Annotated in this window: 58 protein-coding genes and 1 tRNA gene (1 of these 59 only partly in view); 29 read left to right on the top strand and 30 right to left on the bottom strand. The window is 62.5% G+C overall.

What is annotated here, in order from left to right:
- Positions 1-224 carry the beginning of an MFS transporter gene (locus tag PTE30175_RS18055; RefSeq protein ID WP_150698452.1) on the bottom strand. Its footprint begins 1171 nt before the window's first position, so 224 of the gene's 1395 nt are visible here — the first part of the coding sequence; the start codon lies at positions 222-224; its stop codon lies off the left edge, out of view.
- Positions 224-988, bottom strand: a complete 765-nt coding sequence (locus PTE30175_RS18050) for a methyl-accepting chemotaxis protein (protein WP_150698518.1) — start codon at positions 986-988, stop codon at positions 224-226. Before PTE30175_RS18050 ends, PTE30175_RS18055 begins: the two co-directional genes overlap by 1 nt.
- Before the next feature lie 488 nt (positions 989-1476).
- On the opposite strand from PTE30175_RS18050, the gene PTE30175_RS18045 reads away from it, so the two are divergent.
- Positions 1477-1755: a hypothetical protein gene (locus PTE30175_RS18045; RefSeq protein WP_150698451.1), complete on the top strand. Its 279-nt coding sequence runs from the start codon at positions 1477-1479 to the stop codon at positions 1753-1755.
- Between the two features lie 90 nt (positions 1756-1845).
- A complete protein-coding gene (locus PTE30175_RS18040; protein ID WP_150698450.1) occupies positions 1846-2010 on the top strand; it encodes an FmdB family zinc ribbon protein in 165 nt (54 codons plus the stop codon).
- Between the two features lie 175 nt (positions 2011-2185).
- Here PTE30175_RS18040 and phaP read toward each other — a convergent pair whose 3' ends face one another.
- Both phaP and phbB read right to left on the bottom strand, forming a co-directional pair.
- Positions 2186-2737, bottom strand: a complete 552-nt coding sequence (gene phaP / locus PTE30175_RS18035; protein ID WP_191629124.1) for a TIGR01841 family phasin — start codon at positions 2735-2737, stop codon at positions 2186-2188.
- Between the two features lie 17 nt (positions 2738-2754).
- Positions 2755-3498: an acetoacetyl-CoA reductase gene (gene phbB, locus PTE30175_RS18030; RefSeq protein ID WP_150698448.1), complete on the bottom strand. Its 744-nt coding sequence runs from the start codon at positions 3496-3498 to the stop codon at positions 2755-2757.
- A 578-nt stretch (positions 3499-4076) separates the two neighbouring features.
- Here phbB and PTE30175_RS18025 point away from each other — a divergent pair.
- Positions 4077-4556: a cupin domain-containing protein gene (locus PTE30175_RS18025; protein WP_150698447.1), complete on the top strand. Its 480-nt coding sequence runs from the start codon at positions 4077-4079 to the stop codon at positions 4554-4556.
- An 8-nt stretch (positions 4557-4564) separates the two neighbouring features.
- Here the strand turns inward: PTE30175_RS18025 and PTE30175_RS18020 are convergent, their stop codons facing one another.
- The 7 genes from PTE30175_RS18020 to PTE30175_RS17990 all read right to left on the bottom strand — a co-directional run bounded on the left by PTE30175_RS18020 (position 4565) and on the right by PTE30175_RS17990 (position 12663).
- Positions 4565-5755, bottom strand: coding sequence for a helix-turn-helix transcriptional regulator (locus PTE30175_RS18020; protein ID WP_150698446.1), 1191 nt, complete (start codon positions 5753-5755; stop codon positions 4565-4567).
- An 82-nt stretch (positions 5756-5837) separates the two neighbouring features.
- On the bottom strand, positions 5838-6431 hold the full coding sequence (locus PTE30175_RS18015) for a TetR/AcrR family transcriptional regulator C-terminal ligand-binding domain-containing protein (RefSeq protein WP_191629123.1): 594 nt from the start codon (positions 6429-6431) through the stop codon (positions 5838-5840).
- Between the two features lie 196 nt (positions 6432-6627).
- Entirely contained in the window at positions 6628-7035 is a 408-nt protein-coding gene (locus tag PTE30175_RS18010) for a RidA family protein (protein ID WP_150698444.1), read from the bottom strand.
- A gap of 13 nt (positions 7036-7048) precedes the next feature.
- Positions 7049-8386 (bottom strand): NAD(P)/FAD-dependent oxidoreductase, encoded by a 1338-nt coding sequence (locus tag PTE30175_RS18005; protein WP_150698443.1) that lies wholly within the window; start codon positions 8384-8386, stop codon positions 7049-7051.
- Positions 8383-9621 (bottom strand): MFS transporter, encoded by a 1239-nt coding sequence (locus PTE30175_RS18000; protein WP_150698442.1) that lies wholly within the window; start codon positions 9619-9621, stop codon positions 8383-8385. Before PTE30175_RS18000 ends, PTE30175_RS18005 begins: the two co-directional genes overlap by 4 nt.
- A gap of 84 nt (positions 9622-9705) precedes the next feature.
- Positions 9706-11085: a DUF1329 domain-containing protein gene (locus PTE30175_RS17995; RefSeq protein ID WP_150698441.1), complete on the bottom strand. Its 1380-nt coding sequence runs from the start codon at positions 11083-11085 to the stop codon at positions 9706-9708.
- Between the two features lie 15 nt (positions 11086-11100).
- The gene (locus PTE30175_RS17990) at positions 11101-12663 is read right to left on the bottom strand and encodes a DUF1302 domain-containing protein (protein ID WP_150698440.1); all 1563 of its coding nucleotides are present in this window, start codon (positions 12661-12663) and stop codon (positions 11101-11103) included.
- Between the two features lie 296 nt (positions 12664-12959).
- Between PTE30175_RS17990 and PTE30175_RS17985 the strand changes: the two genes are divergently transcribed.
- Together PTE30175_RS17985 and PTE30175_RS17980 are read left to right on the top strand one after the other, a co-directional pair.
- A complete protein-coding gene (locus PTE30175_RS17985) occupies positions 12960-13985 on the top strand; it encodes a WD40/YVTN/BNR-like repeat-containing protein (protein ID WP_150698439.1) in 1026 nt (341 codons plus the stop codon).
- 90 nt (positions 13986-14075) lie between these two features.
- Positions 14076-16490, top strand: a complete 2415-nt coding sequence (locus tag PTE30175_RS17980; RefSeq protein ID WP_150698438.1) for an efflux RND transporter permease subunit — start codon at positions 14076-14078, stop codon at positions 16488-16490.
- A gap of 159 nt (positions 16491-16649) precedes the next feature.
- Here the strand turns inward: PTE30175_RS17980 and PTE30175_RS17975 are convergent, their stop codons facing one another.
- From PTE30175_RS17975 to PTE30175_RS17965, 3 genes are all read right to left on the bottom strand, one after another.
- The gene (locus tag PTE30175_RS17975; protein ID WP_191629122.1) at positions 16650-17582 is read right to left on the bottom strand and encodes an alginate O-acetyltransferase AlgX-related protein; all 933 of its coding nucleotides are present in this window, start codon (positions 17580-17582) and stop codon (positions 16650-16652) included.
- Between the two features lie 251 nt (positions 17583-17833).
- Positions 17834-19264 carry an MBOAT family O-acyltransferase gene (locus PTE30175_RS17970; RefSeq protein ID WP_150698436.1) on the bottom strand — a complete coding sequence of 477 codons (1431 nt, stop codon included), beginning with the start codon at positions 19262-19264 and terminating at the stop codon, positions 17834-17836.
- Positions 19265-19407: 143 nt separating this feature from the next.
- The gene (locus tag PTE30175_RS17965) at positions 19408-19899 is read right to left on the bottom strand and encodes a DUF4437 domain-containing protein (RefSeq protein ID WP_150698517.1); all 492 of its coding nucleotides are present in this window, start codon (positions 19897-19899) and stop codon (positions 19408-19410) included.
- A 245-nt stretch (positions 19900-20144) separates the two neighbouring features.
- Between PTE30175_RS17965 and PTE30175_RS17960 the strand changes: the two genes are divergently transcribed.
- Positions 20145-20342: a hypothetical protein gene (locus tag PTE30175_RS17960; RefSeq protein WP_150698435.1), complete on the top strand. Its 198-nt coding sequence runs from the start codon at positions 20145-20147 to the stop codon at positions 20340-20342.
- A 50-nt stretch (positions 20343-20392) separates the two neighbouring features.
- Here PTE30175_RS17960 and PTE30175_RS17955 read toward each other — a convergent pair whose 3' ends face one another.
- From PTE30175_RS17955 to PTE30175_RS17930, 8 genes are all read right to left on the bottom strand, one after another.
- Positions 20393-20716: a hypothetical protein gene (locus PTE30175_RS17955; RefSeq protein WP_150698434.1), complete on the bottom strand. Its 324-nt coding sequence runs from the start codon at positions 20714-20716 to the stop codon at positions 20393-20395.
- Between the two features lie 118 nt (positions 20717-20834).
- Positions 20835-21002 carry a hypothetical protein gene (locus tag PTE30175_RS28280; protein WP_191629121.1) on the bottom strand — a complete coding sequence of 56 codons (168 nt, stop codon included), beginning with the start codon at positions 21000-21002 and terminating at the stop codon, positions 20835-20837.
- A 366-nt stretch (positions 21003-21368) separates the two neighbouring features.
- Positions 21369-21554, bottom strand: coding sequence for a hypothetical protein (locus PTE30175_RS17950; RefSeq protein WP_150698433.1), 186 nt, complete (start codon positions 21552-21554; stop codon positions 21369-21371).
- Positions 21555-22116: 562 nt separating this feature from the next.
- Positions 22117-22392 (bottom strand): hypothetical protein, encoded by a 276-nt coding sequence (locus PTE30175_RS17945; RefSeq protein ID WP_150698432.1) that lies wholly within the window; start codon positions 22390-22392, stop codon positions 22117-22119.
- 14 nt (positions 22393-22406) lie between these two features.
- On the bottom strand, positions 22407-23300 hold the full coding sequence (locus PTE30175_RS17940; protein ID WP_191629120.1) for a DNA/RNA non-specific endonuclease: 894 nt from the start codon (positions 23298-23300) through the stop codon (positions 22407-22409).
- An 83-nt stretch (positions 23301-23383) separates the two neighbouring features.
- On the bottom strand, positions 23384-23533 hold the full coding sequence (locus PTE30175_RS28275) for a hypothetical protein (protein ID WP_191629119.1): 150 nt from the start codon (positions 23531-23533) through the stop codon (positions 23384-23386).
- Positions 23534-23617: 84 nt separating this feature from the next.
- On the bottom strand, positions 23618-24253 hold the full coding sequence (locus tag PTE30175_RS17935) for an FMN-binding negative transcriptional regulator (RefSeq protein ID WP_150698431.1): 636 nt from the start codon (positions 24251-24253) through the stop codon (positions 23618-23620).
- Positions 24254-24459: 206 nt separating this feature from the next.
- Positions 24460-26112, bottom strand: a complete 1653-nt coding sequence (locus tag PTE30175_RS17930; RefSeq protein ID WP_150698430.1) for a restriction endonuclease — start codon at positions 26110-26112, stop codon at positions 24460-24462.
- A gap of 364 nt (positions 26113-26476) precedes the next feature.
- On the opposite strand from PTE30175_RS17930, the gene PTE30175_RS17925 reads away from it, so the two are divergent.
- The 5 genes from PTE30175_RS17925 (at position 26477) to PTE30175_RS17905 (ending at position 29510) form a co-directional block, all read left to right on the top strand.
- Positions 26477-27136: a phosphatase PAP2 family protein gene (locus PTE30175_RS17925; RefSeq protein ID WP_150698429.1), complete on the top strand. Its 660-nt coding sequence runs from the start codon at positions 26477-26479 to the stop codon at positions 27134-27136.
- A 129-nt stretch (positions 27137-27265) separates the two neighbouring features.
- Positions 27266-27751 (top strand): aminoacyl-tRNA deacylase, encoded by a 486-nt coding sequence (locus tag PTE30175_RS17920; RefSeq protein WP_150698428.1) that lies wholly within the window; start codon positions 27266-27268, stop codon positions 27749-27751.
- 244 nt (positions 27752-27995) lie between these two features.
- On the top strand, positions 27996-28364 hold the full coding sequence (locus tag PTE30175_RS17915) for a single-stranded DNA-binding protein (protein WP_150698427.1): 369 nt from the start codon (positions 27996-27998) through the stop codon (positions 28362-28364).
- Between the two features lie 119 nt (positions 28365-28483).
- On the top strand, positions 28484-29026 hold the full coding sequence (locus PTE30175_RS17910) for a glycine cleavage system transcriptional repressor (protein ID WP_150698426.1): 543 nt from the start codon (positions 28484-28486) through the stop codon (positions 29024-29026).
- A gap of 10 nt (positions 29027-29036) precedes the next feature.
- Positions 29037-29510, top strand: a complete 474-nt coding sequence (locus PTE30175_RS17905) for a YbhB/YbcL family Raf kinase inhibitor-like protein (RefSeq protein ID WP_150698425.1) — start codon at positions 29037-29039, stop codon at positions 29508-29510.
- Positions 29511-29716: 206 nt separating this feature from the next.
- Here the strand turns inward: PTE30175_RS17905 and PTE30175_RS17900 are convergent, their stop codons facing one another.
- Positions 29717-30541 carry an IclR family transcriptional regulator gene (locus PTE30175_RS17900; RefSeq protein ID WP_150698424.1) on the bottom strand — a complete coding sequence of 275 codons (825 nt, stop codon included), beginning with the start codon at positions 30539-30541 and terminating at the stop codon, positions 29717-29719.
- 225 nt (positions 30542-30766) lie between these two features.
- Between PTE30175_RS17900 and PTE30175_RS17895 the strand changes: the two genes are divergently transcribed.
- The gene (locus PTE30175_RS17895) at positions 30767-32383 is read left to right on the top strand and encodes a GMC family oxidoreductase (RefSeq protein WP_150698423.1); all 1617 of its coding nucleotides are present in this window, start codon (positions 30767-30769) and stop codon (positions 32381-32383) included.
- A gap of 3 nt (positions 32384-32386) precedes the next feature.
- On the opposite strand, the gene PTE30175_RS17890 is transcribed toward PTE30175_RS17895, so the two are convergent.
- Positions 32387-33145 (bottom strand): IclR family transcriptional regulator, encoded by a 759-nt coding sequence (locus tag PTE30175_RS17890; RefSeq protein WP_150698422.1) that lies wholly within the window; start codon positions 33143-33145, stop codon positions 32387-32389.
- 193 nt (positions 33146-33338) lie between these two features.
- Between PTE30175_RS17890 and sauS the strand changes: the two genes are divergently transcribed.
- The 3 genes from sauS to PTE30175_RS17875 all read left to right on the top strand — a co-directional run bounded on the left by sauS (position 33339) and on the right by PTE30175_RS17875 (position 37880).
- Positions 33339-34823: an acylating sulfoacetaldehyde dehydrogenase gene (gene sauS, locus PTE30175_RS17885; RefSeq protein WP_150698421.1), complete on the top strand. Its 1485-nt coding sequence runs from the start codon at positions 33339-33341 to the stop codon at positions 34821-34823.
- Positions 34820-36349, top strand: a complete 1530-nt coding sequence (locus PTE30175_RS17880) for an acyl--CoA ligase (protein WP_150698420.1) — start codon at positions 34820-34822, stop codon at positions 36347-36349. The genes sauS and PTE30175_RS17880 overlap by 4 nt, the downstream gene beginning before the upstream one ends.
- A gap of 220 nt (positions 36350-36569) precedes the next feature.
- Positions 36570-37880 carry an MFS transporter gene (locus PTE30175_RS17875; protein WP_150698419.1) on the top strand — a complete coding sequence of 437 codons (1311 nt, stop codon included), beginning with the start codon at positions 36570-36572 and terminating at the stop codon, positions 37878-37880.
- Positions 37881-37922: 42 nt separating this feature from the next.
- Here PTE30175_RS17875 and PTE30175_RS17870 read toward each other — a convergent pair whose 3' ends face one another.
- On the bottom strand, positions 37923-38831 hold the full coding sequence (locus PTE30175_RS17870; protein ID WP_224788842.1) for an NAD(P)-dependent oxidoreductase: 909 nt from the start codon (positions 38829-38831) through the stop codon (positions 37923-37925).
- 278 nt (positions 38832-39109) lie between these two features.
- Between PTE30175_RS17870 and ybgC the strand changes: the two genes are divergently transcribed.
- From ybgC to PTE30175_RS17820, 10 genes are all read left to right on the top strand, one after another.
- Complete coding sequence (gene ybgC / locus PTE30175_RS17865; protein WP_150698514.1) at positions 39110-39568, top strand: tol-pal system-associated acyl-CoA thioesterase; 459 nt, start codon at positions 39110-39112, stop codon at positions 39566-39568.
- A 33-nt stretch (positions 39569-39601) separates the two neighbouring features.
- Positions 39602-40276, top strand: a complete 675-nt coding sequence (gene tolQ, locus PTE30175_RS17860) for a protein TolQ (RefSeq protein WP_150698418.1) — start codon at positions 39602-39604, stop codon at positions 40274-40276.
- A gap of 16 nt (positions 40277-40292) precedes the next feature.
- Entirely contained in the window at positions 40293-40727 is a 435-nt protein-coding gene (gene tolR, locus PTE30175_RS17855) for a protein TolR (RefSeq protein ID WP_191629118.1), read from the top strand.
- Positions 40724-41731, top strand: a complete 1008-nt coding sequence (gene tolA / locus PTE30175_RS17850) for a cell envelope integrity protein TolA (RefSeq protein ID WP_150698417.1) — start codon at positions 40724-40726, stop codon at positions 41729-41731. The genes tolR and tolA overlap by 4 nt, the downstream gene beginning before the upstream one ends.
- Positions 41732-41837: 106 nt before the next feature.
- A complete protein-coding gene (gene tolB / locus PTE30175_RS17845) occupies positions 41838-43133 on the top strand; it encodes a Tol-Pal system beta propeller repeat protein TolB (protein WP_150698416.1) in 1296 nt (431 codons plus the stop codon).
- Between the two features lie 26 nt (positions 43134-43159).
- Positions 43160-43666, top strand: a complete 507-nt coding sequence (gene pal / locus PTE30175_RS17840; protein ID WP_150698415.1) for a peptidoglycan-associated lipoprotein Pal — start codon at positions 43160-43162, stop codon at positions 43664-43666.
- Positions 43667-43675: 9 nt separating this feature from the next.
- On the top strand, positions 43676-44419 hold the full coding sequence (ybgF, locus tag PTE30175_RS17835) for a tol-pal system protein YbgF (protein ID WP_191629117.1): 744 nt from the start codon (positions 43676-43678) through the stop codon (positions 44417-44419).
- A gap of 188 nt (positions 44420-44607) precedes the next feature.
- Entirely contained in the window at positions 44608-45723 is a 1116-nt protein-coding gene (locus PTE30175_RS17830) for a YeeE/YedE family protein (protein WP_150698511.1), read from the top strand.
- 69 nt (positions 45724-45792) lie between these two features.
- Positions 45793-45868: transfer RNA gene (locus PTE30175_RS17825), tRNA-Lys, on the top strand.
- A gap of 251 nt (positions 45869-46119) precedes the next feature.
- On the top strand, positions 46120-47478 hold the full coding sequence (locus tag PTE30175_RS17820) for a tyrosine-type recombinase/integrase (protein WP_150698414.1): 1359 nt from the start codon (positions 46120-46122) through the stop codon (positions 47476-47478).
- A gap of 304 nt (positions 47479-47782) precedes the next feature.
- Here PTE30175_RS17820 and PTE30175_RS17815 read toward each other — a convergent pair whose 3' ends face one another.
- From PTE30175_RS17815 to PTE30175_RS29260, 5 genes are all read right to left on the bottom strand, one after another.
- On the bottom strand, positions 47783-48151 hold the full coding sequence (locus PTE30175_RS17815) for a hypothetical protein (RefSeq protein ID WP_150698413.1): 369 nt from the start codon (positions 48149-48151) through the stop codon (positions 47783-47785).
- Between the two features lie 24 nt (positions 48152-48175).
- Positions 48176-48646, bottom strand: a complete 471-nt coding sequence (locus PTE30175_RS17810; RefSeq protein ID WP_150698412.1) for an HAD domain-containing protein — start codon at positions 48644-48646, stop codon at positions 48176-48178.
- A gap of 188 nt (positions 48647-48834) precedes the next feature.
- The gene (locus tag PTE30175_RS17805) at positions 48835-49044 is read right to left on the bottom strand and encodes a helix-turn-helix transcriptional regulator (protein WP_150698411.1); all 210 of its coding nucleotides are present in this window, start codon (positions 49042-49044) and stop codon (positions 48835-48837) included.
- Between the two features lie 115 nt (positions 49045-49159).
- Entirely contained in the window at positions 49160-50413 is a 1254-nt protein-coding gene (locus PTE30175_RS17800) for a hypothetical protein (RefSeq protein ID WP_150698410.1), read from the bottom strand.
- 308 nt (positions 50414-50721) lie between these two features.
- The gene (locus PTE30175_RS29260) at positions 50722-50931 is read right to left on the bottom strand and encodes a DNA-binding protein (protein ID WP_150698409.1); all 210 of its coding nucleotides are present in this window, start codon (positions 50929-50931) and stop codon (positions 50722-50724) included.
- Between the two features lie 232 nt (positions 50932-51163).
- Here PTE30175_RS29260 and PTE30175_RS17790 point away from each other — a divergent pair, with 232 nt between their 5' ends.
- The 4 genes from PTE30175_RS17790 to PTE30175_RS28765 all read left to right on the top strand — a co-directional run bounded on the left by PTE30175_RS17790 (position 51164) and on the right by PTE30175_RS28765 (position 54952).
- Complete coding sequence (locus PTE30175_RS17790; RefSeq protein WP_150698408.1) at positions 51164-51583, top strand: hypothetical protein; 420 nt, start codon at positions 51164-51166, stop codon at positions 51581-51583.
- 44 nt (positions 51584-51627) lie between these two features.
- On the top strand, positions 51628-51957 hold the full coding sequence (locus PTE30175_RS17785; protein WP_150698407.1) for a hypothetical protein: 330 nt from the start codon (positions 51628-51630) through the stop codon (positions 51955-51957).
- A gap of 175 nt (positions 51958-52132) precedes the next feature.
- On the top strand, positions 52133-52351 hold the full coding sequence (locus PTE30175_RS17780) for a hypothetical protein (RefSeq protein ID WP_150698406.1): 219 nt from the start codon (positions 52133-52135) through the stop codon (positions 52349-52351).
- A 663-nt stretch (positions 52352-53014) separates the two neighbouring features.
- Positions 53015-54952, top strand: a complete 1938-nt coding sequence (locus PTE30175_RS28765) for a hypothetical protein (RefSeq protein WP_224788840.1) — start codon at positions 53015-53017, stop codon at positions 54950-54952.
- Positions 54953-55050 lie beyond the last annotated feature (98 nt).

Genomic DNA, 55050 nt, shown 5'->3' with positions numbered 1-55050 from the left:
GCCTGATAGAGATTGCCGAGCGTGACGCGCAAAATCGCGGCACCCAGCACCGGCACCGCAACCAGGAAGCCCAGTTGCGCCGGCGTCATCGTAATATCCTTGCCGATAAACGGTGCCAATGGGCCAAGCATCACCCACACGGTGAAACCCGTGTCGAAGTAAAGGAAACAGGCGAGCAGCGCGCGCCAGTTTCCGCTTTTCAGCGACTGCGATAGCGTTTTCATTAGGCCCTCTTGACGTTAAGTGGTTGGAAGCGGGAAGACTGAGGCGTGCCGAACGACCCGGACGGCGGAGGTTGCGCGCCGCGACTGCGATCAGCGCCGGCGTTCGGAGCACCGTTCGAGTCGACGACGTGGCGGATCAGTTGATCCATTTCCTTGATGATGTCCGCGAGCACCATCGTGATGACAGAGAACTCCTTGCCGTATTGCCCCGCCCGCGCCGCGGAGATGCGGGCATTCAATGCGACGATGTTCGCCTGCATCGAAATGCTGCCCAGGCGCTCCGCGATGTCGGTCTGACGTTTGCGAAGCCCGACCTCGCATTGGTGCATTTCCTGCTGGTAGGCCTGCGTGATGGCCTGCAGCAGTTCAAGCAGCGGCGTGGCCTGTTCCACGAGCGCATCGAGGGATGAGCTTCTCCGCGCGGTGTCGGCCTGCATTGCGTCCATCGCCGTTTTTGTCAGGCCGATGAACTGGCGGATACGCGCATCGGCGCCTCGATGGCCGAAGTACAGGTGCTTCAGGGCATCGGAGAATGCGCCGGGCAAACGATCATTGCCCATCACGAGATCCGAGTGCGCCGACTCGAACATCGACAGGCACGTGCGCGCAACGTCCAACGCAGCGGTGTCGCCCTGCGACGCGAGCAGCATCTGGAGCACGATCCGCTGCGACAGCATGCGCTGCCGTCCGGAAAGGTTGATCAACTCGCCGATGGTCTCGACGGACACTTCGGCCTGGCGTGCTTGTGTGGGCGAAACGTTCATTCGATGCCTTGCAGGTGGTGTCAGCAGGGTTGCACGGATCCGCACGACCAAAAAAAAGCGTCCCGAAGCGATATGCCTGCGAACCGGTCGTTCCTGTTCACAGGCATATCGCCTCGGGACGCCGTTGCCCCGAACGTCCCTTTGCGGGACGTGTCGTCGTGTCTTGCCAATTCGCATCAAGGCCGCCATTGGCCTCGTGCTTGATAAAGCAATAGCCGTGCCACAGCTCACGAGCGTTGCGGCATATGCGGCCGCAATATGGCGTGGCACAGGCGTTTCGACGCAGTCGTGTGACCCGGTGCCGCTCCGTTTCGACGGCATTCGGCTGCCGAAACAACAAGACAGCGATGCTGGAAAATGACGCAAACGGATGGCGCGTCGCACCATTTCCGGGCCAAATGCATCACGACGACGCGTACAGCGCGGTGACACAATCGCACCCGATTCGGTCGTGCTAGGATCAAAAGACGACCACGCAGGAGACGAACATGGCCCACGCTGAGAACACGCACAACGGCTTTACATATTCAGTTCAAACGCTCCCGAAACATGGCGTCGGAGGTGAGGATTTGCAGATATTCGGGTTCCACGGCTTTGTGCTTATCCCGAACGACTCTGATGCTCAGCCCGCCACGCAAATTCCGGTTCAATGCCTTGAGGAAGAGGGCTATCGTCGTGAAGACTGGGCGTTGGATGCTGCCATTGACGAAGCAAAAGCCATCATCGACGGAAAGCGTCCATTGAATGACCCGACAACGCTTCGATAAGGGCCGCTGACGTATGTCGGCCTGAGATGCGCCGCGCGCGGCTTGAGACCGAACGACCCAAACGGGGAAAACTCACCCTGGAGGACTGTCATGCCGACCTACCGATACCGTTGCGAAAAGTGCGGCGAGACGTTCGAGCATGTCGAACATCTCGCTGAGCATGAAACTGCTCATCCGCAATGCCCCAAGTGCGGAAGCAAGCAGGTTCACCACATACCCACGCCATTTGTCGCGAAGACGTCGAGAAAGAGCTGAAATTTGCCCAGCATCAACGCATTTTTTGGGGCGGGTGATCAACCGAGGACAAAAAAGCCCGGCACGAAGCCGGGCTCCTCTGTCTCTGCCGCAACCCGGCAAACGACCGCGGCGGGAAGTCGGCAGACCTCCCGCGCGACCGAAAATGCGGGTTGCGTTCCGGACAGCGCCGCTATCAGGCCTCCGCTTTCTTTGCGGCGCGACGCGCTTCGGTGGCCTCATGCGCCATGACGGCGGTCTGCTCAACGGTCATCTCAAGGGCCTGCCTGGCGGCCGTTTGCACGCGTTCGTGCGCGCTGCTGGCGGCGTCGAGGGCCGACTTCACCATCGCCGCGACCGCCTCGGATCCCGCCGGTGCGTGGGCGCAAACGCTGTCGATCCAGGCATGCACTTGCCGGAAGCTCTCGGACAGGTGGGTTTCCGAAACGTTGTCGACGGCCAGTCGGGTGCTCGATGCGATCTCGAACAGGTGACGGCTGTATGCCAGCATTTCCTCCGCGGCCTGCCGTACCGCGCCGACCTGGAGCGTCGCCAGTTCTTGCGGCGCCCTGACCGACAGCGCCTGCTGCGTGTGGGACGCGTTGTCCTCCAGCGTCGACTTGACGGCTTGCACGTTAAGCTTGACCAGTTGTTCGACGCTCTCGAAAACCTTGGTGCTCAGGCCCAGCAGCGTTTCAACATTGGCCCTGTAGGCCGCGGTAGCTTGGTCCAGGCTGAAAAACGACATATGTTCTCCTTTCATGATCATTGCATGTGCTGACCGCCATTGATGGCGATATTTGCCCCGGTCACGTAAGCAGCATCTTCCGAGCACAGGTAGGCCACCAGCGCGGCCACTTCCTCGGGTTTGCCCAGGCGCCCGACCGGGATCTGCGGAATGATTTTGGTATCGAGGATATCCTGCGGGACGGCGGTGACCATCCTGGTCGCAAGATAGCCCGGCGCGACAGTGTTGACGGTCACCCCTTTGCGCGCGACCTCGAGCGCCAGGGATTTGGCGAATCCGTGCATGCCGGCCTTGGCTGCCGCATAGTTGGTCTGCCCGAAAGCCCCCTTGGCGCCGTTGACGGACGAGATATTGATGATCCGCCCCCAGCCGCGCTCCACCATGCCCTCACACACCGGCTTGGTCATGTTGAAAACCGAGTCGAGATTGGTGCGCATCAAAACGTCCCAATCGATCTTGCCCATCTTCTTGAGCGTCATGTCTCGGGTGATACCGGCGTTGTTCACCAGGATATCGACAGGCCCGACCTCCGCCTGGATTTTGGCCACGCAGTGCTGGCAGTCATCGTAGTCCGCCACATCCACTGCGTAAGCGCGGAACTGTCTGCCTTGCGCATCCATGCCGGACAGCCAGTCGTTGACGTGGTCGTTGCCGCGAGAATGCGTCACTACCACGTGATATCCGCTGTCATGCAGCCGCACGCTGATGGCCTCTCCCAGTCCACCCATGCCGCCGGTAACAAGCGCGAGTCGCTTCGTCATACATCGTCTCCAAATGACAAATATGTATCTGCTTACATGGCCGCATGCCCCACTGGGCGACTTTTTGTATTTTTTTGCAGAAGACTCGCCACCGGTTCGGGAGCCTGTCCTATGCGTTTGTGGAAAATGGATCGCCCATCTTGCCAAGCGGCCGACCATCAATCTGACGTCGCTTTGTTAAATGCACATGACAGAGCGCGCATTAATCCGCTTTTCCGTGGAACCACAAGGATGATTGGGTTAGGTACTTGCTTATTTATTTACACATTTCGTTACAATTTTATTCCTATACCTTCCCCGACTGATAACAACACTTTGGATAACTATATATAACCGTGCTGTGTTCGAGGCGTTGGTGCGTGGCGTTTTCGGCACAGTCGAGATTGCGCGCTACCCGCTCGCAGAAGCTGCACGTGCGCATGCAGACATTGCCGCGCTGCGCGGCACCGGCACCGGCACAGCAATTCTCGTTCCCTGAACCGACGGCAGGCGGCACGGCTTCCGCGTGCCACGCTGGAGTGGGTGGTGATCCACGAAGCGCGTAAAATGGGGAGCATGGTTCTGTGCAAGGAGGAGCCATGCCTACCCCCTCCGAATCAAAATGGCGGCTTCGTGGCGTGCGGGTCGTGCACGCCGGCGAGCTCGATCTCAACACACCCCAGACACCCGGCATGAATCGCGCGGCGGCGATTACGAACGCCCGCGCCGGCGCGGAGAAACTTTGGGCGGGCACTGTGGTGATCCATCCCAAAGCCAAGACCGGCGCCCATCACCACGGGGCGCTCGAAAGTGTGATTTACGTTGTCACCGGGCGGGCACGGATGAGGTGGGGCGATCGGCTCGAGTTCACCGCCGAAGCCGGTCCCGGCGACTTCATTTATGTGCCGCCTTACGTACCGCATCAGGAAATCAACGCCAGTGATGACGAACCGTTATCGTGCGTCGTGGTGCGCAGCGGCCAGGAGCCCGTGGTGGTGAATCTGGATTTGCCCAATGAGGAACCCAATCCGGAACAAGTGCATTGGGTTGACAATATTCATCCGGAGCCGAAGGCGTAGTCCAGTGGCTAGCCGAGCGGCATCACGCTGGTGAGCAATGTACTCACCAGCCCCGCTTGGCGCGTGACGCCTGTTTTGATGAAGATGACGCGCAAATAGGCTCGCGCGGTATTCGCGCTGATGCCAAGTGCGCTGGCGGCGTCCTCCACTGACGAGCCGTCGGCCAATCGCACGGCCAGGGCGGCCTCGGACGCCGTCAGATTGAACAGTTTGCGCGCCACGTCATGCGAGGGTGCTCCCCGGCAATCCGGATCCCGAAGGAATACTGCGCATGCTGGCCGCCACTGGGCCCTCGTCTGCCGTTCGTCCCTCGGCATCCCGCGAATCAATAGCCCCAATTTTGGATTGCCCGAGGGACGGGCGATGGACATGGCTTCAACCACGTCGGACGCACTGCCGCGCGGCGCAACGGGCAGGAGCACGCGCTGGAGCAACTCGCCAAATCGGCGCTGCGCTTGCGCACAGGAAAACGCAAGCGTCCCGCCCGTTCGCCAAATGCCGTCGGCATCACTCAGGATGTTGTCAGCAGCGACGTTGGTTTTCAGAATCTTCCCGGCGTCATCGAGCATGATCATGCCCGCCGGGAGACGATTCACCAAGCCCTCGCAGATCGAGCGTTCCGTGCCCGCGAAACCCAGCCTCAAATGCAAATCGACTGCGCGTTTCAGATGCGGCACCAGCACAGTGCTCACGGCTTCGTCCTGCACCGTAAAATCAGGTGCGTCATGACCCCGGCAAAGGCGGATCCGGCATCCGACACCACAGGTGGTCCGGATATCCGCCCCGAGGATATAGCGGACGTCGAGCGGGCGCAGGTACTGTTTGTATAGTTTGCCGTCGAGCCACGCTTTCGCCCCGAGGAACTTGTCCGCGGTCGTAAAGCGATCCGCCGGCAATCCGACAAACGGATCCAGCGCGTGATCATGTGAGTGATTTGATGCCGTAGGCAATGAACAGGCACCGGCTTCGGACACATTGATCATGACGCCCGGCCAGCCTCCGAGGGGAGGATGCAGGATCAGTGTTGCGTGCCGGGCGCGCAACATCACACGAATGGTCTCAAGTGCCCCGCGCCAGGGTGACGACTCCAGCGGCGCTTGGTAAATCTTCTCCAGAAGTGCGCTGAACTGCGGTGAACTGAGCGCCGCCAGCCCGAATACCGGCAGGCTCACGTGCTGTCGAGTCGCAGCTTCCAACATACGTCGTCTCCTGGTACTGATGCGCCACGGCCCCGCATGCCCCTTCAAGACCTGGCGCCGTCGACGGCGTCTTCGGCGGGCCTCAGGTGCACGCGTTGATCAGTTGCATCGCCAACCGCTCGATAAACTGATCATCGGGCCTTTGTTTGAGGAAAATGATGACCGTAACGATGGGCGCGATCATCATCGTCACCAGCATCTCGGCGTCATGCTTCGGGTCAATCTCTCCCCGGGCCTGTGCTTCCAGTATCGGCCGCTGGAAGTAGGTCATGACGGGCGCCCAATGCGCCACGACCATTTCGCGAAACTCGGCGTTATTGGCCGACGCGAGAAGTGTGTTCATCGCAATTTCGACCGGATCGTTGAGAAAGTCCCGCAAGGCCAGGGCCATACGCGCAATGTCGATCCGCCAGTCGCCTGAGAACTGGACGTCGATTCGCGAGTTGTGCTCGCTTAGCGCTTCAGCAATCAGCGCGGTTCTGTCGGGCCAGCGACGATGGATCGTCGTGCGGTGGACGTTGGACAGCCGCGCCACTTCCTGCAATTCAAAGTCAACACGGCCTTTCTCGATGAGGCCCAGCACTGTCGTTGCAACGGCCTTGCGGACTTCCTCGGTTCGCCCCCCCGGTCTCACTTGGCCAGGACCATTTTTTACACTCATGTGGATCGCACTCATGTATTTGTTTGAACCCGGCATCATAGCTTGAGGCGACGGCTCCTTATCGCTCGCATCCCATTAATGCATCTGATGATGCGTTAATGGGATGCTATCAGATCTTGCCAAATTTGTCTCGCAGCCGTGCATTGGCAAGTGTCGCTGCGAAGCGGCCGACGGCATCGCATGACGCCGCTGGCCGCTTCGCGCGGCCCGCTTACGCGTCCAGGGCTACCACGGCCGAGATTTCGACCAGCACGTCGGGGCTTGCCAACGCCTGCACGCCGACCATCGTGAAAGCATGGGCCGGAAACGGCTCACCCTCCAGGGCGCTCGACAACGCGGTGACGAATTGTTCGGCCACCTCGGGCGTGAGGTTCTTCAGGTAGACCGTGCTGCTCACAATCTGATGTACCGTCGCGCCGGCAGCTTCCACGGCGGTCTTCAGGTGCTTCAAAGCCTCCGTCGACTGCATGTGATAGCTGCTGCCGCCCACGACCTCGAACTGCGCATTGCATGCCGTCTGGCCAGCGACAAACGCGAGGCGGCTGCCCGCGGCGACGACGACCTGGCTGAGCCCAGGGAAACTGAGCAGGCCGGCCGGGTTCAAATGTTGAATTGTCATCAGGGAAATTCCTTCAAGCAAGTTGGAGCCGGTCGATAATTCTCGCGGCAGGGATCATGAGGTGACGGGTCTTGAGTTCGAACAGTCGCGGGAACGACACCGGCTGCGGCGTCTCGAGCGGCAGCACGCACTTGTCGAGACAGTCGCTCGCAAGCGCGTGCGCCAGGCTCATGCCGAGTTGCGGCCCCATGACGTTGCCCCACGTTCCGAGGTTCATGAGGGCAAGCACGCCGTCGTCTACTTCGTACAGCTTCGGAAAATCCGCGTGGTAGACGGACGACGAACTCGCCGTCATGCCGGTCCAGTACGCACCCAGCTCAATCTTGACGTCGCGCGTTTGCGGATAGAGGCGGTGCAAGTGGCGCAGGAAATAACCGAAGTACGTTTTCGCGTCGTGCGCACGCCCGGGATGAGGAATGGTCGCGGTAACGAGACGATTGCGGCCGTCGACGACCCATGGATAAAGTCCGGTCGGATAGTGCGTCATGGCAACGCGGGCCGGGTTGACGACATCGAGCAGCGCCGCCGGCAATGGCTCGGTCGCCATGGCACAGGCCACGAGCGGAAAATTGGTACGGGACAGTTCGGGAAAAAACGTGTTGCCGACGTGCCCGTTCGTGCAGATGACCACCCGTTGTGCAAGCACGCTACCGGTTTCGGTGCGCACACGCCATCTCCGGCCCTCAGGCTGGCATGCAATCACCGGCGAATCACCGTACACTCGCGCGCCAAGCCGGACAGCCGCCGCCACCATCCCGTGGGTAAAGAGAAACGGGTTGACGTGTCCGCCCTCGCGCCAGTGAAGGCCGTAATGGTATTTTTCCGTGCCGAGCAGATCGCGTAGCGCCGGCGTCGTCACCACGTCGACGTCGTAGCCGAACGCCTTCCACTGCGCGGCCTTGCGTGCAAGCGCCGCCTGAGGGCGATACGCGGCCTCCACCATGCCGGTTTTCGCGGCATCGCCATCGATCCCGTGTCTCTTGCACAGATCGAACACAATGTCGCGATGTTCGATGAAGAACGCGACGAAACGGCTGGCACGGTCGCCCCACGACCGCAGCGCGTCCAGGTCGTCAAGAAATGTCTGGACATGCCCGGCGTTGCGCCCGGATGCGCCGTTTCCAGGCTGACGCGCCTCGAGCGTCACCACGCTCATGCCGCGCTCTGCCAGGTGCAGCGTGAGCGACGCCCCCGCCAGTCCCGCGCCAATCACAACGACGTCGGCCTGCGCGTCATCGCAGAGCGGGCCATACGTCGCCAACCGCTCCTGCGGCGGCCACCCGCTATGCTCAATGGAGACGGCGCCCGCTTCATAGTCGGCAGGCGCAGCCGTCAGGTACGAGCGCCTCATGCGGCCACCTCACGGACGGGCGTGACCCGCAGCAGGAAGATTGGCACGAGGGCGACTGCCATCAGCGCAGCGCAAAGCACGAGTGCGATCGTGTAGGTATGCGTGGCGTCGACGAGGTAGCCGAGCGCCTCGGGGCTAAAGGCCGAACCCACGCCGGACACCAGGTTACCGATGCCGAGCAGGCTCCCGAAATTGCGCTGGCCCATGGATTCGGCCAACAGGAGCGGCGAGAGCTGGTTCGCGAGATTGAACGTGCTGCCCCAAATCAGCGAGAAAAGCGCAATCGCAGCCATGCCCAGGGCACGGTCGTGCGCCGCGAGCAGGCAGAGGATGCCGCCGGCGCTGGCCGTCGTGCCGATCAGCAGTACCGTCTTCGCGCCCCAGCGATTGCTGAGCGCGCCGAACAGGAAGTTGCCCACGAACGCCGACGCGCCGACTGCGGCATAGATCGCCGCCGCGTGCTCTGCCGAATAGCCTGTCGACATCAGGTACGGCACCAGAGCGATGTACACGCCGAGGCTGCTCAGCGTGATCAACAGCATCATCGCGATCCACAGCCAGTAGCGCGGCATGCGCAGCGCTTCGGCGATATCGTGGCCGTCGAGCAGCGACGCGTCCGGCGTTGCCGCGTGCGCCGTGGCACGCGTGGCCGGCATGCGGGCGACCCACAGCAGGAGCGGCACGCAGGTCAGCGCAACGAACATGCCGATGGTCTCCATCGCATAACGCCATCCGAATGCGTTCGTGGCGTGCGTGACCAGCATCGGGAAGATGATCGCGCCAACTGCCGCGCCCGCGAGCAGGATGCCGAACGCCAGGCCTTGGCGGTTCGGCGCGATCCAGTGCGAGCTGAGCATGATGGCCGGCACGTAGGTCGAAGCCCCCACGCCGACACCCGCCACGCCCAGGGCGACGGTAAGCACCGTAATATCGGGACTATGCGCGGCGATCAGGTAGCCGATGGCTGTCAGGATGGCGCCACCGGTCATGATCGGACGCGGCGAAACGCGATCGAGCAGCCAGCCCGCGGCCGGCATCGCCAGCGTCATGGTGAGGAGGAACACCGTCGCCAGGCGGGCGACCTGCTCGTTCGAGCACTGGAATGCCTGCATGATCGGCGGCGCGAATACGCTGAGGGCATTCAGGGTGGTGCCAAAACTGATGCACAACACGACTGCCAAACCAACGACCACGATCCAGCCACTGCGCGGATGGGAATGGGTCAATATCTTCATGTTTTCGACTTACGTTGAGGTGATCGACAACAAGCGCGGCGGCACCACGGAAGCGCTCCGGGGTGCCGCCGCGCACTGCACCGCTTACTTGCCTGCGCCGCGAATCGAGTCGGGCGAGTAGTACGACTCCACGGTTTTTGCGTTCGGCGTCAGCGCGGGCATCGGTCCTTCGTTGGTGAGACGGTCCGCGTAATAGGCGCCGGAAACCAAATCGTGGTAGAAGGTCGCGGTCGCATAAAAGTCCTTCGCGTCGTACGCATAGATGGACGCGAGGAAGTTCGTGCGCCACAACGTGCCGCGTGCATCGAAGTTGTCGGCAGCCACCGCGTTCCAGGTGTCTTCATCGATGTACAGGACCCGTTTCGCGTACTGATGGCGAAAGCCTTCCTTGAGCGTTGCCTGCAGAACCCACACGCGATGCGGCTCGAAGCGCATGTAGTCCATGTTTTCGTGCCCCTTCGTCAGCAGCGACGCGTACTTGATCTTCGAGTCCATCAGCTTGTAGTTGTTGTACGGCACATACATTTCCCGTTTGCCGACAATCTTCCAGTCATAGCGCTGGCCCGAGCCGTTGAAAAGCCGGTCGTCGTCGACAGTGCGAAAGCCGCCCGGCCCTTGCGGTTGGTCGAAGCCGAACTCCGGTGCCTGGCGTACGCGCCGCGTCCCGGGGTTATATACCCAAGTGCGTCGATTGTCCGTGACCTCCTGGTCCCACATCTCGTAGCCCGTAATGATCGTGCCGCGATCCGACAGGGGCAGCATGGTCGTTTGGCGGAAGAAGCTCTTGCTGTTCAGCGGGTTCTTCGGGTCGAACACGTCGGCGCCCAACGGCGAGAAGATGGTGTACTGCGTCTTTCCCCAGACGGCGTTGCCGTTCGGATAGACGACCGCCTGATCGTAGATCGCATCTTCGGCCATGAGGGTGGATGCGAAACGCAAGTCCCACATCAATTCAACCCCCGTCTTGGGAATCGGAAACGGCGCCAACGGCGGGAAGTCGCGCAGGCCATTCTGGTCCCCGGTCATGGTCGTGCGCCCGGCCCAAGTGCGAATCGCCTTGTACTTGCTCTCGGGCAGGCGGAAGTCGCGGTGGCTGGGATACACGGACATCTTGAACGTGTCCGGGAAGCGCTTGAACATCGCCTTGGCGCCCTCGGTCAGCTTCGACTCGTATTGGTGCATGTTCTGCGCGGTGATCACGGCCAGCGGCTTCTCGCTCGCGTACGGGTCCGGGTAGCGATCGCCCGGCGTGTAGGCCAAGCCCGGCGGCGCGCCGAGGAACTTGCCGGTCCACGCGGGGATGGACCCGTCGGCATTGCCGGCGCGCTCTGCGCCCATGGGCGTGAGCGGCCCGTCCAGTTGCTTGACCTCCTCCGGACTGAGCTTGGCGAAAGCCGCGATGGCGAACGTGGCGCTGGCGACCAATGCAAAGGCGCGCAGCGTGGGGCAAAGCATGTGTTTCATTTCGGAACTCCTTTATCAGAATGAATACGTCGCCGTGGCGAGCACGTAGTCGCGGTCGGCGAGCGGGCGAGTCACCGGGTTCGCAGTCCCCAGATACTTCGCGTAGACGAGACCGAGCTTCAGGTTGCTCATATAGGTGAATGTCAGGCCTGCGGACAGCTGCGTGTCGCCCACGCCGGTCAGCGACCCGAGCGATCCGGCCAGCGACGTGTTACCCGAGAACTGGTGCGAGTAGGTCAGCGGGACATCGAGATCCCAGCCATCGAACACATTCTTGTAGCTGAGTGTCCAGTTGATCGCGTAGGCCGCCGCGCCGCGCGTATTGGTCAGCTCGGTCGAGCCCTGCAGCGGCGTGAAGCCGGTGACGTGAACGTACGAGATTTCGCCCACAAGCGACTGCGAGGCCGCGAGGAACGTCGGCCCGACCGTGTAGATGGCCGACAGGTTGCTTTGCCAGACATTGCCGCGCGTGGGCAGCGGTCCGTCCCCCGTGTTGAGCAGCACCGCCGCGCCGTTGCGGTATGACGTCTCGCCGGCAACGTTGATGCCGCCCAGGTCGGTCGAGAAGCTGGCCCCGGTCAGCGCAATATTGGTGAAGTACTGCTGCTGGTATTGCAGCGTGGGGAAGAAGCTCGTGATGACGTTCGGGCTCGTGTCGTTATAGTGCAGGTGGTAGAAGCCGAACTCGGTGCCCTGCTCTGCACGCCAGCGTGTGCCCACGCCCCACTGGTTACGATTCTTCGGAAGGATGTCGGGACCGCGGGGAATCTGCATGCCTCCGGGGCCGATCATGAACGGCGAGCCGGGACCGATGATGTCCGCATAGCTGAAGTACCCGCCCTGCGGCACAAGCTCGTTGGGGCGAAACTGGAACTGGTAGTACCCGAGCACGCTGAAATTCGGCGTCAAATTCCATTGCATCGACAGCTGGGGCGTGGGGAGCAGAATGTCCTTGACTTCCGCGCCGGCGACATACCCCTTCACTGCATCCGCCGGCCCCTGGGCGGCTGCGATGTTCCCGAAAAAGAGGCTCTCGCCCCACGCAACGACCTGTTCGCCGAGCTTGACGTTCAGCTCTGTGCTGCCGAGCTTGAACGTGTCATACGCATAGGCCGAGAGCAGCTTGGTGCGCCCGCCGAGGTAACGCCGCGCGGTCGGCGTGAACTCGTTGAACGGCCCGGGCTGGTTGACCGTGTCCGGCGCATTGTTGTAGTTCGAACGGTGATAGACCTGATCGTAGAACGAACTGACGCGCGTGAAGAACCCCAGGTCGCCGTGCTTGAGATCGCCCTCGGCGAGCAGGTTCACCTGGTTCTGGATCAGACTTCCCTTCTTGAAATTGCGATTGCCATCGTCACCGTTGATGTTGTCCGGCGTGAGCAACGCGTCGCTCGGCGACCGCGTGCGCAAGCCGATGCCGTAGCCAACCGTCACGTGATAGTCGAGCGTGGTGTCCGCCCCGAGGTTGATCGTGTCTCCGGCCCATGCGGGCATGGCCGCGGCGGCCATCGCCGTTGCCAGTACCGTCTTGCGCCACTGCACGCGTGGCCCGCCCAACCCAAGTCGCTGCATGTACATCGCTTCCCCTCCAGTGAGTGCCTACCTGTTAGTTGTTGGCGAAGCGTAGGGGGAGCAAATTACCGCCGAATCGTCAACACGAATTACTGGGATTCCCTAATACATCATGAGTTGCATTTGTGGGAGCATGGGATCGGGTGCGGGTCTAGCGGCCAGCATCGTCAATTCCTGAAGGCGGCGGATTTCCTGAGGCTTGCACGCGAGCAAACCGGAGCGCCGCGCAACGCAGGGCGACCTCCACGCATGCCGCGCCCAACGTAGTGGCAATTGCGACATCACGGAAGACTGAAAAACACATGAAAACCACTATCCCCGGCATTTCGTTCTCGGTGGTGACGCTATGCGCAGCGCTGCTCGCGTTCTCACCGCGTCCGTTGCCGGCTTTCGCGCCGACGGTTGTTCGGGCCAACAACGTTCAGATCAACGGCATTGCCAAGGCCGGAACCCGGCTGGTGGCTGTGGGGGAACGCGGCATCATCATCGTCAGCGACGATGGCGGCACCGCATGGCGGCAAGCGGAAGTCTCCCCTGACGAAGGTTCGAGCCTTACGCAAGTTTTTTTTGTTTCGCCGCGCGTCGGCATCGCCGTGGGCCATGATGGCTTGATCGTGCGCAGTGAAGACGGTGGCGAACATTGGCGCGAAGTGCGTTTCGAGCGGCAGCGCCCGGACCCGTTGTTGTCCGTATGGGGCAATGGCGACGGACAGGTATTCGCCGCTGGCAGCTTCGGGCAGTTGTTCGTTTCGCGAGATGCCGGCGTGACATGGTCCACCGTCGCCACCCCGGCGGGCGACCGCCATCTCAACGCGATCGTCGGTGACGGGCAAGGCCGCCTGGTGATCGCCGGCGAATCCGGCACGCTGCTGCGCTCGACCGACAACGGCCTCACATGGCAGGTACGCCCGGTGCCTTACGAAGGGTCGTTATTCGGCGCATTGGTGCTCGCCAACGGAGACTGGATCGCGTACGGCATGCGTGGCCACGTCTTGCGCAGCACGGACCACGGAGACACCTGGACCAGCGCCGACGGTACCGTCAATGCCTCATACTTCGGCGCCACGCAGCTCGCGAACGGCGAGCTTGTGCTGGTCGGGCAAGGGGGCGCGATTGTCACTTCGCAGGACGAAGGACGTACGTTTGCCGTGCAAAGTGCGGGCGGCGCGCAAAACCTTGTCACGGTGCTCGACATCGGGCGGGGCAAGCTGGCGCTTGGCGGCGATGCCGGTGTATCGGTTGCCCTGCGCCAGCCAACGGCGCGGCCCGCTGCGCCTGCCCCGTCCACGGCAGCCTCCGCGTCCGCGAGCGGAGCCGAACCCTCCTGATGCCGTGCCACCGTACGCGAATCGTCTGCCGGGCGCGTAGATCGCCGGCGCCGCCGCGTACCGTTCCTTCTGTTTTCCCCTGAGATGCTTATGAACGACTTGTCTCGCCGCCGGATTTCGTCCGGCACTTCCCGTACCGCACGCTGGGTCGACGGCTGCGCCGACGCACTCATCCGGTATCGGCGCATCCTCCTCTTGCTGTGTGTTGCGGCGACCGTTGCACTCGGGATGTCAGCCACCCGGCTGCGCCTCGATCCGGGGTTCGAGAAGATGATCCCGATGCAGCATCCCTACATGCAGGTGTTCAATCGCTACACGAGCGCTTTTCCGGGAGCGAACACTATTCTCGTCAGCCTGCGCTGGAAGGGACAGGGCGACATCTACAATCAGAAATTCATGGAAGCGCTTCGCCATGCGACCGATGATGTCTTCTTCATCCAGGGCATCAACCGCTCACGCGTGTTCTCGATCTTCACACCGAACGTTCATTACACCGAGGTGACCGAAGCCGGGTTTCGCGGCGACTCGGTGGTGCCCGGACAGTTTTCCAGCGCCAATCCGGACGATCTCGCGAAAGTGCGGCGCAACGTGGCACGCTCGGGCCAGATCGGCAGTCTTGTCGGCAACGGCCTGAAGTCGGCGCTCGTGCGTGCGGAACTGCGCGATGCCGATTCGGCCGGCGGCACAAGCCTGGATTACGCGGCGGTGGCGCGGCAACTGGAGGAGATTCGCGCGCGTTATGCGAACCAGGATATCGACGTCGACATCATCGGGTTTGCGAAGCTCGTCGGCGATGTCGAAGCGGGCATCAGCGGCGTGATGGCGTTTTTCGCGCTTGCCTTTCTGATTACCGCGGGCCTCCTGCTCCTGTACACGCGTTCGCTGCGGACCACCGTGCTCGCGCTGTTCGTCGCGCTGCTGCCCGTCGTGTGGCTGCTGGGGGCATTGCCGATGCTCGGCTTGGGCATCGATCCGATGTCAATTCTGGTGCCGTTCCTGATTTTCTCTATCGGCGTGTCGCACGCAGTACAGATGACCAACGCATGGAAGCAGGCGCTTGTCGCGGATCTTTCGCCAACGGATGCCGCGCGCGATGCATTCCGCAAGCTGTTCGTGCCGGGCACCGTTGCGTTGCTGACCAATGCGCTCGGCTTCCTGGTCATCATGCGCATCAAGATCGACATCGTGCGCGAGCTTGGCGTGACGGCCTGCCTGGGCGTCTTGTTGATGATTGTGACCAACAAGATATTCCTGCCGATCCTGCTGTCGTACACGCGCATCGAAGCCGGCACCCTGGCCCATGCCAAGCGGCGTGAAGCGGCCGGAGGCAGCCGCCTCTGGTCGGCGCTTGCGGTGTTCGCACGCCCGGTTCCGGCCATGGCGGTGTTTGCAGCGGCATTGGTTCTGCTCGGCCTTGGTACGCAGGCATCGCGCAACCTGGAAATCGGCGACATCGGCGCCGGCGCACCGGAGTTGCGCAGCACATCGCGTTACAACCTCGACAACGCGTCCATTACCAGCCAGTACGACATCGGCGTGGACGTGCTCTCTGTGATCGTTGAAGCCAGCGGCGTCGAGAGTGCCTGTCTCGACTACCCGACAATGAGCGCCATCGAGCGTTTTGAAGTTGGCATGCGCGGCGTGGCGGGCGTGCAGTCGGTGGTGAGCGTGCCGACGGGCGCGAAGGTCTCGATTGCCGCTTTCAACGAAGGCAATCCGCGCTGGGCGGCCTTGCCTCGTACGAGTGACGGGCTTACGCAAGGCGCGAGCGCATACGATCCCGACAACGGGATGAACACCGCGAATTGCAAGGCATCCCAGGTGCTGATCTATACCCAGAATCACGAGGGAAAAACCATTGCGCACATTGTCTCGGAGATAAAGCGCCTCGCAGACCAGAACACTTTGCCGAACGTCAAGTTCAATCTCGCCGGCGGCAATGTCGGTGTGATGGCCGCAACGAACGAAGCCGTCGGCGAGGCCGAGATTGCCATGCTCCTGTCGATCTTCGGCGCCATTGCGTTGCTGTGCCTCGTCACGTTCCGGTCGTGGCGTGCGGTGCTGTGCATCGTGGTACCGCTCACGATCGTGTCGATCCTGTGCAATGCGGTGATGGCGCGGCTCGGCATCGGACTGAAGGTGTCCACGCTGCCGGTGATCACGCTTGGCGTCGGCGTCGGCGTCGACTACGGCATCTACTTGTACGAACGCCTGCAACATGAGTTGCGTGCCGGCGCGAGCCTTCGCGACGCATTTTTCGAAGCCATGCGGCAACGCGGTACGGCGGCCCTGTTCACGGCGTTCACCATGTTTATCGGCGTCGGTACGTGGGCATTCTCCGCGCTCAAGTTCCAGGTCGACATGGGCGTGCTGCTCGCCTTCATGTTCCTCGTCAACCTGCTCGGCGCCGTGCTCTTGCTGCCGGCGCTTGCCGCCTGGCTGGGCGTCGAGCGCGCGGAGCGTCGTTCACCGGTCCACACGGCCGCCGTGCCGAAACAAATTTAAGCCGCCCAACGGCGTCGACTGCCTGACAGGCCTGCCGCCGCATGATCGCCGTCGACGCGGCGGTCATGCCGGCGGCTGTGTTCGTCATCGATACTTGGCTCGAGCACACACCGCCGGTGCTCGACGCCCCGGCATGAGGCGTCCGGAACAGGCCCCGCGTCATGGCGTGCAGATGTGACCCAGGTTTTTCGGGCCTTCCTTCAGCATCCGGATGTTGCGCCCGACAATCTGAAGCATCACCACCGACGGCTTCGTATTTCGGACCGTGTCGCCATCGACCTCGTGACTGAGGAACGACACTGTGCTTTCGAAGTCCTCCGCCAGGAACGGCAACAGTTCTCCCGCGAACGAATCGCGATACATGACCAGATTTCCCAACCCTTCAGGATTCTGCGACTGCCGCCGGCGCTCGTCTCCGCTCCATTGGGCATGTCTCGCGGTCTTCGCTTCAAAATGGGTGTTGTAGTCTTCGAAGTAACCTGGAAGGGAGAGCAGGTTCACCGCGATATCGCCGTTGTCGAAAGGCGCCTGCGTCACATCCCAGTCGGCAAGATCCGATCGCGGGCTCGCTGGCAGTATGCGATCTGCGGTTAACCGGCGAACGATTGCCTGGTAGCCATAGAACGCCCCCAAGGAATTCCAGTGGGTATCCGTCCGCTTGTACAGGTCGAACGGCGCCCCCGCCCTTGCCGTGACCAGCGGATTCCGTAGATCAATGATATTCAACCCCGAATCCGTCGTTCGCAGGTACTCGATCAGCTGGTCCGCGTTCGATTGGGCGGCGGTCGGGATATGAATGCCGAGTTTCTCCGGATAAACAGACTGCTTGTCCGGCGCAATCACGAAATAGAACGGGATCTTGCATACTTTGAGGGCCTCATGCACAGCCTGCACGTTCGCACCGATCGTCTTGAGCGCTGACGGCGAAAGCGGATCTTTGCCAATGGTGTCCGCGAAATGCGGCTGGCCGGGCACGTAGTATTGATCGTAGAAGAGCCACTTCGTCGGCCCCACAACGACATCCTGGTTCGTGGGCGCACCGGTTCGCGCCATCTGCAGGCGTGAACCATAGTAAACAAGCGCGTCACGCATGCCGAACCTGTCGCTGAACCAACGCTCAAATTGCTGAAATGCACGTATCGACAAATCAGGAAATTGCGACAGGACACGATTCTCGTGCAACGGGGCTGGCGCGAAACTCGCGCGTCCGAACCACAAAATCGGCAGCGACAGAAGAAAAAAGAAAACGAGCGCGACGGCGAGTCGATTGAACGTGCGCATGGGGCCGGCACGCTCGCCGTCAATGGGGCGAGTGCTGCTTTGTTCGTACATTCCTGGGCGCCTCAAAATCGGAAATAGATGAACGGGTTGTATTGCCCAAGCGCGATCGACATGCCGCTCAGAATGAGCGCCGGCGCGACAAAGAGTGCGGCACACAGTCCGTCGAGACTTCGGGCGCGCAGCGCCGCGATGAGTGGGGCGCCGGCATTGACCAGGTACCGGAATGCGCCACCCGCGAGAACAATGGCCAGCAGCAGAAGCAAGCCAAGATGGGTGCTGTACAACGACGCGAACGTCACAGCGGCGCCATCAGGCTGGGCGAGCCCGAACAGGGCGAGGTAGAACTGGCCCGCGTGTTCGATCGAATCCGCACGGAACAGGACCCAAGTGAGCATGACGGCACAGATGACATACGCGTGGCGAACGCCCCGCCGCAAGGTGTCACCCTCTACGCCGCTGCGCAGGACTACGCGCTCAATCGTCAGCAGCAAGCCGTGTGCGGCGCCCCAGAGAATGAAGTTCCAGGTGGCCCCGTGCCAAAAGCCCGTCAACAAAAAGACGATCCACAGATTTGCCAGCGTTCGCAGACCGCCGAGTTGGTTTCCGCCGAGCGGGATATATACGTAGTCTCGGAACCAGGTCGAGAGCGACATGTGCCAGCGTCGCCAGAAGTCCTGCATCGACGACGCGCTGTAGGGGTAGTTGAAGTTCTCCGGAAAGCGAAAACCGAACATCCGCGCCAGTCCGATGGCCATGTCCGAATAGCCCGAGAAATCGAAGTAGATTTGCAACGTGTAGCAGATCAACGACAGCCACGCCACGGAAGTTGCCAACTGGCCGCCCGGCACACTGAATCCCGCGTCGGCGACAACCGCGAGTTGGTTGGCGATGAGGACCTTCTTCGCCAGGCCCATCGTGAAACGCAATGCGCCGGCGGTGACATCGTCCAGACCTGCGAGCCGCTTGGCCAACTGGGCCTGAATGTCCTTGTATCGCACGATCGGGCCCGCGACCAATTGGGGGAACAACGTGATGTAGAGCGTGTAGTCGACAAAGCGCCGGTTGGGCGAGGCATTGCGCCGGTAGATATCGACCAGATACGAGATCGCATGAAACGTGTAAAACGAGATGCCGATCGGCAACGGCAGCGGGCGCATGACGATGGGGTCGAACCCCAAGGGAAGCAATACCCCGTTCAAGTTGTCGACGAGAAATGCCGCGTACTTGAACGCGCCGAGAATAAATAGGTTTATTCCCACGCCAATGGCGACCAGGCGCTTTCGGTTGACCGCCCTGTCGAGCCATATGGCCAGTCGAAAATTGATGCCGATCGAAACGAGCATCAGCAGCAGGAAACGCGGCTCTCCCCACGCATAGAACAGAATGCTGGCCGTCGCCAATGTGCTGTTTCGCCACCTTGCGGGTGTCACGAAATACGCAAGAAACGTCAGTGGGAGAAAGAACCCAAGAAACGCAATGCTGCTGAAAACCACGTCAGTCTCTCTCGGAGAAGTTATTGATTATTCGCCCTTCCGCACTCCAGGCGGAAGGGGGTCGAAAGGTGCTCGCAAAACGTAGTTTCCGGCCCAATGGACGAGAATGGTACCAAATTGGGCGCAGCGCTCAAGGAGGGGATTCACTGCTTGGCCGCCGGATCATCCTTGGGGTCGATATAGTTGATGTCGATCGGGCCCGTGCTGCTCACCTGGACGACCGTCGGTGTTTTCGTAAACGCATAGTGATGCGCCTTGCCCGGCAAATAGTGGAAGCCGCCCGCCTTGAGTGCATGGGCCTTCTTCATATCCACCATGTCTCCCTCGCCCAGATAGAGCGCCCCTGAAATGACGGTCAAATCTTCGGATTGTGTATGCCAGTGGGGCGGTATCTTATACCCGGCCGGCATCTTGAGCCGGATCACGAACGGTCCATCCTTGCCCGGATCTCCGTAGAGGACGGCTACCTTGGCCCCCTTCGGCATCGATGCCGGCGCGTCACTCCATTTGATGTCGGATGGATTGACCATTGCCATCTCACCCATGGCGGCGTCTTCGGCAACGGCCGGGACGGCCGCACCCAAGGCAAGCAGGGCGACGGACAAGCGCAGGAACTGCGAGGAATGCTCTTTCATCATCGTCTCCTTCTCCTCTGGGCACCTGCTCGGGGGCAGCAAACCACCGCTGTCGCATCGTTTCCGAAGGTGTCTGAAATCATTGTAGTGAACGAGCGCGAACATGACGGCCGAGGCCCGGAACAAGCGGCATTGGGGACTGAATCGTCCCAAGCGCGAATATCTCCGTGGGGTTTTCCCTGCCGATGCGCATTCCGTCACAGAAAACGCGCATACTGACGTGATACAACAATCGGGAGACCGCAATGCTTGCCCTTACCAAAGACGTCATCCTTAAAGCGATCGCGCGAATCTCCGCAGGGTCCCATGGCGGCCCCGTCGCCGACAGCATTGTTGACGGACTGATTGCCCGCGATCTCGTGCGGCGTGTCGACGGCCGGCTCGAACTGACCGAAAGCGGCCGCTCCTACCAACGCTCCGCATTCCGCCCCAGCTGGCACTGACGCCCGGCGCGTCAAGGAATCTGCAATAATCGACGCCGTCACCGCCCGCCCTACTGTGCAGGCGGCAGAAAACGGTAGTCGATCTGCCCCGCCATGTCCTTGGCCTTGTCGCAGGTGATATCGATGGACGCGTCGGGTGCCAGGCGCACCGTCTGTTCAGTCGGCGCTTTGTCGCAGCGATATTTGAGTTCTATGGGCTGCTGACAGCCGTTCGAAACTTCGAAGTGGTAGTGATTGAGATCGGCGCCGGCATGGCCCAGGCTGCCGCAAGACAAGCCCTGCGCGTCGACAGGCTCCGACTGCCCCCATACCGCGCAAGATACGCAAAGGCATAGCACCGCCGCGAACGGCTTGCAAAAACGGTTCGCTTGCATCGCTTCCTCCCTTGGCCGGGACCAGATGAGGGCAAACCCATCGATCACAGCCTTGTTCCCGCGATTCCCTTCCCTTACCCGGCTTACCCGGCGAATTCCGACGGCGCCCTGTCGTCCATCAGAGCCAACGCAGCGCGATGGCACACGCCCCGACAACAACGGCAACGCTCATTCCGACACCGAACCAGCGCAACTGCGCCCGCCGCGCACGGCGGCGACTGGCTTCCGAAGTGTCGTAAAACCGCCCCAATCCGCCCGAATACAGCTTCTCCCAGCGAATTTCCATTGCACACCTCGCTAGTTCATTCTTTTGACTCATCTTCAAAACTTTCAGCACCAGACGCAATTCGGATTAATCCCGTCGGAAAAGTCCTAATTTTTCTTACATCAATTTTCGTCTCGAAGATCGCACTATTCTGGCGGGAATGCAATAGGCGAGCGCAATTACCATCCTCAAGGATGTCCGCGGGGGATAAACGGGGAAACACAGATAGCATTGTTGCGGAAATTCCGAACAATGCACTTCAGGAATGTTGAAAATAGCGATGTGCGCGTCCTGACACGTAGTGCGCATCAGGTCCGGCAAAGATGAAATCGTTGCGCGAGCGCCGCGCCTGAGTGGGCGCGGCGCGCAAAACGAATCTGAGAGGTATTATTTCCCGACGAGTGCCGCGCCGACGGTCATCAGCACGAAGCCACCCAAACTCAGGGTAATCAGGACCGTCAAAAGACGTTGAAAGGTCTGCTGGCGTTCCGTCGCGCTAGGGACCGTACGGGGGGCTTCGTGATGAATCGTGCCCCATCCACTCGAATACACTTTTTTCCAACGGATGTGCATAAGTTACCTCTCGTTGTGTAGTGCTCGGCTCAATCTCTTCAGCGATTGTTAAAGACAATCACTGTGTCTGCGTAGGTAGTATGCGCCTCTCGTTTTTTCCGTAAACCCCCTTTCGGTGCTGCGTCGCACGAAATCGGCACCCCCATTCCAACGGCAAATGGCGCGCGAATTTCGTCGTCATGAATCCCGAATGCCGGTCGAAATCGATTCTGCGGCACGCCCTGTCAATGCGACACATTGTCGCAGGTGCGACAATGTGTCGCGCAAACCCGCATGAAGCCTTGCGATGCGCAGCGCGCGCATCCCGGCACAACGCGCGCAACGCGCACACCGCGCGCCACGAAAAGCCGAAGGAATTCAGCGGTTATCAGGCGCACACGCCGAGAAAAGGGGGACGTGGAAACCCTCTATTGCACCGCACCATCGATTGTGTCGAAGAACGTCTCAAACTGGCGGACGCGCCGCAAACGTGCTGATTTTGCGACGATCGAGGCCGGGGGTAACCATACCCAAGCCATGGTTATCTGATCAGGCGGCACCTTTGCGGCTTATTGGCCGCCAGTTACTCGCCGAACGGATTGACGACCTTCTTCACGGTTGCCGCCGGCACGTCGTCCGTCGCGGGCACGCCAGACTCGAGCGCCGCCACCACGGCGTCCAGAACCATCTTGAGCGCTTTGGCCTGCTGCAACCCCGCGGCGCCCCGCGTAATCTCCAGATTGCCGAAGATCGTCACCCGGTCGGTGTGATTCTCGACGGACAACTCGCCCACGCTCAGGGCATCGGCCTCGTTCGCGAACGGCGTGAAGAGCTGCGTATCGTGGCGGGTGCCGGCCATGGCGGTCTCCGAGGTCAATTGAGGAGCGTGCGCAGGAAGTCGAGCACGGTGTTGATTTCGCGATAGGACGGCATCTTCGGGTCGCGCTTGCGGCCACCCTCATGCGCCTTTGGCGCCGGCAGACGCCACAGCGTCGATTTCACGCGCGCGGGCATCTCGGGAAAAAAGTCGATGCCGGCGAGTTTCTCGAGATCGGCCACCGTCACGACCGCATAATCGCCTGTCGCCTCGTTCGTGGCAAGATAGGCTGACGCTTGCTGACGGCGCGGATCGTACACAATTTTGTACAACTGCGACGGGACCATGACGCGACCGTTCAGCTGTGTCAGTTGCGCGCCTTTGAACAGCGGTCCGGTGATCACGTACAAGTCGCCGCGCTGCTGTGCCAGATAGCGCACGCTCGATTCGATTCCCGCCCAGAGGTAACGATTGTTCTCCGGGTTCTGCGGCACCATGTTCGACAGCGAGAAACTCTCCTGCTGCGCGCGCGCATCAGGCATATCCGCCGATGGCGCCATGTGCCCCCGGTCATAGCCCGAACGTACGTAGTCCTTCAGCTCTGCCCGCTCTGTCAAGGGTAGCGCAGGTTCCGAGTGGAAATTGTTGACGCGGGACATGTCGCGCGCCGCGTCGAGCCGCTCGCGCGTGAGATGCTCTGCAGACCAGAGCGGTGTGCGTGTTACGCCCGAATGCATCACGCCAAACGCGCTGAAACAGACTTCCCGCGTCTGCGAAGCCACGCGTGCATTGACGATGTCCGGTGCTGCGCCGGCCCAGTAATGTGCACCGCATTGCGTTGGCGCGGCCCACGCGGGGAAGGCCAATGCGATCCCCAACACGCTCAAGCACTGCAACCTGACCTTGCCCGGCCGCTTTCGTACGACCCTGTCCTGCTGACTGCGATTCATTGCACTGCTTAGGGCCTGTTCACAGGCCCCAAGGGAATTCGTGGGCCTGCGATTGTAGCCGAAGCGGCGTCGGAGGGTTTGCGTTATTCGCCTGTGCCGAGCCCGGCGGCGCACTGCAGGGTTTGCGCCGGGGCAAGGTCGCCGCATTCGTCAGCTTGTGCAGACGGCAGCCATGCCTCTTCGAAGAGAAGCACGCACAACAGGAGCACGAGAAGGGTAAGGAGAAGTCTCATGGTGTTGGCCGGTGTGGATGCCGCATTGTAAGCGCGCATTCGCTCACGGGTCGCGAATCACCGGACAACAAATCTTTCAGGCGTTTACAGCTTGCCCTGACCACGCGCTTCTACGAGCGCCGCCATCGCTGCGGCCCCGTCTGCGCGCAGGCCCTCCACCACACCCGCGCGATCGGCCGCCGGACGATTCTGGCTCGCCTTGAACTTGCCTTCCAGCCGGCGGATCGGAATTTCCACGCCAACGATCGCCCCCACCATGACTTCAAGATAGTCGGCCGGTGCATCGTCCACGTGCCACGGTTCCAGGCGATGCGACTCCTGCGAGTGCGTCAGGTCGTTCAGCAACCGGCGCAGCCAGGCAGCATCCTCAATCACGCGCGGCTTCCCCCATGCGTGCACCGCGGCGTAGTTCCAGGTCGGCACGACCTTGCCGTGTTCGCGTTTGGCGGCATACCAGGCGGGCGAAACATACGCCTGCTCGGCCATGAACGCCACCATACACTCGTCCACCGAGGACAGGACCTGCCAGTGCGGATTCGCGCGCGCCAAGTGCGCACGCAGCGTGCCAAACTCGCCCTCTTCCGGATAAACGAGAAACGGCAGTGGATCGGCCAGCAGGCCACCGCTGCCGGCACTGACCAGCAGGCCAAGCGGATGACGGCGAATGACGTCGTGAGCGACTTCGGGGCGATCGTCGCGAAAAGCGGTGGGCAGGTACATCGAAACGCTCCGTAGGCTGACCCGATTCAAGGATGCATGTCAGCATACGGCTGCAATGGCGCCTTGAAAAGACCCAACGAAGCGCAAATCGATGAGGCCACGATGCCACCGCGAATCACGGCTGACGTACGTTCATGCCACCTGCCCGGCCGGCGGCCGAAAGTTGCGGCGCGTACGGCTTCAAATGCTTCGGGATGTCCGCCGTTTCACGCCGCCGCGGGCGCAGCATCGCGCCAGTCTGCCGGCACGTCGACGCTGGCCTCGACGCCCGCATTCTCATTCATCAGGAATACAAGATTGTGCCCCGCGAGCAGTTCCACGCGATGATTGCGCGCCAACTCCTCGACACCTTCATCCAGTGCCGCAGTGGTCAGCAACATGCCCCGTGCGGCGCCGATCTTCTGCATCTCGGCGATCACCGCGCGCACAGCCGCCGCGTCCAGCTTCGCCGCCTGCCGCTTGACGTGCACGACCACGTCGCCGCCGAAGATCGGGTGCGGGTCGTACGCCCGCAGTTCGTGGCTACCGTCCTCCGACGGTTGCGGCGGCGCACTTTCCAATGCAAGCGAACACAGCAGATGGAACATGACCTGCGTGAAATCCTTCGCCGGCAGCGCCATCAGATTCAGACGGCGGTCCACCATGACATCGGCATCGGTCACGGCGCGCGTCATATTGATCTCGACGAACGGCATCACCGGCGCGAGCGCGGCAGGCGCTGCCGACAGGCGCGCGCGCAACCGGCCAAGCTGCGTCGCGGCATCGACCGCCATTGGCGGATCACCGGTTTCCCACACGAGCGCGCCAAACTCCGCGCGGCTGACATGCACGCTCGCGATGCACGCACGCGCCGCCACACCCGCGGGATCCGGCGCGCCGGCGTCGGCATAGGCATTGAATACGATCGCATCGACCATGCGCAATGCATCGACGGCGAACAATTCGTGCAACGAACGCAGCGCGACCTGCCCTACGACCGACGCGTACGCCGCGGCGCGCGCCGCTTCAGGCGCGGCGACTGCGACAATGCGGTCGTCGTGCACGTCATGACGATACGATGCCGCGATCGGCACCGCCGCGTCGCATGCGGGCACGTCGTACCCGACGACAAGCAGGCGCGATTCGTTCACGTATTGCGCAGCGAGCGTCTGCATGAAGCCCGCCGGATAGGGGCTGCGGCTCAACACGATGCGCGCGTAGCACGCCACCGCGTCTGCCTCGGCGCGCAACAGTGCGCCCTCGAACTCCGCGACTGCAGCGTTTTGCGCAGCGGCTTCCGCACGCAGCACCTCCGTCAGTTTCTGATGCGCCAACTGCTTGATGGTCGTGCCGTGGTTGCGGCGAATCTTCGAGGCTTCGTGTTCACGCTCGGCATGCACGAACTCGCTGCGCGCGCGGGCCACTGCCGCCTCAAAGCGCGCGCTCGCCCCCGGCATCGCCAACGCAAGGCGCCCCGGCTTTTCCGGTTGATAGGCGGACCATTCCGGCTTCGGCGTGACCTTCGGCAAGTTCGAGAAGTCTGCCGGCGGCGGCGTCGCCCGCGCGCGCAATTCGGCCGGCGGAATGCGCACGTCGCGCGCCAATCCCTCCGCCAGCAAGTGCTCACGTAACTTGAACGCATATTGGGCACGCGCCGTCTCGGCCGCCGTCTCGGCATGCCGCATCGCTGCGAATGCTTTCTGTCGCGCGGCCTCGTCTGCGCCGGGCGCTTCTTCGTACGCGCGCCGCGCACGCTCGGCATCGCGCACGGCTTGCAATCCGCCCGTCTCGGCCTTTTCCCGCTGTTGCTGACGCGCGTGTGCCGCGCGCCAAAATTCGCGCGAAATCCTATCGATCGTGCTGACAAATCCCCGATTCACTGCGGCCCCCTGAACGTCTCTGTTTTTCTATCGATGTCAGTCAGTGCTTGCAAACACACCCGCGACACTGCCCCGACTACCCTGCCTCGTGAAGCGCGGGATGGTCGCCATCGGCCACGGCGCAACCCGCGACATAGGGGACGATTGTAGGACGTTGCGCCCTGCTCTCGCAAAGAATCTTTCCATTCCTTGCCAAAGATCGGACTGCGCCGCCCCCGCCGAACCGGCATTTCCCCCGTAGTGCAGCCGAGCCAACGCCGCTGTCACACAACGGTGCCTACAATATGCGTCGCCCACGTGTCGGGACGATTACCGCCGGGACGATTGTCTTGCCACCGGCCGCCCGTCCTCTTTTGCTGTCGCCATGCCATCGACAATACCCGTCGTCCCGCCTGCCTCACGCGCCCGCGCGTGGTGGTTCGCAAGCCTGGTCTGCCTGCTGCTCGCGCCGGCGGCCATCGCTTGGCTCGACCGCCCCGTCTCGCTTGCCGCCCATGCGCTCACGCACGGCAATCGTTGGGTGATCCTCGCAAGCGACATTCCCACTCCGCTATTTGCGCTCGGAGCGCCGGTGCTACTCGTCTCGAGCGCTGCATACGTCTGGCGAAGACGTCTGCCGGGGTGGGCGCTTACGTTATGGCTGACGTCGGTCGCCGTGGTAAGCGCCAGCTTCGCCAAACTCGCGCTCAAATTCATCTTCGGCCGCACCTGGCCCGAAACCTGGGTCCACAACAACCCGTCGTTCATTGCCAACGGCGTGTTCGAATTCCGGCTGTTTGCGGGCGGCGATGCCGCCTATTCCGCGTTTCCGTCCGGCCACCTGTCGCTGTTGCTGGCCTGCTGCACCGTCATCGCGGTGCGCCATCCCCGATTGCGGCTTTTGTGCGCACTCGCGATCGTGCTGACCGCGTTCGGGCAGGTGGGCGCTAACTTTCACTGGGTCAGCGACGTGCTTGCCGGCGCAGCGCTTGGTATCGCAGTTGCGCAGTGCGTACTCACCGCGCATGCTCGGTGGGGCCAATAAGCCCGGTTGGCGAGCGCTCACTGGCGGTGTTAATTTTTTCACCTTGCATCGCCGCCAAAGCGCCCTATGCTGAAAACCCGGGCCGCCGGCGCATCAACGGCGGCCGGATCGTTCGAGAGGAGGTTTCTCATGTCGATTGCATCCACCCTGGAGGCCTGTCTGCGCAATGCCGGCGCGCAATACGAAGTGGTCCGCCACCCGCACAGCTACAGCAGCATCGAAACCGCCGAAGCGGCCCATATCCCGGGCGACCGCCTCGCCAAGACGATCCTGCTCGAAGACGAACTCGGCTACGTCGCCGCCGTGCTGCCATCCACCCATCATCTACGCCTGTCCAAACTCTGGGCGCAAACCGGCCGACGGCTGACGCTGGCCAAGGAAGCCGATGTCCGTGAAACGTTCAAGGACTGCGAAGTCGGCGCCATTCCGCCGATCGGCACCGCCTACGGCATGATGACGCTGATGGACGAAAGCCTCGCCAGTTTGCCGGATATCTATTTCGAGGCAGGCGATCACGAAGCGCTCATCCACATGCAGACAGATCAGTTCATGCGCCTGATGGAACAAGCCGAAAAGGCGCGTTTCTCGCATCGCATGCACGACCTGCGGCACTGAGGCCCGAGCTTGCCGCACCCCGCTGCGCGCCGGCCATGACCCGCTGGCGCGCAGGCTTGACATCCCGAAATTCGTCATCCGTGACGAAGGCGTCCGCTTGACATCCATCCCCGCCGCTTTTTTCATGGAATTCGCTTTCGCGCTCCGGCGCTCGCGCGCGATAATGGCGCTTTCGCCGCACCGCCGATCCCCCAATCCCGCATGATGCGGGTCCGGCGCGCGCCGGCGCGCAAATGAGAACGAAATGATTGAAGGCAGGATAACGGGACGGCTGCTCGACGCCGCACACGAGCGCACGGGCCAGCATGGTTCCGTCTATGTGACCGCACGCGTGCGGGCCAACGCCGGCGATGGCGACGGCGAGGCGGTCGTCGTCAATGTCATCGCGTTCGGCGCGCAACCGTGCGCCGCGTTACGCGCGCTTGACGAGGGCGATGCCCTCACCGTGACCGGCGCCCTTACCCCGCGGGTGTGGACCGACAAGCAAGGCATGGCGCGTCCGGCGATCGACCTCGTAGCACACCGCGTCAGCAGTCTCGAAAGCGACCTGCGTCACGCCGCGGATGCCGGCGATGCAACGGGCCAGGACAGCACGGACGACGTCACGCGCTGACGCGGCAACTGTGTGCTGAATCCGGATTGACGGCGAGCGCCGCGATTGCACTACACTGGAGTGAGTGCGGCGCCGCCGGCGTCGCATGGCACGATGCCCATCCATTGACGGAGCGCCCCATGACGACGTCCCTGATTCTGAATGTGGTCGGCCCGGACCGCCCCGGCCTGGTCAACGCGATCGCCGACCAGGCCGCCGCTGCCGGCGCCAACTGGCTCGAAAGCCGCCTGGCCAATCTCGCCGGACAGTTCGCCGGCATCGTTCATCTGCAAGTCCCGGAAGCGCAGGTCGAAACCTTGAAAGCCGGATTGCAGGCCCTGGAAACGCAAGGCCTGCGCGTATTCGTTACACAAGGCGGCACGTCGGGCGCCCCGGCCGCCGCGCGGCTGCTGCAACTCGACCTCGTGGGGCAGGACCGCCCCGGCATCGTCAAGGAAATTTCGCACGTGCTTTACTCGCGCGGCGTGAGCATCGAGGAATTGACCACGGAGTGCGTTGACGGATCCATGGCGGGCGGCACCCTGTTCCGCGCGAGCGCGCGGTTGCAAGTGCCCGGCAACGTGTCGACCGAAGAACTTCGCCACGTGCTGGAAAGCCTGGCTAACGACCTGATGGTCGACGTCGCGCTCGACGTCCGGCTCGATCAGGCCGCCGCCGCGTGAGGTACCGGCCATGAGCCTGCGCCTGACGTCCGATGCGTTCACCAATGGTGCGCCGCTGGCAGCACGCTTTACCTGCGACGGCGCCAACCGTTCGCCTGCGCTGGCCTGGCAGGATGTCCCCCCCGGCACGCGCAGCCTGGCGTTGATCGTCGACGATCCCGATGCGCCCGACCCCGCCGCGCCAAAGACCGTATGGTCGCACTGGGTCCTCTACAATCTGCCATCGGACAGTACAGGACTCATCGAAGACGTGCGCACGGATGAATTGCCCGCCGGCACGCGTGAGGGCCGCAACGACTGGGACCTGACCGGCTACGGCGGTCCGTGCCCACCGATTGGCCGGCACCGCTACTTCTTCAAGTTGTACGCATTGAACGTTGCCCTGCCCGACCTCGATGAACCGACCAAGGACGAACTCGAACGTGCCATGCGCGGTCACGTGCTCGACAAGGCCGAGCTTGTCGGCACTTATTCAAGATCATGACGCCGTGCGATGCCCCTCGGAGAGACGCCGCGAATGAAGCGCGCCATCATCGTCGAATGGCAGGCAGGCGGGCACCGTCATCTATACGCTCACGCCCGACGGGGAGGGTACGCGATTCGAGCGCGAGTTCTTGTATCGCACACCGAATCTTCTGTGCGCAGTAAGCACACCCGTTTGATGCCGCCGTGCTGTGAGGCTTCAGCAGTTCAGGCAGCGCTTCGCAGCAATATCGGCCGCAGCCGCAGCGCCGCTGCTGTGAGTTTCGGTTGCACGTCCATCAGTTCGGACAGGCTCATGCGCGCTGTCGGCACATGGCAGGCCACGGCCGCGATCACGCGAGCGTCGTCGGCGCGCACCGGTACGGCAATGGCCACCATGCCGCGCACGAACTCTTCGTTGTCGATACCCACGCCACGCGCCGCGATGCGGTCGAGTTCGGCCGCGAGCAGATCCGGCGCGGTCAACGTGCGCGGCGTCATGCTTGTTAGCGGCATCGTTGCGAGCAACGCACGCCGCTCGGCCGCCGGCATCTGCGACAGGAACAGCTTGCCGCTCGCCGTGCAATGCATCGGCACGCGCATGCCTGGCACCATGTGCTGCCGCAACGGCTCCGCCGTTTCCATCCGCTCGACATACAGCACACGATCGCCATCGGGCGCAGTGATGTTGCAAGTCTCACCGACATCCGCCACGAGTGCGCGCAGGACGTTCCGGCATGCCCGCGTGAATGCGTTGTTGCCGACGCTCGCCAGCGCCAATTGGCTCAACGCGGGCCCGGGCATGTAGCCGCGCTCGTCCGGCGCGTGCATGACGAAGCGCGCCGCCTCCAGGCTTTCCATCAAGCGCAGCAGCGTCGCCTTGGGAATCAACAGGCGTGACGCAAGTTGCGAGAGCGTCAAAGGCAAGCCCGCCGAGGCCAGATGCTCAAGCACGACCAACGGCCGCAGGGCGCGCTGTCCGTCGAACGCCTGGCCCGGCTCGGCGGACGTTCGGTTCGCGGCTGTCGCCGCAACTTCGGATCGGGGGGACATCGCCATCTCCGCCACACTTGGCTCACGGTTTTTCAAATCCGCCGAAGATGAAACGAAATTGGATTTTCTGATCCATTTTTTGTCATTGGCGGGGATTTGGCTTGAGATTATCGGAATCCGTTCATAAAGTCGAAACAAATCATTCCATTTATCGGAGATGGCCACCTCAGCCGAATTGGCCTGATGGACGGCCCCAGGGTGAACGGCCCCGGAGGAGCGAAACCCATGCAGCGAGCGTTCGACTACGTCGTGGTAGGCTCCGGTTCGGCCGGTTGCGTATTGGCCAACCGGCTCTCGGAGAATGGCAAGTATTCCGTCTGCCTGCTCGAGGCCGGCCCGCCCGATCGGTATATGTGGATCCACATCCCGATCGGCTACGGCAAGACCATGTTCCACAAGGTCTACAACTGGGGGTTCTACACCGATCCCGATCCGAACATGCTGAACCGCCGCCTGTACTGGCCGCGCGGGCGCACGCTGGGCGGCAGCAGTTCCATCAATGGCCTGATCTACATTCGCGGCCAACGCGCCGACTACGATCACTGGGCCGCGCTCGGCAATCCCGGCTGGGACTGGGACGCGTGCCTGCCGTATTTCCGCCGTCTCGAGCACAACGATCTCGGCGCCGCGCCGACGCGCGGCACCGGCGGTCCGCTGTGGGCGTCGAGCATTCGCACGCCGCATCCCCTGGTCGACGCGTTCATTGCATCGGGCGAACGCCTCGGCGTGCCGCGCGTCGACGACTTCAACAACGGCGCGCAGGAAGGTGTCGGCTATTACCAGTTAACGACCCGCAATGGACTGCGTTGCTCCACGGCGGTGGCCTACCTGAAGCCGGCGAAAAAGCGCGCCAACCTGACTATCGAGACCAACGCGCACGCCGCGCGCATTTTGTTCGACGGCAGCCGCGCGGCGGGCGTGCGCTGCCAGCGCGGCGGCGAGACGTTCGACGTGCGCGCCAGCCGCGAAGTCATCCTGTCGGCCGGGGCGCTGCAATCTCCGCAACTGCTGCAGCTGTCCGGCATCGGCCCGGCCGCCGCATTGCGTGAACTGGATATTCCTGTCGTGCGCGACTTGCCGGGCGTCGGACAGAATTTGCAGGATCATTTGCAGATTCGCCTGATTTACGAAGTGAACCGGCCGATCACGACAAACGATCAGCTCAACTCCCTGTGGGGGCAGGCGCGTATCGGCCTGCAATGGGCCTTGGCGCGCTCCGGGCCGCTTGCCGTCGGCATCAATCAGGGCGGCATGTTCTGCCGCGCGCTCGGCGACGAGAGCGCGACGCCCGATACGCAATTTCATTTCGCGACACTGTCGGCCGACCAGGCCGGCGGCAGCGTGCATCCGTTCTCGGGCTGCACCTATTCCGTGTGTCAGTTGCGGCCCGCCTCGCGCGGCACGGTAACACTGGCTTCGCGCGACCCCTTGGCCGCGCCGAAGATCCAGCCGAATTATCTGTCCGACGAACTCGACCGGCGCACGGTCGTGGCCGCCGTGAAATTCGCACGCCGCGTGGCGCAGACCGAGCCGATGCGCGCATGGATGGCGCGCGAGCATCGCCCCGGGCAGGACGTGCGCACGGACGAAGAGATTCTGCGCTTCTGCCGTGAGTACGGGGCAACGATTTTTCATCCGTCGGGCACGGCGAAGATGGGCCCGGCGGACGATCCCATGGCCGTGGTCGACGCGCGGCTGCGCGTGCGCGGCGTCGCGGGCTTGCGCGTGGTGGACGGCTCGATCATGCCGACGCTCGTCTCGGGCAACACCAATGTGCCAATCGTGATGGTGGCAGAAAAGGCCGCCGACATGCTGCTCGAAGATGCCGCGGCTGCGCGTTGAGGGTTATTCGGCGAAGGTCTTGGCCATCGTCTCGGCCGCGGCGCGCAAGTCGGGGATGAACGCCATCAGCCCGTCGAGCGTCACGCGGGCAAGCGGCGCCTGCACGGCGATGGCCGCGCAGGCGCGGTTGCGGTCCAGCATGACCGGCACCGCGACGGCAATCATGCCCTGCAGATTTTCCTGGTTGTTCACGCCAATGCGGCGCCGGCGCGTCTCGGCCAGTTCGGCGCGCAATGCCTCGATGCCTGTGATCGTGTTCTCGGACTGGGCGCGCAGCGGCAAGTTGACGATCAGCCGTTCGCGCCGCATCCGCGGCAGGAACGACAGCAACAGCTTGCCGCTCGCGGTGCAGTGCAGCGGCACCCGTGAACCGGGCCGCAGGTTCACGATCGGCGGCCACTGGGTCTCCACGCGATCAAGATAGACGATGTCGTCGCCCGACAGCATCGTCAGGTTGCAGGTCTCGCCAAGCTTTTCGACGAGTTGCTGCAGGATCGCATGGCGCGCCGCCGCAGGTCCGGCCTGCATCAGCACGTTGACGGCCATTTGCCGCACGCGCGTCGAACACTCGTAATAGCGGCTGCCCGCCGCGCGCGTCACGAGCCATGCGGATTCGAGCTGCTTGAGGATGCGATGAACGGTCTGCTTCGGCAAACCGATCTCACCGACGATGTCGGCCAGGGTGAGCGGCCCCCCCGCGGCAGACAGTATTTCGAGGATGCGGAAGGCCCGCACCGCAGCAGCGTTCGATTGATTGCTCATGCATCAAATTTATCGGATTTCGGGACTTTCATCTATCCCGAAAATTGAATTTTAGCTTGCAGGCGACGTTAGCGTTTGAGAAAGCGCACAAATTGGGACAGCGTTTTTCAACCATTCACCTAGATTCAACGCAAGGCCCCAAGCGAAGGAAAAATCGTACCGGCGCCCCCTTCCCAACCTGCGGAGTCGACACATGAGCGTGCAAGCGCAGCGTCACCGGCAGTCCAGCGGTATCGATGCCACCCCGGCATCATCCTCAACTTCCCTTGCCAACGAATCCGCCAGCCCCGAGCGCATCGTCGCCGCCGTGGTCGCGCGAGCGCGGGCCGCGCAACGCGAATATGCGCGGGCCGACCAGGCGACCGTCGATGCGGCCGTGGCCGCAGCCGCGTGGGCCATCATGGCCCCGGCGCGCAACCGGCAACTGGCCGAGCGCGCGGTTGCCGACACGGGCCTGGGCAACGTCGACGACAAGTTCCGCAAAAACCATCGCAAGACGCTCGGCCTGCTGCGCGATCTGCACGGCCTCAAGACGGTCGGCGTCATCAATGTCGATGCCGCCAGCGGCATCACGGAAATTGCGCGGCCGGTGGGCGTCGTCGCGGCGATTACGCCGTCGACCAACCCCGCAGCGACGCCGGCCAACAAGATCATCAATGCGCTCAAGGGCGGCAACGCGGTAATCGTCGCGCCGTCGCCGAAGGGGCAAGGCGCGTGCGAGCTGCTGCTGTCGTTCATCCACGCCGAGCTGGCCAAGGTCGGCGTCCCCGCCGATCTCGTGCAGATGCTGCCCGCCCCCGTGTCGAAAGCGACCACGTCCGAGTTGATGCGCCAAGCCGACCTCGTCGTCGCAACGGGCTCGCAGGCGAACGTGCGCATGGCCTATACGAGCGGCACGCCGGCGTTCGGCGTCGGCGCCGGGAACGTCGCCTCGATCATCGACGCAAGCGCTGCGCTCGACGACGCGGCCGCCAAGATCGCGCGCTCGAAGACGTTCGACAACGCAACGAGCTGCTCGTCGGAAAACAGCGTCGTGATTCTCGATGCCGTCTACTCCGCAATGCTCGCCGCGCTGGCCGCCCACGGCGGCGTGTTGCTCACCGCCGGCGAAAAGGCGCAATTGCAGGACGTCATGTGGCAAGGCGGCAAGCTGTCGGGCCGTGTGACCGGCCAGGATGCGCGGCGCATCGCCGAACTGGCCGGCCTGGAACGGGTGTCGGCACTGCAACCGACGATGCTGCTGGTCGAGGAAGACGGCGTCGGCGCCGACTTCCCGTTCTCCGGTGAAAAGCTCTCGCCGGTGCTGACCGTCTACCGCGCCCGCGACTTCGCCGCGGCGATGGCGCGCGTCGAGCAAATCTATGACTACATGGGCGCCGGCCATTCGGTCAGCCTGCATTCGGCCGACGCCGGGCAAGCGCTGCAACTCGGCCTGCAATTGCCGGTCGCGCGGGTGATCGTCAACCAGGCGCACTGCCTCGCCACCGGCGGGAATTTCGACAACGGCCTGCCGTTCTCGCTGTCCATGGGCTGTGGCACGTGGGGCGGCAACAATTTCTCGGAGAACCTCGGCTGGCGGCAATACATCAACATCACCCGCATTGCCACGCCGATCGCCGAGCAGGTGCCGAGCGAAGCGGCGCTGCTCGGCGACTACTTCGCGAGGTACGGCAAATGAACGCGCGCGCACAAGCCATCACCTTCGAGAGCATCGCCGCGCTCATCGCCGCGCGCGCGGCGCACTCGGCCGCCCTGCCGTACCTGATCGCGCCCGAGCGCGACGGCACGCTGACGTTCGGCGCGCTCGCTGCCGACACGGCCGAATTGAACCGGCGTTTTGCGGCAGCAGGCCTGCAGACCGGCCAGACCGTCTCGGTGTATATGCCCAACGGCGAACAGACCGCGCGCCTGCTGCTCGGCGCGATGGCGAGCGGGCTTGTCGTCAATCCGCTCAACCTGCTGTGCCAGCCCGCGCAATTGCGCTACATCGTCGGACATTCGGACACGCAATTGATTTTCACGTGGCCCGACGGCGAGGCGGCGATTCGCGACGCGTTGCGCGAGGTAGGACGGGACGTGCCCGTCGTCGTCACCTCCCCGGCCGCGACCGCGTTGCCCGAGTTGCCCGTGCGCCTGCCCGGCGCGCCGGCGCTGCCCGCGCCGCGGCCGGAGGCGCCCGCGCTGCTGATGTACACGTCGGGCACGACCGGCACCCCCAAAGGCGTACTGCTCACGCATCGCAACCTCACATTCAATGGCGCGAACGTGAGCCGCGAGCATCAGCTCGGCACCGGAGACCGCGTGCTTGCCACGCTGCCGCTGTACCATATCAACGGGCTCGTCGTGACGGCGATCGCGCCACTGGTCCACGGCGGCTCGGTCGTGATGCCGGGGCGGTTTTCGGCGGGCGCGTTCTGGCATGACGTGGCCCGTTACCGTTGCACCTGGCTCAATGTCGTGCCCACGATCATCGCCTATCTGCTCAACGATGCCGACGGACGCGCGCCGCAGGGCGTACGCTTTTGCCGGTCGGCATCGGCCGCGTTGCCGCCCGAGCACCATCGCGCATTCGAGGCGCGCTTCGGCATCGGCGTCATCGAGACAATGGGCATGACCGAAACCGCCGCACCGGCGTTCAGCAATCCGTTCGATTCGCAACTGCGGCGCGTCGGCAGCATCGGCCGGCCATCGGGCGTGCGGGCGCGCGTGATCGACCCGCAGGGCGCGACGCTGCGCGACGGCGAGATCGGCGAGATCGTGCTGCAGGGCGAAAACGTCATGGCCGGCTACTACAAATCACCGGAGCTCACGCGCGCCGCATTCACCGAGGACGGCTGGCTCAAGACCGGCGACCTTGGCTATCGCGACGCCGAAGGCTTCTTCTTCATCACGGGCCGCGCCAAGGAATTGATCATCAAGGGCGGCGAGAACATCGCGCCGCGCGAAATCGACGAGGCGCTGCTGCGCCACCCCGACGTGCTCGAAGCGGCCGCCGTCGGCGTGCCCGACCCGGCTTACGGGCAGGACATCGTTGCGTTCGTCGTATTGCGCGAGTCCGCGTGCGCCGACGAGACGGCGCTGCGCGCGCATTGCCTGCGCGAACTGGGCCGCTACAAGACGCCGAAGGCGTTCCGCTTCATCGCCGAACTGCCTCGCGGGCCGTCCGGCAAGGTGCAGCGCCTGAAGCTGCTCGAACCGGGCTGACCGGCACTGCACGCGCGCATCAATCATCCCTTTCCCCCATTCCCAAGGAGCTGACGCCCCGACAACCCGATAGATGCAGGAGACAACCGCTGTACGCTCATGACGGGGCAGCGCGGCTCACGCCGCATCCCCCAGCGACCACGGAAGCGCCGGGCCACGGCCCCAGGCGCAGGTCGCCGCCCCGCCGTCACCACGCGCGACCCCGCGCATAGGAGGTGGTATGAAGCAACGCATCAAGACCCGGCACATCATCCTCGGTGTGATGTGCCTGATGTACTTCATCGCATATATTGACCGCGTCAACATCTCGGTCGCCGGGCCGCTGATCCGGCAGGAGATGGGCCTGACGTCGGCGCAGCTCGGGCTCGTGTTTTCGGCCTTCGCGTATCCGTATGCGGTGATGCAGATCCTCGGCGGTTGGTTGTCCGACAAATTCGGGCCCAAGAAGGTGTTGATCTGCCTGTCGGTGATCTGGGGCGTTGCGACCCTGTTGACGGGCTTCGCGGGCAGCGTGCTCACCCTCGTGCTGCTGCGCTTTGCACTCGGCGTCGGCGAAGGCGGTGCGTTTCCGACGGCGACGCGTGCATTTACCTACTGGATGCCGGTGGCCGAGCGCGGCTTCGCGCAAGGCGTCACGCACAGCTTCGCGCGCCTGGGCGGTGCGGTCACGCCGCCGATCGTGCTCGCGATCATTGCGACGCACGGCTGGCGCGAGGCGTTCTTCGTGCTCGGCGCGATCAGCATTGCCTGGACCTTGCTTTACGCGTTCGTCTTCAAGAACTCGCCTGACGAGCACAAGCGTGTCACGCCTGAGGAGATGACCGAGATCGGCTATTCGCGCGGCGAATGCCAGCGCGCCGCCAAGGCGGCGACGCCGTGGCGCCGGCTGTTCAAGCGCATGTGGCTGGTGACCTTCGTGGACTTCTGCTACGGCTGGTCGCTGTGGGTCTACCTCACGTGGCTGCCGTCCTACCTCAAGGATTCGCGCGGTTTCGATCTCAAGCAACTGGCGCTGTTCACGGCGCTCCCGCTAATGGCCGGTGTCGTCGGCGACACGCTCGGCGGCGTATTGTCGGATCGCATCTTCAAGCACACCGGCAACCTGCGCCTCGCGCGCGGCGCGATCCTGTTCGTGGGCCTGGCCGGATCGCTCGTGTTCATCGTGCCGATGATCTTCACCGCCGATGCGGTCAACGCGGTGGTGCTGCTGTCGCTCTCGTTCTTCTTCCTGGAACTGACCAATGCCGTGCTCTGGAGCCTGCCGCTCGACATTGCAGGCAAGTTCGCCGGCACGGCAGGCGGCATGATGAACACCGGCTTCGGCCTTGCCGGGATGATTTCGCCGGTGGCCTTTGGCTACCTGATCGAGATGACGGGCAGCTATACCTTGCCGTTCATGATCTCGGCCGGGCTGCTCGGCGTAGGCGCGCTGGCATCGCTGTTCATCAATCCGCTGCGTACGATCGACAGTCCCGACGACCACAAGCCGCGGGGCTTTCGGCGGCACGGGCACGGGCACGCGCTGCCCTGATTGAAACGGGCGGGCCGGCGGCAGGCCGGCCCGCCATCATGATTACGCCTTGCCAGACAGCACGCGCAGGCGCCGAATCAGGCTGGACGTATCCCAGCGGCCGCCGCCCTGCGCCTGCACGTCGGCATAGAACTGGTCGACCAGGGCGGTAACGGGAAGCGCAACCTGGTTGCGCTGGGCTTCGGACAGGCACAGGCCGAGGTCCTTGCGCATCCAGTCGACGGCAAAGCCGAACTCGAACTTGTCGTCGATCATGGTCGCGCCGCGGTTGCCCATCTGCCAGCTGGCGGCCGCGCCCTTGCCGATGACGTCGAGCACGAGGGGCATGTCCAGCCCGGATTTCTGACCGAAATGGATCGCTTCGGAAAGCCCCTGCACCAGGCCCGCGATGCAGATCTGATTGACCATCTTGGCCAACTGGCCGGCGCCGGCTTCACCGATACGCGTGACGGCACGTCCGTACGCAAAAAGGACGGGCGCCACGCGATCGAACGCCGCCTGATCGCCGCCGCACATGATCGTCAACACACCATTCTTCGCACCGGCCTCGCCGCCGGATACGGGGGCATCGATGAAATTCAGGCCTTTCTCACGTGCAACAGCGTACAACTCGCGTGCCACGTCGGCCGATGCGGTCGTATGGTCGACGAACACGGCGTCGGCACGCATGCCGGCAAACGCGCCGTCGGCACCTAGCGTGATGCTGCGCAGATCGTCGTCGTTGCCGACGCAAGCCGCGACGATATCGGCATCCTTGACCGCTTCGCGCGGCGTACGGGCCGACTGGCCGCCGTACTCGGCGACCCACTGATCGGCTTTGGCGGCAGTGCGGTTGTAGACTGTCACGGCATGGCCCGCACGGGCCAGATGGCCGGCCATCGGATGGCCCATCACGCCGAGACCGAGGAATGCAATTCGGCCGCGCGCGGCTTGCTGTTTGGGGGAGTTCACGTAGTGCCTCGCAGGAAGTGAATGACGGGGGGAGACGGCCGGTGCCCGGCGCATGCGGGCGGAGGACCGTTCGACGCTCATTTGGGGGCAAGCGGGCCCCCATTATATAGGGGCGATCACAGGCCGGCGGCCCCGAAAGCCCCTGAATCCGCCATTCCCGGCCCCGTTTGCACCGATTCGGGGCCATTCGCGGCAGGAAGACGCCGAAATACAGGCACATCGCGCGAGTTTGAAAAATTATGTTTCCGCCGCCCGCGTTGTTGCCGGTATCCGCTAAAATGCGCGGCATGGCAGATTTTGATACCAGTTGGTCAATCCGCGTTTACTACGAGGACACCGATGCCGGCGGCGTCGTGTTCTACGCCAACTATCTGAAATTTTTCGAACGGGCCCGCACCGAGTGGCTGCGTTCGCTCGGCATCGACCAGCTGCGGCTGACGCATGACACCGGCATGATCTTCATCGTGCGGCAAACTGCCGTCGATTACTTGAGTCCTGCCCGTCTCGACGATGAAATCCTGATCAAAAGCCGGATCGACCGCATTGGCGGCGCCTCCGTCGACTTTACGCAGGAAGCCTGGCGCGGCGACACACTGCTCGCGCGCGGCGGCATCAGGATCGGCTGCGTGGCGGCCGGCAGCCTGCGGCCGGGAAAAATTCCGTCCCACGTAAAAACCGCGATGCAAACGCAAATTCCGCCGGCGCGACAGAACTTCGAGCGCGCCGCCGCAAACTAAGGACAAAACCACAAGGTTCGTCACCACCACACCATGCCCGCCCAAGACCTCTCCATCATCTCGCTGGTCATTCACGCCAGCCTGCTCGCGCAGGCCGTCATGGCGCTGCTGTTGCTGCTGTCCCTGCTGTCCTGGACCCATATTTTCCGCAAGATCTTCAGTATTCGCCGCGCACGGGTGCAAACCGAGCGCTTCGAACGCGACTTCTGGTCCGGCGGCGACCTGCAGGCCCTATATCAGAGCGCAGTGAACAACCGGTATCACACCGGCGCCCTGGAGCGCATTTTCGAGTCGGGCATGAAGGAATACCTGAAGGCCAGCGAGAAGGGCCTGACGGACGCCGGGGCGATCCTGGACGGTGCGCGCCGCGCGATGCGTGCGTCGTATCAGCGTGAAATGGACAGTCTGGAGACGAACCTGGCGTTCCTGGCGTCGGTCGGTTCGGTCAGCCCGTACATTGGTCTGTTCGGCACGGTGTGGGGTATCATGAATGCTTTCCGCGGCCTGTCGAATGTGCAGCAGGCCACCTTGGCGAGCGTGGCGCCCGGTATTGCCGAGGCGCTGGTCGCGACCGCCATCGGTCTTTTCGCGGCCATTCCGGCCGTCGTGGCGTACAACCGGTTCGTCCACGATGTCGACCGTCTCTCGATCCGTTTCGAGAGCTTCATCGAAGAATTCTCCAACATCCTGCAACGGCAGATTCACTGAGTCACTGGGAGCCGACATGGCAGGTTCGATGCGAAGCGGCCGAAAAGGCCGCCGGGCAATGGCGGAAATGAACGTCGTGCCCTATATCGACGTGATGCTGGTATTGCTTGTCATCTTCATGGTGGCGGCACCGCTGGTCGCGCCGTCGATCGTCAATTTGCCCAGCGTGGCGAATGCGAGTCCGCAGCAGCAGACGCCCCCGGTTGTGGTCAATATCGAGGCGAACAACCAGTTGCTGGTGCGTTACAAGGACGGCGACAACGCGTATGAACAACGCATGTCCAGTGCCGATCTGCTTGCCTTCCTGCAAGGGCGCCAGCAAAGCAATCCGGAACAGCCGGTGGTGATCGCCGCCGACAAGACGGTGCGCTACGAAATCGTCATGGACGTGATGTCCGACTTGAAGGCCCAGGGCGTGAAGCGCGTGGGCCTGCTCGTGAAACAGAAATGAAACGTACGCTTGCCCGCCCCGCCCGGCCTCAAGGCCCGCGCCCCGAGGGCGGTTCCGGCCGGGCGTTCCTTCTGGCGCTGTTGATGCACGCGCTGCTGTTCGCGCTGCTGTTCTACGGCATGCGCTGGCAGAGCAGTTCGCCGGCAGGTTCCGAAGCGGAACTGTGGACGCCGCCCGAACTGGCGCAACCGACGCCGACCCCGACGCCCCCTGCCCCGCCGGCCCCGCCTGCGGTGGCTGCGCCGACGCCGCCCGCCGAGGACGCCGACATTGCACTGCAGCAAAAGAAGCGCAAGCTGGCGGAGGCGGCCGCGGAAAAGGCTCGCCTGCTTGAGGCACAACGCGAACAGGCGCGTCAGGAAGCCTTGAAGCAGAAGCAACTGGCCGAGGAAAAGGCCGCTGCGGATGCCGCAAGGAAGAAAGCAGCCGACGACGCCGCGAAGCAGAAACTGGCCGACCAGAAGAAGGCCGACGCCGCCAAACACGAACAGGAAGCGCAGGCCAGGAAGGCCCAGCAAGTGCAGGACGAGAAACTCGCCGCGCAGAAAAAGGCCGAAGCCGACAAGGCCGCGAAAGCCAAGGCGGCGCAGGAAGCGGCGGACAGGAAGGCGGCCGATCAGGCGCGTCAACAACGTCTGGCGGCGCTGCGCGGTGCGGCCGGCGGCGCCGAGGGCGCAAACGGCAATGGCCTGGGCAGCAGCCAGGGCGGCTCGGGCGCCGGCGCCGGTGGTACCGCCTCGCCCGGCTACATCGACCGTGTGCGCCGCCGCGTGAAACCGAATATTACGTATACCGACGCGATCACGAGCAATCCGACCGCGATCATCGAAGTGAGGCTGGCCCCCGATGGCAGCGTGATGTCCCAACACCTGGTGCAGTCAAGTGGCATATCAGGTTGGGATCAAGCTGTTCAGACGGCGGTAAAACTGTCCGATCCGTTGCCGCGCGACACTGACGGCAAGGCCCCCCCGGTCATCCAGCTGCGTTTCAGGCCGAAAGACTGAACGCGAATGGTCACGGATGGGGAACGAAACCCGTTGATGACGGTCTATTTTCGCCAAGGTATGGTAAAAGAGACCCTCGTCAACAAGTAACTGACCTACCGAACGCATGCGAATTTATGGCAAATATGCATGGCGTGCACTGGTGGCCACATGGCTTACCGCAGCTACGTGCACGATCGCCCATGCCCAGTTGACCGTTGACATTACAGGTGTCGGTTCCAACCGATACCCGATTGCTGTCGCCAATTTCAAGGACGCCGGTTCGGCCCCCACGAGCGTTGCCGACGTGGTGCGCTCCGACCTGACCAATAGCGGCCGTTTCAATCAGGTGGATGTGGGCGGCGCGACCGTCGGCGAGGTCGATTCGGTCGACCTTGGCGCCTGGCGGGCGAAGGGCGCGAACGCCTTCGTGGCCGGCAGCGTCACGAAGCTGGCGAACGGCACGTTCGACGTCCGTTTCCGCCTTTATGACGCCGCCAACCAGCAGAATCTCGGCGGGTTGTCGATCACGTCGTCGGGGGACAACCTGCGCCTGACCGGGCACAAGATTGCCGATTACATCTATCAGAAGTTGCTGGGCGATCGCGGCGTATTCGCCACGCGCCTGTCGTACGTCGTGCGTAACGGCAGCACATACCAGTTGCAGATTTCGGATTCGGACGGCCAGGACGCGCGCATCGCGCTGAACAGCCGCGAGCCGATCATCTCGCCGGCGTGGTCGCCGGACGGCAGCAAGGTGGCGTACGTCTCGTTCGAGAAACGCAAGCCGATCATCTACATTCACGACCTGCCCACGGGCAAGCGTGCAGTGCTGGCCAACGAAAAGGGGAACAACAGCGCCCCGAGCTGGTCTCCGGATGGTCATGTCGTGGCCGTGGCGCTCTCGCGTGACGGCAATACCCAGATATATTCGGTCAACGCCCAGGGCGGCAACCTGAAGCGTCTGTCGCGCAGCAATGCGATCGACACCGAACCGCAGTACTCCCCGGACGGCAAGTGGATTTACTTCACGAGCGATCGCGGCGGTGGTCCCCAGATCTACCGCATGCCGGCTGGCGGCGAGAGTGAAGGCTCGGCACAGCGCGTCACTTTCAAGGGCAGCTATAACGTCAGCCCGCGTATCAGTCCCGATGGCAAGACGCTGGCGTATATCGCCCGCCAGGGGGGCGCGTTCAAGCTGACGACACAGGATCTGAGCACCGGCGATGTTACGGCCCTGACCGACACCGCCCACGACGAGTCACCGAGTTTTGCTGCCAACGGCAAGTACCTTCTTTATGCAACACAAGCCAACGGCCGCAAGGTCTTGGCGGCAGTGTCGGTGGACGGGCGAACACGGCAGATTCTTTCAGTCCGGGGAGGCGAGGTTCGCGAGCCTTCCTGGGGTCCATTCATGCAATAACTCGATAACATCGATTGGAGGCTCACATGAGCACCTTGCTTCGTAATATTTTTGCTGCTTCCACGCTGGTCGCCCTGGCCGCTTGCTCGTCGGGCGTGAAGCTCGACGACCAGGCCAACGCCAACAAGGGCCAGAACACGACCGATGCACGCAGCGTCGCGTCGGTAAACGCCTCGGCTGACCCGCTGAACGATCCGAACGGTGTACTGGCCAAGCGCAGCGTGTATTTCGACTTTGACAGCTACAGTGTCAAGGACGACTACAAGTCGATGCTCGAGAATCACGCGAAATACCTGACCGGCCACACCACTCGCAAGATCCTGGTGCAAGGCAATACCGACGAGCGCGGCACGAGCGAGTACAACCTGGCACTGGGCCAGAAGCGTGCGGAAGCCGTGGTGCGTTCGCTGAACCTGCTGGGCGTGAACACCAATCAGCTGGAAGCGGTCAGCCTCGGCAAGGAAAAGCCGCGCGCGCAGGGCCACGACGAAGCTTCGTGGGCGGAAAACCGCCGCGCCGATCTGGCCTATTGATAAATCGCCATGACGTCTCGTTTGCTTAAGACAATGCTTTGCGCCGGGGTCCTCGGCACATCGTTGCTGGCGCCGATGGCGCACGCCGGGCTGTTCGACGACGACGAGGCGCGCAAGGCGATTCTCGATATTCGCAGCCGGCTCGACGGCGACCGGACGCGGATCGAGGGGCTCACGCGCAACGTGCAGGATCTGATGAACCAGAACCAGCAGTTGCAGCGCGACCTGGCCGCCGAACGCGGCCAGAACGAAGAACTGCGCAATCAGTTGGCCACCATTCAGCAGAGCCAGAAGGATCTCTACTCCGACCTCGACGGCCGGATGAAGAAGCTCGAACCGCAGAAGATGACCGTCAACGGCGTGGAAGGGACCGTCCAACCGGGCGAGAAAGAGTCCTTCGATGCGGCGTTGAATCAATTCCGCAATGGCGACTACAAGGGTGCGTCAGCGAGTTTCCAGAACTTCGTGAAGCGCTATCCCGAAAGCCCGTATCAACCCGACGCACAATTCTGGCTGGGCAATGCGCAGTACGCCCTGCGGGATTACAAGGGTTCGAATGCGACGCTGCAGGGAGTCGTGACCCGATATCCGACACACCCGAAGGCGGCCGAAGCCATGTTGGCGATTGCCAACAACCAGGCGGAAGCCGGCCAGAAGGCGGCGGCCAAGAAAACGCTCGAATCGGTGATCAAGACGTACGCCAACACCGAATCGGCGCAAGTGGCCAAGGAACGGTTGGCAAAATTGCGCTAACCGCTCCTGGGGTGATGGCGCGCAAGTGCCCTGCTCCGCCGACACGCTGTCGAAACGTACAACGCCGCCGCTTGGCGGCGTTGTCGTTTGTGGGCGGCGCCATGGGTCAAGTAGAATATGAGGTTGCGTCCTATACCCATAAGCGGCAGCGCGCCGCAGCCGTGAATTCGCACCCCCTGATCCTTGCTATGACCGACGTCGATCTGACTTCCCTGAGCCACACCGTCGTGTGGCTGACTTTTGGCCTTGCGTTCGTATTCGGCGCCGTTTTGCAGCGGACCCATTTTTGCACCATGGGTGCGCTGTCCGACATTGTCAATATCGGTGACTGGAACCGCATGCGCATGTGGTGGCTCGCCATCGGCGTGGCCACGATCGGCACCGGCCTGCTTGCCTGGCAAGGCATCATCGATCCGGTGAAGGCGATTTATACGACATCGCGTGTGACCTGGCTGTCGTACGTGGTGGGCGGCTGGCTGTTCGGCTTCGGCATGGTGCTGGGCTCGGGCTGTGGCAGCAAGACGCTGGTGCGCATTGGCGGAGGGAATCTGAAGTCGCTGCTGGTGTTCGTCATGATCGGCATTTCGGCGTATATGACCCTGAAGGGATTGTTCGCCGTGTTTCGCGTGAATGCCCTCGACAGCGTGCAGATGACGCTTTCGACATCTCAGGATTTGCCGACGTTGCTCAAGGGCGCGTTCGGCGCAAACGTGCATCTGGCGCAGTTGGTGCTCGGGCTGGTGATCGGCGGCGCGTTCGTGATTGCGGCGCTCGGCCGCCGCGAGTTCTGGACGTTCGATAACCTGCTCGGCGGCCTGGTTGTCGGCGCGATCATCGTGGCATTGTGGTACGTATCGGGCAAGGTCGGCTACCTGGCGGAGAATCCGAACACGTTGGAAGAGAGCTTCCTCGCGACGAACTCCGGCAGGATGGAAGCATTGAGCTTTGTGTCACCGCTGGCCTATACCTTGTACTGGCTCATGATGTGGAGCGACACGAGCAACGTCATGACGCTCGGGATTGCCAGCGTGGCGGGTGTAATTTCGGGATCGTTCGCGTATGCCGTCGTGTCCCGGACATTCCGCTGGGAAGGCTTCTACGATACCGAAGACACCGCGAACCATATGGCCGGCGGCGTGATGATGGGATTCGGTGGCGTCACGGCGCTGGGATGTACCGTAGGTCAGGGCCTTTCGGGTGTTTCGACGCTGGCGTTGGGCTCGTTCGTGGCGCTGGCGGCAATTCTCGCCGGCGGCGTCTGCGGGTTCAAATACCAGATGTGGCGCATCGAAATGAAGGTGTGAATCCGCGCCGGAATACTGCCGAGGTATTGACAGAATTTGCGGACTCCCGCTATAATTTTTGACTTCGTTGGGTCGTTAGCTCAGTTGGTAGAGCAGCGGACTTTTAATCCGTTGGTCGCAGGTTCGAATCCCGCACGGCCTACCAATGAATACAGTGGAAAATCAAAGGCCTGCGCATGCAGGCCTTTGACGTTTACGGCTTCGTCTCCCCCCGGGAGGCAGATTCGGAGGCAGATTGGCCTGCGCCTGATTGCGGTTGACCGCGCCCCAATGCGGGCCCGGCTAAAATCGCTCGCTACAGAGTGCTCCTAACTATGGAGTCACTCATCATGCAACACCCCGTCCCTTCGCCGCGCGGCGGCGCCCGCCACACCCTCACGTCTTGCGGGGTGTGACATGGCCAGCGTCTATCGCCATCGCAACGGCTGGCAAGCCAGCGTCACCGTCGACGGCCGCAACCAGAAAAAGAACTTCGCCGACAAGAAGTCGGCCGTCGCCTGGGCCGACGAGATGGCTACCGACATGCGCAAAACCGCGCACACGCCACGCCTGGGCGGGCCGGCCAAAGTGACGCTCGCGCGCATGCTGTTCGAGTACGCACACCTCTATACCATCGGCAAGCGCAGCTACAAGTCCGAACTCGACCGCATCAGCCGCTACCTGGAAGCGGCCAGCCTGCCGCGCCTGAAAGCCGAGGTCAGCGCCAGTGGTGGCATCACGCTGCGCCCCCTCACGCAGCCGCTGGCCGCGCAAGCGCTGCCGCGCGCCTTCGCCGCGCACCGCCGGACGCGGATGGACAATCACGCCGGTACCCATGAATGGCGCACCCACCTGGCCAACCGACTGGTCAAGGACCTCAGTCCGGCCGACTTCCGCACCTTCCTGGCCAAGGCCAAGTCCGACGGCCTGTCCGACAGCACCATGCAAAAAGAGCTGGCACTGCTCAAACACGCCTTCAATATGGCCAGCAACGAGTGGAACTGGGTTGCCTTCGAGAGCCCGCTCGCCAAACTGAAAATCCCCAAGGGCGGCCCTCCGCGCGACAAGGTGCTCTCAGCCGAGGCCGAGGCGCGCTTCAAGGCAGCCCTGGCCGAGTGCGACAATCCGCTCATGCTGCCCCTGTTCGAATTCGCCATCGAAACTACCGGGCGGCGCGGCAGCCTCTTGAAGCTGCACTGGAGCGACATCGACCTCGAGGCCCGCGAAGCGGTGCTGCATCGCACCAAGAGCGGCAAGAACGTGCATGTGCCGCTCACGCAGCGCGCGGTCGAGATTCTGCGCAACCTGCCGCGCGAGGCCGGGGAAGCTCGCGTGTTCCCGATGTCGGCCGAAGCCGTCGGCGCCGCTTGGGACCGCGCCTGCGAGCGCGCGGGGCTGAGCGATTTTCGGTTCCACGACACGCGCCACATTGGCACCACGCGCCATGCGCGCCGACTGCGCAACCCGAGTCTGCTCAAGCAAATCACTGGACTTCAGACCGATGCCATGCTGGCGCGCTACACGCATTTCATGCTCGATGACGTGCTCGAGCTGCTCGATGCCACCGAGCCCGCACCGCCGTCCGGCTCCCCTACCCCCACTTGCGCCGGTCCCGCCACGCCTTCGATTGGGGAGATGCGACGCCTCAACAAGGCCCGCCGCGTACAAAGCACAACGCCGAGCGTGGAAGCGATTGCCGAAGCGGCACATCCGAACGCCGCAGCTGGCAACGTCGTGGCCGTCGACTTCGCGGCACGTCGACGCGCCGTCGCCTAACGCAGCACAGCGGCAACGCCGGGCTGGGTAACCAGCTCGCCGCCCGCTTTGCAACCGCGTCATGCCCGCCGGCCGCTTCGCCGGCGGGTGCGGCACGCAACTCGCAAATGTACATTGCACACCAGCGTCGTCGATTACACGTCACTAAGTGTCGGCGGCGCCTGGACATCTCGTCGGCGTGGGCCATGCGATGTCGCCCCCGTGACCTTATCGAAGCGAAACCCGCGTCTGGGGCACGTCTCGCACCCGAGATGTGGCAACGCCGTGAGCGGTGATTGCGTACCCGCACGTCCGTTGCTCAACGTCAGCTCAGTCCGAGCAAACTACGGGGTGCAGTCGACCGTGCAATGCTCATGCCCCACCGAATGGCATCGTCCACCGAGCATGGCATAGCCGGGCATTCGCCCCGGCGTCGAACCCAGCGCAGCAACCGCGTGGCGAGCCGCCTGTCGGCGCGCTCCAGTTCGAGCCCTTCGAATCCCGCCGCCAAGGTACGCGCACTCGGGTGGTCAACCGTCGCGGCCCGGCCCCGTCGGGCAGCCACATCAAGGAGATATAGGTATCCGGCATCGAACGCGCATTCGATGCGGGTCCTGTCGGACAGCGCCGGCATCTGCGCGTCACGCAACAATACGTCCGCCCGCTTGCGCCGTTCACTCGTCAAGCCCTCCATATATGCCTCCGCTGTGGTGACCGATTAATCGGTGTTGCCGCTGAGTGCCGCGAGCTTGGTGCGCAGCTCGGTCTGCACGGATGAGGCGCTGATGCCAGAATCCGGCGCACAGGCGATGAAACGGCGCTCGCTCACACTTGCCTGGGCGACACTCGGATGGTCGTCGATGGCAAGCCACTCGACCAGCGCACGGCGCCGCGCCTCGGCCAAGATTTCCTCCGCGCGCGTCGATTGATAACTTTGCACCACGCCGACGAACCGAGGCCCCAGCGGCCCGAGCAGCTTGATGAGGTTCGCATCATCGAAAATGCGCCGCCAATCGGAGCTGACGATAACGCGCACGTCGGGATAAGGGGCGAGCAATTGGTCGAGGATGGGCGCCCAACAGAACAGCACAGGGTTGCCGAGGTAGCGACAGTGCTCGTCGAAAATCGGCTCCCCGAATGGGTGCAGCACGCCGTCAAAATCGACGAAGAGGGTCGGCAGGCGCACCATGGCAGACTCAGTTGGGAGCGCGGATGAGGGGATTTTCGCACGCGAGCACGGCGCCGTCACGTGGCGCCGCACATGAACCAAGCCGCCCCGGTCGTGGTAGCGCTACACTGCGTGCGCTGGCTGCCAATACAGGTGCCCCCCAACCGCCTGCGCGCAAGCGGTCGCCCGCAGCAAAGCGTGTCCCGCTGTTACGGCAGTTGTCCAAGCTGCGGGTCGAAGTTGAACTGGTGAGCAAAGGTCAGGCGTTTCCACTGGTCAACGGCATCCCGATGCCAAACGACACGCTTGCCCAGGCGCACAGGACGAGGAAACTTGCCGTCGCGCACCCAGTTTTCGAGCAGGCGCTCGGAGATGCCCAGGAGGACCAGGACGTCTGTTTTGACAAGGATTTCAGGCATGACATGCCTCTCAAAAGGAAGGATGACATGTCTAGCGCCCCAAGTTTAGCCAGCGAGAAAAAAACGTCCCTGACGCGGCACCGAACGATTCTTGTGCGAAGTGCCGCACCCAATACTACTGAACGTCAATGCGAGCACCAACAACGGCACCCTTCTCAACCTCGAGCCACATGCGCGTCGGTTTGTCGTGCGTCAAGAGTAGCTCGCTGCTTTTCGCGACACTGCTTTTGGCCGTTTGACTGCAATTCGCCAGTCCACCTTGGGCCGACTCCCTCCGTCTGGAGAGCTTCGTCCTGCGTTCAGCCAATGTCGATTCCCGGTTCCATGCCGATTTGATGCCGCCAATTTCCCCCGCCAACTCGGTAGACGTATAGGGTACGAGGGATTCGATGCCTTCAATGGACCGCTCGATGCTCGCGCGGCGCTCCAGTTTCAGTTGCGGCTCTCCTGGATAAAGGGACAACACGTGCCATGCGGCAATGCGTGTCTTTAGACAGAGTTCGATGTCTTGCCCCAACTGCGCCAAACCATCAATCTTGCGCTCAATGTCAGCCGCCAAATCTCCGGTGCCAAGCGTCTCGGTATGCTTGACCTTCTTTTCGACCACCCGTCGATACTCCTTGTCGAGATGAAGCTCAATCGCCAGCAATTCGCGCTCGCAGCTCTCCAACTCCGCCCGAATGGCTAATGGCAGTTCTCCAGCTTTGATTGCCCGATACGCTTGGCTCAGGTACTCATACGTCGCTTCAATGCGCGACCGCCGTTCCTCGTCCAGAAAACTGGACAGGTTCTGCACGCCAGCCTTGATTTCGTCCAACTTCTTGCTGATATCGGCCAAATGTTTCTGGGCGACGACGACTGAGGCAATTTGCCAAACGGCCGCAGCATTAATCATGTTTTGGAGGTTCTTGACCTCGAAGAGCCGCGCATGCTCTTTGATTCCGTCGGGCCCCATGGCAATTGCGCGCAGCCCGTTGCCGTCCGCAGCCCGAATCAGGTCTCCGTTAATGACCACTTCCATTAATTGCTTGCCGCTTGCCTCCGACGCGACGAGCACCGATGGCGCCGCCTGGAGCAAGCCACTCAGCCGCCCCATGGTGCCGTCGTCCGTGCTTACGGACTTCGCCCTACCGAACGCCTCAGACGAATCAGATGCCCGAATCGTGACCAGTGGTGCCGATGCCGCATCGACGATGGCAATCCCGCTCGGATTGGCGTGGGCTTCGTTTGAACGTTGCCCTGCTGACGGAACCGTGGTCAACCCGGAGTCCGGCTTTTCCCGTCGGTTGCGTGTCCGCCGATACAGCAACGCGACGACCGCCGCGAGCAGGACGAAAATGATGACTGGCTCAACCGAAGACATTTGCATCGTTATAGTTCCCTCAAGTCATGAACCGATGGCACCACATCCCCGAAAGATGCCCTGTGGTGTGCAACACATTGTTATTCAAAGCTGGTCGCGATGACCGCCTGTCCACGTTCAGCAACATATTATCAATGCAACCATGACAAACGACATAGCATTTCTCGGCCGCCAAACGCTGTCAAAACACCTCCCGGGCAGCGTGGCAAGCCGCCAGCAATACCGCCCCAACATCTCCTCGCCTATGTTGTCGGCAGAAGACACGCGGGGTCACGCGGCCCCTTCCGGGGCCGCTCAATCATGAAAATGCCGTGTTACTCCCCTCCCTTGTGCTTGCTGGAAGCCGACAGCCCCAAGTTTCGCAACGCTCGGATGATGGTGCTGTAGCTACCGCGCCCCAATTCGAGCCGTATGTTCGTCGGCCCGATAGTTCGCCCCTGCTTTCGCAGTGCTTCGCACGCCCGTTGTACGTCTTGCACCGTAATCCCCGGGCGTCCCCCCAAGTTCCGCTTGTCTGTCTCCATCGTGACCTCAGTACATTCGGCCCACGCCGAATCCACTGCGTATAGGCACCAAGACGCGAGCGCCGCCTCCAACCACGAAGTGCCGGGCGCTTGAACTGAGGAAGGACGTTGTGGCAGTAGCTCGAACAGGGGGGTTTCGTAATCGAAAGTCGTTGTCGGCCCGCGCACTTGCCGCGACTATGGCGTTTGGTCCGTCACCATCACTTTGGGGGAAGATTTGAAGGAACCAGTCGTGACATATGTGCCCGCCACGACGCGCGCGGTTTTGGCTGAACTCGGCGGCAAGGTGACCGTCGAACTCGGCCGAAAAAGCGTCGTGCTGTCTGCGCACGAATTACCGGGCGAGGTCGAATGGCGTGTCGACTTGTTGACTTGGTACGCCAAACGCCTCGCTGTAGCGACGGTCGTGCTCACGCCGCAGGCCAGACAAGCCATGCTGGCGCACGCGCGCACCGAGCTCGTCAGCGAGCACGCCCTCCATCCACTGGAAGCGCGACTCGTTGTGGAATCCGCCCGCAAGGTGCTTGAGCGCTGGGGCTTCCCCGGGGCGCCGCTGCAACCGGAGTGCCAGTTGCGTTTGGAAGAGGAAATGCTCAAAGAGTGGGCTGAACTCCAACGACGCTGGAGACGCGTCGTCGCCGCATGCCGATAACGACCTGTCCCTGGCCTCAACGCATCGCAATCAGGAGCTTCCCCATGCCAATCTGGAGGTCCCGCCCCGTCACGGAAGAGCCGGAAATCGTGCTCGTCCGCTGGGCGATTTATCGAATCAAGGACGATGAGTTGCATTTTGTGGGGGTTCGTGCAGACGAGAGCAGCGGTCGCGTGAGTTCGGCGATTGTGCGATTTGATGTCGCTCGACGCGTTGGCGTAACGAGGTCGGGGCGTGTTTACTCGCTCACAGGTCGGCAAGGCACGGACGCGACCGCGCGCTACGTCTGGGATGCCTGGTGTCAAATCAACGGAGTGACGACCTCCGCAGACGTCACCTCCGATGTGCTGCGCGAGGATGCCGCGCGTCGTTGAATTCACGGACCCGACAGGCAGATATCTCGTTGGCGTTGTGTTTTCCAGCCATCGTGGGCTGCTCGCATGACGCCTCGGCACCACATACTCCAAGCCCGCTCGGGACGAGCCCAGGAACCGGGCCAAGTGACCCGCATGAAAAACATCTAAATGAATGACGACGAGAGATGATTATATGAATCGTCGCAAGGGCGGCCGGCTAGTGCTGGCTGACGCGCTGCTGCGCGACACGCCGAATCCAATGCTTTCGGAGGAAACTCGATTCGCGTGTGCGCCCGACGCGGGCTATCTTTATCTTCTAGAAGTTGCCGTTCGTGGCGGGTTTTTCAGCGGATGTCGCGCACCCCAGCAAACACGTTTTGACACCGACCGCCGAAACACTGAATCTGGCTGACGAGAATTGACGCTTGCATTGCGCTGCTCCTCGTCCTCGTAGTCATTGTTGAATGGCACGCGGGCAATCGCGACGCGTTCTGCCACGTGCGCACTCGACCGCCCAGCCCGCCGAGCTCGGCGTCGGAATAGTCGTAGTCAAACCGGTCCGCCATTGACGCTGTGCCCGTGACGTTCCGGGTCGCTTCGTTTCGGCCGCGCAGGCAGACGAAAGTCAGCGCAGGAATCATAACTTCCCAGACTGTCTGCACCCGATTGGACACATCGGGTGCGTCCACGACCAGCAGAATGAGTCGCCGCTCTCGCTCGAACGCCAGCGAAGACTCGCGGTGTTGGACGAAATCAAACGCCTCGGTGCTCTCATTGTCTGCAAGGAGGATTTGGTTTCCGGCCTTGACCAGACGTTGGTCACACAGGACCTCCTCATCGCCAAAAACATTTCGCTATAGATTGAGCGAAGAGTTTTTTCGCCCGAATCACAAGCCTGGATGAGGCATCCCGGATACCTGCACCTACTGCCCCCCTGAATCAAAAGGGCGCAAGCCACGGAGGGGAAAAACCTCATAAAAAAACAGACACTTACGCGTCTTGCAGGTATTTCATCCCGTCGTCTTTACTTGCTTCGCAGACGACCAAGCGAGCGGCTCGGGCGCGGAGAATAACCATGCAAGTTGAAACACTGACCTACGCGATGCTGCTCGACGAGCAAAACCGTCAGGTCGCTCGCGGCGAAATGAACCCTCAGACGGCAGCCAACCGAGCCACGGCGCTGCGGGCGTTTCTGCGAGCCAACCATATCGCAGAGGCCGATGTCGTCGGTTCCGAGATGCGCACGCAGTATCCCCGCGCCGTCGAATGTCTGGTGCTGGAACAACAAGCGCAAGGCCGCAGCGGCCGCAGCCTCTCAAACACCCGTGCCGCGCTCACGCCCTGGAAAAACGCAGTGATTGCCCTTGACGAAATTCGCGCCATCGCCAACGACGCGCCCACGCCGTTCCAGGTAGAGGTCAAGAACCTGATTGGGAACTGCCCCGTCAAACGCGTTGCCCGCCAAACCGGCGTACCACCTGACATGCTGCGCGGCTGGCTCAAGGGGCGCAAGCCTCAGTCCGTCAACGTTGCACATGTGCGGCGTATCGAACATTTCTTCGGGCTCCAGCGAGACAGTCTGGTCTCACTGGCGGGTATCTTGAACAAATCACGCGGGCGTACGCCAATCGAAGATGCCGCCCCCATTGAATACCGAAGCACGCTCGGCGAGCGAACACAGGACCAATTTTGGCTTCGACCATCCGAGGCTTCCCCCTTACGGCGGCAATGGACGGAGTTGATGTCGTACAAGACTGACTTTGCCCCAGACCTGGAGCGCTCCGAAGCGGGACGCTGGTCATTCGCGCCGATACCGGTCGTGAAGCCCTCCCCCGCGAATTGGTGGATGTTCCTCGATGGCGTCGAGGTTCCTTCCGCTAAGTCAGGATGGGCGAAGGTCGCCGGCTACTTGGGGTGGCTCTCACTCCCGCAAGAACGAGGAGGCGCGGCCATTCCGGTTGCCGAGCTCCAAACGCTGGCATGGCTGGCCACCCCCGGCTACCTCAAGCCCTTCTGCGAATGGGTGAAAAAGCGCGGCGGCAAATATACCCACGGGATTCTTGAGTTTTTCGGGCTTATGGGGTGGATGCTGCGCCCCGGCGACGGATATCTGTTTCAGCGCCCTGAGCTTCTCGTGACGCTCCCCACACGCTTTCACACGAAAAATTGGAAGGATATGTGCATAGAGCAATATCAAGCATGCCTCAAGTTCAAGAAGTCATTGCGGTCGTTGGTTCGCAAGGGCCGTAATCCGTTTGAACCAATGAGTCACATCATCGAATTGCCGGACCCGCTCGAAGCAGTCGCCGATATGGTGCAACGGATGCGCCGGGACCGTCCCATTGCGTCCCCCACGGCCGAGGCAATTTGGTCACGTGATATGTTTCTCATCAAGCTGCTGACAACCAATCCACTTCGTCTTCGTAACATCGCCACGCTGTGCTACTCCCCCAAATACAAAGACGGCAGAAAGCCTGATGACCGTCCGGCGCTCTACCAGCGCACCGACGGCAGCTGGTGGATTTTTGTTCCCAAGCATTTGCTCAAGAATCGACGCGGCCCGGCGGTGCATGATTACGATGCACCTGTGCACGCCAGTGCGACCCTGGACCTCGAGCGATACCTGTTTCGGCATCGCAACACCCTGGTACGCACCCCCACGGAACTGGCCTTTCTTGTCGCCGACAAAGGCGGAAACTTCTCGGATGACCACTGGATGACTCGGGATTCGCCTGAAGCCGACGCTTCGCACTTTCCTTCCTTGTACCTGAGTCGCCGGGTGATGGCGCTGACCCGAAAGTATCTGTGGCGTTGCGACGGGATTGGCACGCACGCGTTCCGTCATATCGTGGCGACGGCCATCCTCAAGTCTGAGGACGGGGACATTAAAACTGCCGCCCTCGTTCTGAATGACCGAGAATCGACTGTCGAAAAGCATTATGCGGGCATTCGGAGCGGCGATGGCGCCAAGCGCATGGGGGAGATACTGGGGGCCGCCTTGAGTCGGATGTGACGACCTCCAGTTAGCATTGTGGTGTAGTGGTCAACTCATCCCGGACACTGCGTTAAGTTTTTCTTCCGCAACAGCCGGTGCCAGTCCGTCATTGAACT

Origin of the sequence: Pandoraea terrae (assembly GCF_902459695.1) — a bacterium.
Lineage (GTDB): Bacteria > Pseudomonadota > Gammaproteobacteria > Burkholderiales > Burkholderiaceae > Pandoraea > Pandoraea terrae.
This window is presented reverse-complemented; position numbering and strand designations above follow the sequence as displayed.

Bases quoted from the DNA above. Each gene is read 5' to 3' on its own strand.
- PTE30175_RS18050 (WP_150698518.1), bottom strand. From the start codon at position 988: ATGAACGTTTCGCCCACACAAGCACGCCAGGCCGAAGTGTCCGTCGAG.
- PTE30175_RS18045 (WP_150698451.1), top strand. From the start codon at position 1,477: ATGGCCCACGCTGAGAACACGCACAACGGCTTTACATATTCAGTTCAA.
- PTE30175_RS18040 (WP_150698450.1), top strand. From the start codon at position 1,846: ATGCCGACCTACCGATACCGTTGCGAAAAGTGCGGCGAGACGTTCGAG.
- phaP (WP_191629124.1), bottom strand. From the start codon at position 2,737: ATGTCGTTTTTCAGCCTGGACCAAGCTACCGCGGCCTACAGGGCCAAT.
- phbB (WP_150698448.1), bottom strand. From the start codon at position 3,498: ATGACGAAGCGACTCGCGCTTGTTACCGGCGGCATGGGTGGACTGGGA.
- PTE30175_RS18025 (WP_150698447.1), top strand. From the start codon at position 4,077: ATGCCTACCCCCTCCGAATCAAAATGGCGGCTTCGTGGCGTGCGGGTC.
- PTE30175_RS18020 (WP_150698446.1), bottom strand. From the start codon at position 5,755: ATGTTGGAAGCTGCGACTCGACAGCACGTGAGCCTGCCGGTATTCGGG.
- PTE30175_RS18015 (WP_191629123.1), bottom strand. From the start codon at position 6,431: ATGAGTGCGATCCACATGAGTGTAAAAAATGGTCCTGGCCAAGTGAGA.
- PTE30175_RS18010 (WP_150698444.1), bottom strand. From the start codon at position 7,035: ATGACAATTCAACATTTGAACCCGGCCGGCCTGCTCAGTTTCCCTGGG.
- PTE30175_RS18005 (WP_150698443.1), bottom strand. From the start codon at position 8,386: ATGAGGCGCTCGTACCTGACGGCTGCGCCTGCCGACTATGAAGCGGGC.
- PTE30175_RS18000 (WP_150698442.1), bottom strand. From the start codon at position 9,621: ATGAAGATATTGACCCATTCCCATCCGCGCAGTGGCTGGATCGTGGTC.
- PTE30175_RS17995 (WP_150698441.1), bottom strand. From the start codon at position 11,085: ATGAAACACATGCTTTGCCCCACGCTGCGCGCCTTTGCATTGGTCGCC.
- PTE30175_RS17990 (WP_150698440.1), bottom strand. From the start codon at position 12,663: ATGTACATGCAGCGACTTGGGTTGGGCGGGCCACGCGTGCAGTGGCGC.
- PTE30175_RS17985 (WP_150698439.1), top strand. From the start codon at position 12,960: ATGAAAACCACTATCCCCGGCATTTCGTTCTCGGTGGTGACGCTATGC.
- PTE30175_RS17980 (WP_150698438.1), top strand. From the start codon at position 14,076: ATGAACGACTTGTCTCGCCGCCGGATTTCGTCCGGCACTTCCCGTACC.
- PTE30175_RS17975 (WP_191629122.1), bottom strand. From the start codon at position 17,582: ATGCGTGACGCGCTTGTTTACTATGGTTCACGCCTGCAGATGGCGCGA.
- PTE30175_RS17965 (WP_150698517.1), bottom strand. From the start codon at position 19,899: ATGAAAGAGCATTCCTCGCAGTTCCTGCGCTTGTCCGTCGCCCTGCTT.
- PTE30175_RS17960 (WP_150698435.1), top strand. From the start codon at position 20,145: ATGCTTGCCCTTACCAAAGACGTCATCCTTAAAGCGATCGCGCGAATC.
- PTE30175_RS17955 (WP_150698434.1), bottom strand. From the start codon at position 20,716: ATGCAAGCGAACCGTTTTTGCAAGCCGTTCGCGGCGGTGCTATGCCTT.
- PTE30175_RS28280 (WP_191629121.1), bottom strand. From the start codon at position 21,002: ATGGAAATTCGCTGGGAGAAGCTGTATTCGGGCGGATTGGGGCGGTTT.
- PTE30175_RS17950 (WP_150698433.1), bottom strand. From the start codon at position 21,554: ATGCACATCCGTTGGAAAAAAGTGTATTCGAGTGGATGGGGCACGATT.
- PTE30175_RS17945 (WP_150698432.1), bottom strand. From the start codon at position 22,392: ATGGCCGGCACCCGCCACGATACGCAGCTCTTCACGCCGTTCGCGAAC.
- PTE30175_RS17940 (WP_191629120.1), bottom strand. From the start codon at position 23,300: ATGAATCGCAGTCAGCAGGACAGGGTCGTACGAAAGCGGCCGGGCAAG.
- PTE30175_RS28275 (WP_191629119.1), bottom strand. From the start codon at position 23,533: ATGAGACTTCTCCTTACCCTTCTCGTGCTCCTGTTGTGCGTGCTTCTC.
- PTE30175_RS17935 (WP_150698431.1), bottom strand. From the start codon at position 24,253: ATGTACCTGCCCACCGCTTTTCGCGACGATCGCCCCGAAGTCGCTCAC.
- PTE30175_RS17925 (WP_150698429.1), top strand. From the start codon at position 26,477: ATGCCATCGACAATACCCGTCGTCCCGCCTGCCTCACGCGCCCGCGCG.
- PTE30175_RS17920 (WP_150698428.1), top strand. From the start codon at position 27,266: ATGTCGATTGCATCCACCCTGGAGGCCTGTCTGCGCAATGCCGGCGCG.
- PTE30175_RS17915 (WP_150698427.1), top strand. From the start codon at position 27,996: ATGATTGAAGGCAGGATAACGGGACGGCTGCTCGACGCCGCACACGAG.
- PTE30175_RS17910 (WP_150698426.1), top strand. From the start codon at position 28,484: ATGACGACGTCCCTGATTCTGAATGTGGTCGGCCCGGACCGCCCCGGC.
- PTE30175_RS17905 (WP_150698425.1), top strand. From the start codon at position 29,037: ATGAGCCTGCGCCTGACGTCCGATGCGTTCACCAATGGTGCGCCGCTG.
- PTE30175_RS17900 (WP_150698424.1), bottom strand. From the start codon at position 30,541: ATGTCCCCCCGATCCGAAGTTGCGGCGACAGCCGCGAACCGAACGTCC.
- PTE30175_RS17895 (WP_150698423.1), top strand. From the start codon at position 30,767: ATGCAGCGAGCGTTCGACTACGTCGTGGTAGGCTCCGGTTCGGCCGGT.
- PTE30175_RS17890 (WP_150698422.1), bottom strand. From the start codon at position 33,145: ATGAGCAATCAATCGAACGCTGCTGCGGTGCGGGCCTTCCGCATCCTC.
- sauS (WP_150698421.1), top strand. From the start codon at position 33,339: ATGAGCGTGCAAGCGCAGCGTCACCGGCAGTCCAGCGGTATCGATGCC.
- PTE30175_RS17880 (WP_150698420.1), top strand. From the start codon at position 34,820: ATGAACGCGCGCGCACAAGCCATCACCTTCGAGAGCATCGCCGCGCTC.
- PTE30175_RS17875 (WP_150698419.1), top strand. From the start codon at position 36,570: ATGAAGCAACGCATCAAGACCCGGCACATCATCCTCGGTGTGATGTGC.
- ybgC (WP_150698514.1), top strand. From the start codon at position 39,110: ATGCGCGGCATGGCAGATTTTGATACCAGTTGGTCAATCCGCGTTTAC.
- tolQ (WP_150698418.1), top strand. From the start codon at position 39,602: ATGCCCGCCCAAGACCTCTCCATCATCTCGCTGGTCATTCACGCCAGC.
- tolR (WP_191629118.1), top strand. From the start codon at position 40,293: ATGGCAGGTTCGATGCGAAGCGGCCGAAAAGGCCGCCGGGCAATGGCG.
- tolA (WP_150698417.1), top strand. From the start codon at position 40,724: ATGAAACGTACGCTTGCCCGCCCCGCCCGGCCTCAAGGCCCGCGCCCC.
- tolB (WP_150698416.1), top strand. From the start codon at position 41,838: ATGCGAATTTATGGCAAATATGCATGGCGTGCACTGGTGGCCACATGG.
- pal (WP_150698415.1), top strand. From the start codon at position 43,160: ATGAGCACCTTGCTTCGTAATATTTTTGCTGCTTCCACGCTGGTCGCC.
- ybgF (WP_191629117.1), top strand. From the start codon at position 43,676: ATGACGTCTCGTTTGCTTAAGACAATGCTTTGCGCCGGGGTCCTCGGC.
- PTE30175_RS17830 (WP_150698511.1), top strand. From the start codon at position 44,608: ATGACCGACGTCGATCTGACTTCCCTGAGCCACACCGTCGTGTGGCTG.
- PTE30175_RS17820 (WP_150698414.1), top strand. From the start codon at position 46,120: ATGGCCAGCGTCTATCGCCATCGCAACGGCTGGCAAGCCAGCGTCACC.
- PTE30175_RS17815 (WP_150698413.1), bottom strand. From the start codon at position 48,151: ATGGAGGGCTTGACGAGTGAACGGCGCAAGCGGGCGGACGTATTGTTG.
- PTE30175_RS17810 (WP_150698412.1), bottom strand. From the start codon at position 48,646: ATGGTGCGCCTGCCGACCCTCTTCGTCGATTTTGACGGCGTGCTGCAC.
- PTE30175_RS17805 (WP_150698411.1), bottom strand. From the start codon at position 49,044: ATGCCTGAAATCCTTGTCAAAACAGACGTCCTGGTCCTCCTGGGCATC.
- PTE30175_RS17800 (WP_150698410.1), bottom strand. From the start codon at position 50,413: ATGCAAATGTCTTCGGTTGAGCCAGTCATCATTTTCGTCCTGCTCGCG.
- PTE30175_RS29260 (WP_150698409.1), bottom strand. From the start codon at position 50,931: ATGGAGACAGACAAGCGGAACTTGGGGGGACGCCCGGGGATTACGGTG.
- PTE30175_RS17785 (WP_150698407.1), top strand. From the start codon at position 51,628: ATGCCAATCTGGAGGTCCCGCCCCGTCACGGAAGAGCCGGAAATCGTG.
- PTE30175_RS17780 (WP_150698406.1), top strand. From the start codon at position 52,133: ATGAATCGTCGCAAGGGCGGCCGGCTAGTGCTGGCTGACGCGCTGCTG.
- PTE30175_RS28765 (WP_224788840.1), top strand. From the start codon at position 53,015: ATGCAAGTTGAAACACTGACCTACGCGATGCTGCTCGACGAGCAAAAC.